Origin of the sequence: Thioalkalivibrio halophilus (genome assembly GCF_001995255.1) — a bacterium.
Lineage (GTDB): Bacteria > Pseudomonadota > Gammaproteobacteria > Ectothiorhodospirales > Ectothiorhodospiraceae > Thioalkalivibrio > Thioalkalivibrio halophilus.
This window is the reverse complement of sequence record NZ_MUZR01000023.1, coordinates 1-56,313: the sequence shown is the minus strand read 5'-3', so window position 1 is coordinate 56,313 and position 56,313 is coordinate 1. Positions and strand designations below refer to the sequence as shown.

Genomic DNA, 56,313 nt, shown 5'->3' with positions numbered 1-56,313 from the left:
GAACGGCTCGCGCTGGCCGCGTTCGAGAAAGGTCGCGTCGACGATGACGGTATGTTCCAGCTCCAGCAGTTCCCCGGCACGTTCCAGCAGGTGGTCGTAGATCCGCGCGCGGGCATCTTCGCTGTAGGAGACGGCATCGGTCATGCGTTTGCGTTCGACGTCGCTGCGCAGGCGCACCGCGCCCAGGGCCTGGAGGACGCGGGTGCTGATCACGGTCTTGCCCGACCCTGACACTCCGTGCATCAGGACCAGGCGGGGCTGCTGCGGTTCGGTCAGGCGTTCCGCCAGCGCCAGGTAACGCCCCATCTCGGCCTGGTGGGCGGCCTTCTCGTCCGAGGGCAGGCTGGGTTCGGCGGCATGGATGCCCTGGACCTTGGCCCGCACCAGCGCACGGTAGACCTGGTACAGCGGCAGCAGGGCCAGTCCGTCGAAATCCTCGCGTTCTTCCAGCCAGGCGTTCAGCAGCCGCCAGGCATGCGCCGGGTGCTCGCGGGCCAGCAGGTCCATGGTGGTGAAGGCGATTTCGGAAATGACATCGATCCAGCGCAGCTCCGGGTCGAACTCGATCGCATCGAAGGCCACCGGGCGCTCGCCGCCGGCTTCGTCCCCGGCTTTGATGTAGACCATGTTGCCCAGATGCAGATCGCCGTGGCAGTGGCGGACGTGGCCGCCGTCATGGCGCGCCTGCATTAGCGGGCGCAGGCGGTCCAGCTCCTTTTCGGTCCACGTCTGCAGGCGCTGCAGCCGCTCGCGTTCACTGGGCTGCTGGGCGGATTCGAACAGGCTGGGGAAGTTTTCGCGCATCGGCGCGGCCTCGGCCTCGGGGGTGCCGTGGGCGGATTCCGGGCCGGTGCGTTCCACGCTCTCGTGGAAGCGGGCGATGTAGCGGCCCAGCTCGTCCATCGCCTCGGGTGGCAGGGCGCCGCCCTCCAGCAGCCGGTCGAGCTGGCGGTCGCGGTCGAAGCGGCGCATGCGTACCGCGTATTCCTGTATTTCGCCGGTCCCGTTGATCACCGGGTGTTCGGGATCGCCATTGATGCTGACGACCTCGTGGTAGATCTCCGGCGCCAGCCGGCGGTTGATCTCGAGCTCCGTCTCGCAGAAATGGCGGCGCGCCTGCAGGGTGGAAAAGTCGAGGAAGCCCAGGTCCAGCGGCTTCTTGAATTTCCACGCCCAGTCCCCGGCCAGGATCACCGTGGAGATGTGCGTTTCGATGCGCCGGATCCGTTCGGCCGGACCGCCATCGGGGAACGCCCCGCTCTCGATCAGTCGGGTGAGAATGCGGTGCTGCTCGTCCAGCGCGGTCATGCGGCCTCCATCAATGTTGCCCCGGGTCAGGTTATCATTGCGCGAGTTGCGGGCGAGATGCCCGTGTTCACCCATCCCTGTTGCAGACCGCGAGAGCCATGCCGCGTTCCTCCCGCTCCCGATCTTCGCGCAAGCGCCGCCCCGCCGGCGGCCGGCTGCGTCGCGTGCTGCGTGCCGGCACCTGGACCCTGCTCGGTCTGCTGCTGGCCGGTGCCGGCGTGGGTGTGCTGTATGTGCAGAACCTGGATCGCGAGATCCGCGCCCAGTTCGAAGGTCAGCGCTGGGCCCTGCCGGCCCGGGTGTATGCACGGCCGCTGGAGCTGTATCCCGGTCGGCGCCTGGATCGTGAGCGCCTGGTGACGGAGCTGGAGGCGCTGAATTATCAGCGCAGCGGAAAGGGCGCCCGGGCCGGGGAATACGAGGTCAACGACGGCACGGTGGCCCTGACCACGCGCCCGTTCACTTTTGGCGACGGGCCCGAGCCGGCGCGTTCGGTGCGGGTGCAGATGGACCGTGGCCATGTGCGCTCGATCACGGATCGCGACACGGGCGCGGCGGTCGACCTCATGCGGGTGGAGCCGCTGCTGATCGGCAGTATTTACCCGACGCACGGTGAAGACCGCGTGGTGGTGGATCTCGACGAGGTCCCGCCGGCGCTGATCGGTGCCCTGATCGCGATCGAAGACCGGCGTTTCATGTCACATCGCGGGGTGGACCCGGCCGGTATCGCCCGGGCGGCCTGGGCCAATCTGCGCGCCGGCCGCACGGTGCAGGGAGGCAGTACGCTGACCCAGCAGCTGGTCAAGAACTTCTACCTCACCCGCGAACAGACCCTGTCGCGCAAGCTGAACGAGGCGGTGATGGCCCTGATCCTGGAGCATCGCTACTCCAAGGAAGCCATCCTCGAAGCCTATGTCAACGAGGTGTTTCTCGGGCAGGCCGGCGAACGTGCCATCCATGGTTTCGGGCAGGCGGCCCGGTTCTATTACCAGCGTCCGCTGAACGAACTGCGCCTGGATCAGCTGGCCCTGCTGGTGGGGCTGGCGCGCGGGGCCAGCTACTACGACCCGCGCCGCCATCCGGAGCGGGCCCGGGCCCGGCGCGACCGCGTGCTGAACGCGATGCACGAGACGGGCCTGGCGGACGCGGACACCGTGGCGACGGCTCGTGGCATGCCGCTGGATGTCTCGCCGGCGATGCCCGGCGGCAGCCGCTTCCCCGCATTCCTCGATCTGGTGCGCCGCGAGCTGCGCGCCGAATACGCCGACGAGGACCTGCGCTCCGACGGGCTGCGGATCTTTACCTCGCTGGATCCGGTGATCCAGCTGGCGGTGGAGGAGCGCGTGCGCGAAGAGGTGGCGGCGGTGGCCCCGCGGGCGGGCGAACATGCGGAGGAGCTGCAGGCCGCTGCGGTGGTGACCGACGCGCGCTCCGGCGAGGTGCTGGCGCTGGTCGGGGACCGCAACCCGGCGTATCCGGGGTTCAACCGCGCGGTGGAGGCGCGCCGCCAGATCGGTTCGCTGGTCAAGCCGTTCGTCTACCTCGCGGCGCTGACCAACCCCCGGCGCTATACCCTGGCGAGCCTGCTGGAGGACCGGCCGGTGACCCTGCAGCTGGCGCACGGGGAACCCTGGACCCCGCGCAATTTCGACCGCGAACACCGTGGCGAGGTCACGGCCTGGGAGGCCCTGGTACAGTCCTACAACGTGCCCACGGTGCGCCTGGCCGATCGCATCGGGGTTTCTCAGCTGGTGGATATCCTGCAGACCTTCGGGCTGCAGGCCACCCCGGCCCCCAACCCGTCGCTGGCGCTGGGCGCACTGGAGCTGTCCCCGCTGCAGGTGGCGGGGCTTTATCAGGGGCTGGCCAGCGGCGGTTATGCCACCGGCACGCGCGCGATCCGTGACGTCCTGGATGCCGACGACGAGGTCCTGTCGCACTACGGTCTGGAACTGCGCGGCGCGGTGCCGGACGGCGCCGTACGTCTGCTCGGCGAGGCCCTGCATGACGTGACGGTGGACGGCACCGGTCGCGCGATTGGTCAGCGCCTGCCGCAGCGCCGCCTGGCGGGCAAGACAGGGACCACCAATGATTTTCGCGATGCCTGGTTTGCCGGATACGACGATCGCCATGTGGGTGTGGTCTGGCTGGGCATGGACGACAATCGGGCGACCGGCCTGACCGGTGGTTCCGGGGCGGCTCCGGTATGGGCCGGCATCATGGGGGAGCTGCCGGGTGGATCGATCGAGGAGGGTCGGCATCCTTCCATCGAATATCACGAGATCGACCTCGACTCCGCGGCACGGATCGTGGACGAAGATCACGCCTGCGAACGCGTCAGGCGGCTGCCGTTCTGGCAGAATTCGGCCCCGGAGGCGGTGGCCGAGTGCGAGGGCGAGGCGGACGGCGACGCCGCCGGCTGGTTCGGCCGCATGTTCCGCAATCAGGATTGAGCGGGTATATCCGATGATGATGAAGCTGCGACAAGGCGAACATTCCGTGCACCGCACCCCGCGCGCCGTGCGGCTGCTGGCCGGCTGTGCCGTGCTCGCGATCCTGGCCGGCTGCGCGACCCCGGAGCCGCGTCCCGCGCCGGAGGAACCCGCGACCGATGTGCCCGAGCCCGAGGTCCTGGAGGTCGAGCCCGGGGCGGCCGAGGATCCGGAGCTGGCCGCCGGGGTGGACAGCGCAGCATCGGGTCTGGCGCAGCGCGCCGAACAGGCGCGCGCGGATGCCGAGCTGGCGCGCGCCGGCCAGTTGCTGGAGCGGGCCCTGCGCATCGCGCCGCGGGATGCCCGGCTGTGGCAGCGCCTGGCTGTGGTGCGACTGGAACAGCGTAACTTCGATCAGGCCGAGCGGCTGGCGCAGCGTTCGCTGGGCATGGCCGGGAACGACCGTGACCTGCAACGGGAGAACTGGACCGTGATCCTGCAGGCCCGCGAGGGCCGGGACGATACGGAGGGCGCGCGCGAGGCGCGCGAAGCCCTGCGCGCGCTCGGGGGCGAACGTGTCTGAGTCCGCCGCTTCGCCGGCCGTGCGGGCCCTGAGCCCGGGCGGCGATATTGCCGAGGCGGTCCCCGGGTTCCGGCCGCGCGAACCCCAGCAGGCGATGGCCGCGGCGGTGGAGGAAGGCGTGGCCACCGCGCCATCGGCCCTGTTGGTGGAGGCCGCCACCGGGGTCGGCAAGACCTATGCCTATCTGGTCCCGGTCCTGCAGCGGCGCAAGCGGGCGCTGATCTCCACCGGCACCAAAACCCTGCAGGACCAGCTCTACCATCGGGACCTTCCGGTGGTCTGCGGAGCGCTGGGGTATCAGCCAAAGACCGCGCTGCTCAAGGGGCGCTCGAACTACCTGTGCCACTACCGGCTGGAGGTCGCGGAAGCGGATGCCGCCGGGGCCACCGGCGCCGGCGCGCGGGCCGAGCGTCTGCATACCCTGCAGGAGCTGCAGGCCATGGCGCGCACCGACGACAGCGGGGATCTCAGCCAGTCCGGCCTGCTGGCCGAGGATTCGCCGCTATGGCCGCAGGTGACCTCGACGGTGGACAACTGCCTGGGCAATGAATGCCCGCATCTGGACGACTGCTTCGTGGTGCGCGCGCGGCGCCGGGCGCAGGAGGCGGATGTCATCGTGGTCAACCATCACCTGCTGCTGGCCGACATGGCACTGAAGGAAGAGGGCTTCGCCGAGCTGCTGCCGGAGGTCGACGCGGTGATCGTGGACGAGGCGCATCAGCTGCCGGAGATCGCCGGGGCGTTCTTCGGTGTGGCCCTGAGCACGCGTGCCCTGCGCGAACTGGCGCGCGACACGCGCCGCGAGCAGGAGCAGCATGCCCCGGAGATGACCGACATGCGCCAGCGCGTGGCCGAGGTGGAGGCCGCGGCGGGCGGTCTGCTCGAGGTGACCGAGGGGCACGAAGGGCGGGCCAGTCTGGAGGATGCCGACCCCGAGGGTGCGCTGGGGCCGAAGCTGGACGCCCTGGACGACGCGCTGCGCTGGCTGCACGATGCCCTCCAGGTCGCGGCGCCGCGGGCGCCCGGGCTGGAACAGCTGCGTGCGCGCTGCGAGCTGCTGCGCGAGCGACTGTCGGCGTGGCGCGAGGATACCGAAGACACGGTCGCCTGGCTGGAGCGTTTCCGCCAGAGCCTGACCCTGCACCGCACCCCGCTGGATGCCGCACGCCCTTTGGCGCAGCGGCGCGCGGCGCGCCCGGCGGCCTGGATCTTCACCTCGGCGACCCTGGCGGTGGGCGAGGACTTCACCCACGCGGCGCGCCGCCTGGGGCTGCCCGGAGACGTCGCCACCGCGCGTCTGGACAGCCCGTTCGACTTTGCCCGTCAGGCCTGCCTGCTGCGCCCGGATCCGCCGCTGCCGGATCCCAACGCGCCGGATTACACCCGCGCCTGCCTGCGCTGGGCCTGGCCGCTGTTGAAGGACGGACCGGGCGGCGGATTTTTCCTGTTCACCAGCCATCGTGCTTTGCAGGAGGCCGCGACCCTGCTGCGCGAGCATCTGCCGGAGGACCGCGAACTGCTGGTGCAGGGGGAGCAGTCGCGTGGCGAGCTGCTGGAGCGTTTCCGCGCGGCCGAACGCCCCTGGCTGCTGGGCGCGCACAGCTTCTGGGAAGGCGTCGACATCCGCGGGACCGGGCTGTCGGTGGTAGTGATCGACCGTCTGCCGTTCGCCGCGCCCAACGATCCCGTGCTGCAGGCCCGCGCCGCGGCGCTGGAAGCCGAGGGCCGGCACCCGTTCATGGAGTTCAGCCTGCCGCAGGCGGTGCTGGCGCTGAAGCAGGGCGCCGGCCGTCTGATCCGCGACGGTTCGGACACCGGCATCCTCGCGCTGTGCGATCCGCGCATCGACGGCAAGCCCTACGGCAAGCGCTTTCTCAACAGCCTGCCGCCGTTCCACGAGGCACACAGCCCGCGGGCGGCGCTGGACTTTCTGCAACAGGCCCGGGAGCGCCACGCATGCGCCTGATCGCCATCGACACCGCCACCGAACGCTGTTCCGCCGCCCTGTGGGTGGACGGCGAACTGTACTCGCTGTCGGAGCGGGCACCGCAGCGTCACGGTGACCTGATACTGGGCCAGGTCGAGACCCTGCTGGCGGAGGCCGGGATCGACCGTCATTCGCTGGACGCAGTGGCGGTGGGGCGCGGTCCGGGGGCCTTCACCGGGGTGCGGCTGGGGCTGGGCGTGGCGCAGGGGCTGGCGTTCGCGCTGGATTTCCCGGTGGTCCCGGTGTCGTCGCTGCAGGTGCTGGCCCAGCAGGGTCTGCGACTGGCGCCCGAGCCGGCCCCGGCGGCGGTGCTGGCCGCGCTGGACGCGCGCATGGGCGAGGTCTACTGGAGCCTGTGCCCGGTGGCCGGGGAGCGGGTCCTGCCGGCACCGGAGGCCGTGGCGCCGCCGGAGGCGGTGGCTGCGCAATGGCCGGCGGGGGAGCGGCTGGGGCTGGGGACCGGCTTTCGTGCCTTCCCCGAACTCGCCGGGCAATGCGGGCTGGCCGACGAACGGGTGGATCCCGATGCCCTGCCGGACGCCTTTGACCTGGCGTTGCTGGCGGTGGATGCCTGGGAGCGCGGCGAGGCGGTGGATCCGGCGGATGCGCAGCCGGTCTATCTGCGCGATGACGTGGCACGACCGGCGGCGAGCCCGTGACCGCGCCCGGGAATGCCCCGGTGTGGCCCTGGGAGGCCCCGCTGCAAGGCCGGCTTAAGGCGAGCCCGGAGGATTTCCGGGTGGAGGAGCTTCCGGCTACCCTGCCGGACGGTGCGGGCGAGCATCTGTGGCTGGAGATCGAGAAGCGCGGCCTGAACACCGAGGACGTGGCCGTGTGGATCGCGCGGTCCGCGGGCGTGGGACGCGGCGCGGTCAGCTACGCCGGGCGCAAGGATCGTCATGCCGTGACCCGGCAGTGGTTCAGCGTGGCCTGCGCGCCGGAGGTGGATTCGGCGTCATGGGCGGTGCCGAAACCCGGCGAGGCGATCGCCGCGGACGCCTGGCTGCGTGTCTGTCGGCACGCTCGCCATGCCCGCAAGCTGCGCACCGGGCACCTGGCGGGCAATCGTTTCACCCTGCGCCTGCGCGAGCTGGAGGGCGATGGCGACATGGCCGAGCAGGTCCTGGAACGGATCCGCGCCGGCGGCGTGCCGGCGTATTTCGGCGAACAGCGCTTCGGGCATGCCAACCGCGAGCGGGCGTACGACTGGCTGGGCGGCGGTCGGCGTCCGCGCGGGCGCAATCAGCGCAGCCTGCTGCTGTCCGCGGCGCGCGCGGAGCTGTTCAACGCGGTACTGGCCGAGCGCGTGCGCCGCGGCGACTGGGACCGCATCCTGCCGGGCGAGCGGGTCAACCTGGACGGCAGCGGCAGCGTGTTTACCGCGGATACGGTGGATGCGGAGCTGGAGGCGCGCGCCGCGCGGCTCGACGTGCATCCCACCGGGCCGCTGTGGGGGCGCGGGGATCCGGGCACCGGGGGCGAGGTGCGCGAGCTGGAAGATGCGGTGGCCGCGCAGCACGAGGTGCTGGTCCGTGGCCTGGAGGCCGAGGGTCTGAAGGCCGCGCGCCGGGCGCTGCGTCTGGTGCCGCGATCCATGGAGTGGGAATGGGAAACGTCGCGGGTGCTGCGTCTGCAGCTGGAACTGGGCCCGGGAGAATATGCCACGAGTGTAGTGGAGGCCCTGATGCGCACGTCGGCCGGGGAGTGACCCCCGGGGTCACTCCGGGTCGCTCCGGGGTTGCTGGCGGGTCAGCCGGAGCCGGCCAGCTGACGCTCCGCACGTTCGGCGCGTTCTTCGGCCTCGACGCGCGCGGTGATGTCCTTCTGGATCCCGATGTAGTAGGTCAGCCGGTCTTCGTCGTTGAAGATGGGCGTCAGCGACAGCTCGTTCCAGAACAGCGAGCCGTCCTTGCGATAGTTGCGCAGGGTCACGCGGCAGGGGCGATCCTCGTCCAGCGCGGCGCGGATTTCGCGCACGGCATCCTGGTCGTTGTCGTCGTTCTGCAGAAAACGGCAATCGCGGTAGAGGATCTCCTCGGAACGATACCCGGTGAGCTCCTCGAACGCGCGGTTGACGTAGATCAGGATATTGTCGTGGCCTTCGCGCTCGGCGATCACCACTCCGTCGTTGGAGGCGTCGACCGCGAGGGCGAGCAGCTCGGCATCAATGGTTCGCGTCATGTCTTCGATTCTATAGGTTCCATCCGTCAACTTTACAGATTGTCATAAAGCCGCTTGTCTGTCCCTTTGTCCCTGCCGAAATTCGGTTTGTTCTGGGGGCGGGGCGCAAAAAGAAAGGGCCGCATCATCGCTGATGCGGCCCTTCTCGTATCGCCATTTTCGGAGAGCGTTACATCTCCTGGGTGATGGTGAATGCCCCGCGGACCTGCCCGGCCTGGTAGCCGGTGGCCTCGTCTTCCGGGTACAGACGCTCCAGCGCGTGCTGGATGTCGGAATCGATGTCCTCGCCGTGGCAGGCAAGGCACTGGCTGCCAGCCGGGATCGCCGCCATGAAGCGGAACCGCGCGCCATCCTCGGTCTGGATCACTTCGTGCGACGGGGCGACTTCGTCGGCCGGCGTGCCGGCGGCGACTTCGGCGTCAAAGCTTTCCAGCACCGCGCGCTCCCACTCGTCCGGGGCGTTGTCGGGGTTGCGCAGCTTGAGGCTGGTGCGCCCGACATCCCAGCCGGTTTCGGCGGAGATGTCCGAAGCGATCTCCGGAGCCACTTCATTGCATACCTGGATGGCTTCCGTCGGACCGCCTTCTTCCATCGCGGCCATCAGTTCACCCTGCAGGGTGCTGGCGAACTGCTGGATCGCCTCGCGGCTGTCCATGGAACGCTGTTCGATCTCTTCTTCGCTGACCTCGTTCGCGGCGGGTTCCCCGGAAGCCGTCGTGGCTCCGTTATTCGAGCAGCCCGCGGCGAGGGCCGCGATGCCGAGGGCGATGGGGGCAAGTTTCCAGTGATTCATGAGCAGGACCTCTTCGTCGCAGTTTCCGTTGCCTTTGGATGCATTCATTGTACAAGGCTTGTACAGGATGGTCTCGCAGCCCGTGCGGGATTGCAACCCGGGCGGCATGCGGCTGCGGCAATCCGCTGATAACGGTCAAGGTAACTCTGGACTTGATCTAAATCAACATGCCGTCCAGTGCTAATGTTCCACGGCGATACCGGCGCAACTCAGGACGGCTCCGGGCGTTTTTTGAGCAGGACGTACACGGCCCCGGTGCCACCGTCCGCGGGACGTGCCGAGCAGAACGCGAGCACGTCGTCGCGTTGGCGCAGCCAATGGTCGGTCAGCCCCTTCAGGACCGGGCCCCGCGGGCTCGAGCGCTGGCCCTTGCCGTGGATGATGCGCACGCACAGGCGGTCATCCGCGCGCGCCTCGTCAATGAAACCGGCCACCGCCTGGCGGGCCTCGTCGGCGAACAGGCCGTGCAGGTCCAGTTCGTCCTGAATTCGGTAATGGCCGCCGCGCAGCTTGCGGAACACCCGCTGGCTGATGCCCGCGCGGCTGAAACGCAGCTCGTCGCCGGGCTGGAGGTCGCCGAATTCCAGCGGGTCGCTCATCCAGTCGAGCCGGGCCTGTTCCTCGTCACGGTCGCGCTGGGCCGCGCGGGCGGGCGGGCGCGGCGTATCCTTCTCCGCGCGGTCGCTGTGAATCCGGCGTACCGGGCCCACCGCACGCAGAAACTCGTCGAAATCGCTGGGACCGTCCCCGGAATTCATGGCAGGATACTCGCTTTCCGAGGCTCCGGCACAGGCAGGAAACTGCATGTCCCGAAGCCGTTTCCAGTATATTGAAGACCCTTATAAAGCCTCCGGCTCCCGAATGCGCATTCTGGTCAGTAACGACGATGGAATCCATGCCCCCGGCATCCAGTGCCTGGCCGACCACCTGCGAACGGTGGCCGAGGTCGAGGTGGTGGCGCCGGACCGCGACCGCAGCGGCGCCAGCAACAGTCTGACGCTGGTGCGGCCGCTGCACGCCCGATCGGTGGGCGACGCCGGTGTGCAAGTGGATGGCACGCCTACCGACTGCGTGCATCTGGCGCTGACGGGGCTGCTGGAGGACGAACCGGATCTGGTGATCTCCGGCATCAATGCCGGGGCTAACATGGGTGATGACGTGCTGTACTCCGGTACCGTGGCCGCGGCCATGGAGGGCCGCTTCCTCGGTCTGCCGTCGATCGCGGTGTCGCTGGTGGGGACCGATCTGCGGCATTACGACACCGCGGCGCGCGTGGTGCTGGACCTGCTGGATCGGCTGCGGCAGGTCCCGCTGCCGGCGGCCACCATCCTCAACGTGAACGTCCCGGATATCCCGTTCGAATCGATCCAGGGCGTGCAGACCACCCGCCTGGGGAACCGCCATCGCGCCGAGCCGATGGTCGCCGACCAGGATCCGCGCGGGCGGGAGATCTACTGGGTGGGTCCCGCGGGTCCGGAGCAGGACGCCGGTCCCGGGACCGATTTCCATGCGGTGCGCGAGGGCTACGTCTCGATTACGCCCATCCAGGTGGATCTCACTCGTTACGATGCCATCGACACCGTGGGGCGCTGGCTGGAGGGCGTTGCGCCAGGGGGTCACCACCAGGGAGGTACACCATGGTGAGCGACGCCTCGGGTGCCGGGCTGACCTCGGGACGGGCGCGCGACCGCCTGGTCCGGATCCTCGAGCAGCAGGGTATCCGCGATCCGCGGGTGCTGGAGGCCATCCGCAGCGTGCCCCGGCACCTGTTCGTGGAAGAGGCGCTGAGTCACCGCGCCTACGAGAACATCGCGCTGCCCATCGGGCACCGCCAGACGATCTCCCAGCCGTTCATCGTCGCCCGGATGACCGAGGCCCTGCTGGAGGGCGGGCCGGTGAGCACTGTGCTCGAGATTGGCACGGGGTCCGGTTATCAGGCGGCGGTGCTGGCGCAGATCGTCGACCGGGTGTACTCGATCGAGCGCATTCAGGCGCTGACCCGCAGCGCGCGAGAGCTGCTCAGCCGGCTGGGCATCAACAACGTGAATCTGCGCCACGGGGACGGGGCCGAGGGCTGGCCCGAGAAGACACCCTATGATGGCATTATCCTGACCGCGGCCCCGCGCGAGGTGCCGGAGACCCTGCTGACCCAGCTGGCCCCCGGCGGGCGTCTGGTGGCCCCGGTGGAGGGCCCCGACGGACGTCAGCAGCTGGTGCGCTACACCCGTACCGAGGAGGCGTTCGTGCGGGACGTTCTCGACGCGGTGATGTTCGTCCCGATGCTGCCGGGCGCGGAGCAGTAACGACGTGCCCGGAGTCGCGTTGCGATGAAGTTCTTCGAACCGGTCTATGATCGCGTGATGGGCTGGTCGCGGCATCGCTACGCGCCGCGCTACCTTGCCGGACTCTCGCTGTTCGAGTCCTTCGTCCTGCCGTTCCCGCCCCCCGATGTCATGCTCGCGCCGATGGCGGCCGCATCGCCGGCACGTGCCTGGTACCTGGCCGCGCTGACAACGGTCGCCTCGGTGGTCGGAGGGGTGCTGGGCTATCTGGCGGGCTGGCTGGCGTTCGAGTGGCTGGGACCGTGGCTCCGGGACATCGGGTATGCCGCCGAACTCGCGCAGGCCGAGGACTGGTTCGGGACCTGGGGGGTATGGGTGGTCCTCATCGCCGGGTTTTCGCCACTGCCATACAAACTCTTCACCATCACCGCCGGGGCCCTGGCCATGGCGTGGCTGCCGTTCGTGCTCGCGTCGCTGCTGGGCCGGGGCGCCCGTTTCTTCCTTGTGGCCCTGTTCATGGCCTGGGCGGGGCCCCGTGCCGAACGGCACCTGCGACCCTACATGGAACGCATCGGCTGGGCCGGAATCGGGGTCCTCGCGGCGGCCATCGCGGTGTACCTGGCCCTGGAGTGAGCATGCACAGTGGGTTGCTGCGCGGCCTGATCCCCCTGTTGCTGGCGGCCCTGCTGGTCGCGGCCATGAATGGCTGTGCCCTGCGTACACCGGGAGAGTCCCGGATCCCCGATACCCATACCGTGTCGCGCGGCGAAACCCTGTACAGCATTGCCAGTCGGTACGGCCTGGAGTGGCGGGCGGTGGCGCGGCGCAATGCGATCGGCGCGCCCTACACGATCCATCCCGGCCAGCGTCTGCGGTTGACCGGTCCGGCCCGTTCCTCGCCACCGCCGGCACCCACGCGCGAGACGGCGGGGAGCTCGAGATCGTCTTCTTCCGGCGGAAAAGCGTCCGGAAACGGCGGTGGGGCGTCTTCGGCGCCCGCACCCGATCCCGAGCCGGAACCCGATCCGCCGCCTGCACCGCGTGGCGACGGCCAGTGGGTGTGGCCGGCCGACGGCGAGGTGGTCAGGGGTTTTTCCGACAGCGCGAGCACCCGACAGGGACTCGGAATCGGTGGCGAGGTCGGGGATCCGGTGCGCGCCGCGCGCAGTGGCGAGATCGTCTATGCAGGCGGCGGTCTGGTGGGGTATGGTCGGATGATCATCGTTCGCCATGACGAGCGTTTCCTGTCGGCTTACGGCCACAACGACCGGCTGTTGGTGGAAGAAGGCGACACGGTGGAAGGCGGCGACGAAATTGCGCGCCTGGGCGCATCGGGGACGGATCTGCCGATGCTGCATTTCGAGATCCGCGTGGACGGTTCCCCGGTTGACCCGGCGAGCTACCTTCCGGATCGATGAATCGAAGCAGTCAAATTACAGGATCACGCATGAAAGAGCCCCGGAACCCGGTCGATCTCGACGGCGCTGAAGGCGAGGATCCGGAATCTCCGCTGGAAGAGCCGGCATTGCACGAACCGGCGGAAGAAGAGCGGGACGAGGGTGGCGGGTTCGCCCTGGAAGAAGAAGCCCCCGACCCCGTCGAATCCGGGGTGCCCGAGGACGAGGTGCAGGTGCGGCCCCGTACCCTGCGTGACGCCCGCCCCGCGGAGCTGGATGCCATCCAGCTCTACCTGCGCGACATCGAATTCCGTCCCCTGCTGACTCCGGAAGAAGAACGCCACTATGCGCGCCTCGCGCGACAGGGCGACGAGGCCGGCCGGCGGCGCATGATCGAATGCAATCTGCGTCTGGTCGTGAAGATCTCCCGGCGCTATCTTAACCGGGGGTTGGCGTTGCTGGATCTGATCGAGGAGGGCAACCTCGGGCTGATGCATGCGGTGGAGAAGTTCGATCCCGAGCGCGGCTTTCGCTTTTCCACCTATGCGACCTGGTGGATCCGCCAGACGATCGAACGCGCCCTGATGAATCAGGGACGCACGATCCGCATTCCGGTGCATGTCTCCAAGGAACTGCGCATGCATGCGCGGGTGGCCCGCGAGCTGACCCAGGAGCTGGGGCGCGATCCCAGCGAAGAGGAACTGGCCGCGCGCCTGGAAAAGCCGGTGGCCGAGATCCAGAGACTGCGGGCGATGTCCGAACCCTCGACCTCCATGGACCTGCCGCCGGGGCCGGAGGGCGATCGCTCGCTGACCGATATCCTCGCCGACGTGAATGCGGTGGAACCCTCGTCCATCCTCGAGGATCAGGATATCCAGGATCTGGTGGAGGAATGGCTGGGCCTGCTCGACGAGAAGCAGCGCGAGGTGCTGGTGCGCCGCTTCGGTCTGCACGGCTTCGAGCGCTCCACGCTGGAGACGGTGGGCGCGGAGATCGGGGTCACGCGCGAACGCGTGCGCCAGATCCAGATGGATGCGCTCAAGCGCTTGCGGCGGCTTCTGGAATCGCGCGGAATGAAGGGCGACGAGGTGCTGCCCGGGTCCTGAGTCCGGTTCGGCAGCGACTCAGTCGTCGGCGGAGGCTTCTGCCGGTTCCACGATCAGGGCCGCGGCCACGTCGCGGCCCTCGGCCATGATCAGATTGTAGGTGCGGCAGGCCGCCGCGGTGTCCATGATCTCCACCCCCAGCTCGCGCCGCTGCAGTTCGCGCCGCAGTTCGCGCGGCGGAAAGCGGCTGACCTCGCCGGTGCCGATCAGCAGGACCTCCGGGGGCTCCTCCAGAACCGGCTCCAGGGCCGCGAGATCCAGCTCGCCGGCCGCGCGCACCGGCCAGTCCGCATGCAGCGAGCGCGGCCGCACGATCAGGCTGGCGTGATAGGCGACATCATTGATCCCGATCGCCCCGGGGGCATGCCCGGTGATGCGATAGGTGAGGCCATCGGAGGTGAGTTCGGAGAACAGCATGACCCAGACGCTACCCCGCGGCGGCGCCGGGCTCAAGAGCCGGTGTCGGGGGCAGGGGTCAGCGGCGGGGCCGGAAACCCGGCGGACGTTCGGCGATCCATTCCACGAAGCGCCGGATGACAGGCTCGGCCAGCAGGGCCTCGCGAGTGTTCAGACGTTCGGCGAGCGTCTGTTCGTCGAACTGGCGGTGGATGTGGTCGTGGCACGGGCGGCAGACCTGCAGCAGGCGGCCCTCGCGTTCGGCGCGCGGGAACCGGCGGCGGATGCGCCGACGCCGGTGCTGCTTGCGTGGGATCAGGTGGTGCCGGGTCAGGCCTTCGTGTCGCCCGCACAGCTCGCAGATCCCGCTGGCCGGGGCCTCCGGGGGCGTCCCGGGCGAGTGTCCACCATGGCGGTCTCCGGGTGGGCACATGGATCGGCGTTTCTCTACAGGCGCGGCCGGATCGGATCGCCGGGGTGGGCGCCGGGGAGACCCATGCGCATGCGGCAGCGCGGTGGAGGATTGGTCACGAAGTACTCCGGCCCGGCCAGATCACCCATGCAGCCGATGCGATCGGGCTGGAAGGCGCGCCGCGCCAGCGCGTGCAGGGCGTCGTCCAGCGGCCCTTCCTCGCGCACCCGTTCGCTGCTGATCGGCTGCCATTCACCGTTTTCGCGTTCGGCGATGGCGAAGCCGAAGGGGAAGTAGCCGGGGCCGCCCAGGCGGATGTCGGTGGCGACCAGGCGCGGCGGACGGTCCTCGTCGTACTGCGCGTGAAAGCGCAGGAACGGGCCGCTGAATTCGCGCAGGCGCCGGCCGTCTTCCAGGTCCATCGCGGTTTCCTCGAGTCCGTGCGGATCGCGCCGGAAGGTCTCGAAATCGGGCCGGATCGGCTGGTCGAAGATCCCGACCCAGGCCTCGTGGAAGTGGTCGCCGTTGATGACGGTGACCCGCCAGACCAGCATGTTGAACGGGGTGGGCTGGATCAGCCGGGGCTGTTCCTCCAGTCCGGCCTGGGCCAGCGCGGGCTGGATGTGACGGTCCAGCCACGCCTGCAGGGCCAGGCCGCTGCCGGCGTAGGCGGTGGAAAGCACCAGCCCGGCCACCAGCGCCCGGGGCGCGAAGCGCCAGAAGGCCGCGACGATCACCCCGATCAGCAGCGGCAGGGTGTACAGCGGGTCGATGACGAAGATCGAGGCGGTCCCCACCGGGCCCACCGGCAGCGGCCACAGGATCTGCGTGCCGTAGGTGGTCAGGGCATCGAGCAGGACATGCGTGATCAGCACCAGGGCGAAGAACCACCACCAGCGGGCAAAGCCGATGTCGCGCGTTGCCGGGGTCCGCGACAGCACCCCGGCGGCCGCCGCCGAGAATAACAGCAGCACCGGGATGGAGTGGCTGAAGCCCCGGTGCAGGGTGAAATCGGAGACCGCATCACCGTAAGCTATGAGGATGTCGAGATCCGGAATCAGGGCGACCAGCGCGCCGAGTACCAGGGCCTTGCGGCCCAGCCGTGAACCGAGGACGAGGCCGCCGATGGCGGCACCGAGACTGGCGTGGGTGACGGGATCCATGGGGGTCTGCGTTTCCCTGCGATGCGTGGGCGGGTTCGGGGCGCAATGATGGCGGGCGGCGACGCTCACGCACAAGCCCGCGGCCGGCACGCGGATACGCGGGCCTGGGATTTCTGGATCGACCGCGGTGGCACCTTCACCGACATCGTGGCGCGCGATCCGGACGGGCGGCTGCATTCGCACAAGCTGCTGTCGGAGCACCCCGAGGCCTACGCCGACGCGGCGGTGCAGGGCATTCGCGATCTCCTCGGGCTCAGGCCGGGCAAGCCGGTCCCGCAGTCGCGCATTCATGAGGTGCGCATGGGCACCACGGTGGCCACCAACGCCCTGCTGGAAGGCAAGGGCGAGCCGGTGGTGCTGGTGATTACCGCGGGTCTGGAGGATGCGCTGCGCATCGGGCATCAGGCACGACCGGAGCTGTTTGCGCGCGACATCCGCCTGCCGGCCCCGGTGTACGACCGGGTGGAACCGGTGGACGAGCGCGTGGATGCCGCCGGACGGGTGCTGCGCTCGCCCGATCTGGAGGACCTGCGCCCGCGCCTGCAGACGGCGCGGGCGGAGGGGTATCGCGCGCTGGCGGTGGCCTGCGTGCACGGCTATCGCTTCCCGGCGCACGAGCAGGCGGTGGCCGCGCTGGCGCGCGAGCTGGGTTTCCAGGAGGTGGTCGCCAGCCACGAGGTCAGCGGCCTGATCAAGCTGGTGCCGCGCGGCGAGACGGCGGTGGTGGACGCCTTCCTGTCGCCGGTGCTGCGACGCTACGTGCGTCAGGTGACCGCCGAGCTGGGGACGGTACCGCTGCGCTTCATGCAGTCCTCCGGCGGACTGGTGGATGGCGAACACTTCCGCGGGCGCGATGCGGTGCTGTCCGGCCCGGCCGGGGGCATCGTCGGTGCGCTGCGCACCGCGGGCCCGCTGGGCTTCGAGCGCCTGATCACCTTCGACATGGGCGGGACCTCCACCGACGTGGCGCATCTGGCGGGCGAGCTGGAGCGGCGTCAGGAGAGCGAGGTGGCCGGGGTCCGCCTGCGCGTGCCGATGCTGGACATTCACACCGTGGCGGCCGGCGGCGGGTCGATCTGCCGGTTCGACGGCATGCGCCTGCGCGTGGGGCCGGAGTCGGCCGGGGCGCAGCCGGGTCCGGCGGCGTACGGTCAGGGCGGCCCGCTGACGGTCACCGACTGCAACCTGCAGCTGGGGCGGTTGCGGCCCGAGTATTTCCCGGCGGTGTTCGGGCCGGATCGCGACCGGCCGCTGGATGCCGGGGCGGTGGCGGAGGGCTTTGCCGCGCTGGCGGCCGAGGTGGGGGCGACCCAGGACGAGACGCCGTCGCCCGAGGCGCTGGCCGAAGGCCTGCTGGAGATCGCGGTGGAACACATGGCGCGCGCGATCAAGACGATTTCGGTGCAGCGCGGGCACGATGTCGGTGGTTATGCGCTGGTCTGCTTCGGCGGGGCCGGCGGGCAGCATGCCTGCCGGGTGGCCGAACGCCTGGGCATGCGGCACGTGCTGCTGCATCCCCTGGGCGGGGTGCTGTCGGCCTTCGGCATGGGGCTGGCGGAACTGCGCGCGCTGCACGAGGCGAGCCTGGAACTGCCGCTGGAAGGCGACGGCGTGGCCGGCCTGGAGGTCGCGCTGGGCGAGCTGGAGGCCGCGGCCCGCGACGAACTCACCGCGCAGGGGGTGGATCCTGCGCAGTTGCAGCTGCGCCGGCGCGTGCACCTGCGGGTGGAGGGATCGGACTCCACGCTGGAGGTGGATGCCGGGTCGGCCGAGGCCATGCTGCACGCGTTTGCGCAGGCCTGGCGCCAGCGCTACGGCTTTGCGCCGCCGGATCGTCGCCTGGTGGTGGCGGTGGCCACGGTGGAGGCGATCGGCCCGGGGGCGGAGAATCCCGCGGACGGTGGCGGCGCGGAAACCGGGGCTGACCCGGCCGGGACTCCGGCGGATGCCGGCGAGCGGGTGGCGATGTTCACCGCCGGGCAGTGGCGCGAGGTGCCGCTGTACCGCCGCGAGGCCCTGAGCCCCGGCATGTGTCTGGACGGGCCGGCGATCGTGATCGAGGCCACTGGCACGGTGATCCTGGAGCCGGACTGGCGGGGCCACATGGCCGCGGACGGCACGCTGGTGCTGGAGCACCACCCTGCCGCGGCGGCGCATGATCGCAAGCGGCGCGATGACCCGCAGCGCCGCGACCCGGTGCGGCTGGAGGTCTTCAACAACCGCTTCATGGCGATTGCCGACCAGATGGGCTTCACCCTGCAGAACACCGCCCATTCGGTGAACATCAAGGAGCGCCTGGATTTTTCCTGTGCCCTGTTTGACGGGGCCGGCCGGCTGGTGGCGAACGCGCCGCACATGCCGGTGCATCTGGGCTCCATGGGCGCCAGCGTGCGCGCGATCGTGGCGGCCTTCGGCGACGACCTGCGTCCGGGTGACGCGTACATGCTCAACGATCCGTTCAACGGCGGGACCCACCTGCCGGACATCACGGTGGTGACGCCGGTCTTCCTGGACGCCGCGGGCGGTGTCACGAGTGACCCGGCGACCCCGGCGGTACTGCGCTACTTCGTGGCCTCGCGCGGGCATCACGCCGATGTGGGCGGGATCACGCCGGGGTCGATGCCGGCGTTCTCTTCAGCTCCGGAGGAGGAAGGCGTGCGCATCCCGCCGGTGCGGCTGGTGCGCGATGGCCAGTTCGATGGCGAGATCCTCCAGACGCTGCTGACGTCCGGTCCGTGGCCGGCGCGCAATCCGGCGCAGAACCGCGCCGACCTGGAGGCACAGGTGGCGGCCAATCGGCGCGGCCTCGAAGAACTGGACCGCCTGCTGGCCGAAAGCGGCCCTGCGCTGGTGACCGCCAGCATGCAGCATGTGCAGGGGAATGCGGCCGAGGCAGTGCGGCGCCTGATCCCCGACCTGCAATCCGGCAGCTATCGCTGTGCGCTGGACAACGGGGCGGAGATCGTGGTGTCGGTGACCCCGGATCTGCCCGGGGCGGCGGAAGATGCGCGGCTGGTGATCGATTTCGACGGGACTTCGGCCCAGCGCGCGGACAACTTCAATGCGCCGGTATCCATCGTGCGCGCCACGGTGCTGTACGTGCTGCGCTGTCTGCTGGACGACCCGGTACCGCTGAATGACGGCTGCCTCGATCCGGTGGATCTGCGGGTGCCGGAAGGCTGCATGCTCAACCCGGTGCCGCCGGCCGCCGTGGTGGCGGGCAACGTGGAGACCTCGCAGGCGGTGACCGATGCCCTGTTCGCCGCCCTGGGCGTGCAGGCGGCCGCGCAGGGCACGATGAACAATCTGACCTTCGGCAACGACCGTCACCAGTATTACGAGACCATCGCCGGGGGTGCCGGCGCGGGCCCCGGGCACCACGGCGCCAGTGCGGTGCAGACCCACATGACCAACTCGCGCCTGACCGACCCGGAGGTCCTGGAGAGCCGCTTCCCTGTGAGGGTGGAGCGCTTTGCGCTGCGCGCGGGTTCAGGGGGTGCGGGCTGGTGGCGCGGCGGCGACGGGGTCATTCGCCGTCTGGGTTTCGATGAACCGATGGAACTGACCCTGCTGGCCAACCGCCGGCGCGTGGCACCGTTCGGGCTGTGTGGTGGTGGCGATGCGGCCGCGGGCGAGGACTGGCTGATCCGCGCAGACGGGCGCCGCGAGCGCCTGCAGGGCCGCGACCGGCGTTCGCTGGAAGCGGGCGATGCGGTGGAGATCCATACCCCGGGCGGCGGGGGTTACGGGCCGTAGGAGCGGCCCTGGCCGCGAAGAGTTCGCTGGCGGAGGGGGCAAGCCGGCAGATGTCAGCCGGTGGCGTCGGCCGACCCCTCCGTGCCCAGCTTCTGCTCCATCAGGTGATCGAACAGGGATTCCTCGGGGATGATCTGCGCGCGCCCGGTGCGGAACTCCTGGGCCAGTCCCTGGAGGCTGTGCTGGCGCTTGCTGCGGCCGGCGGCATCGGTGAACAGGAAGCGCCCGGAGTGGGTGCCGCGCCAGACGAGCTTCATGCGCGTGACCCGGGTGCCGGCGGGCGAGGTGAACTGGATCCAGGTGCCCGATTCCAGGCTGTCGGCGGTGTCCACGTGCTCGTCGTCGTGGTCGCGCATCAGCGACGGGTCGTCATCCGGCAGACGCGCCGCGGTCGCGAACGGGCTGGCCGCCGAGCGGCCCTCGCTGCGGCGGCCGTGTTCGCGAGTGCGCTGTTCGCTGCCTTTGTCGGAGGCCTGATCGCTGCGGCTCGCGGTGTCCGTGGAGTCGGTACTGTCTGCTGCGGGGGCTTCGCCAGTGGCGGCTTCCTCTTCCGCGGCCGGTTTTGCCTCTTCGGTGTGGGTCGGCTTGCGCCCGGCGGCCATCAGATGCGCGCTGACCAGGTCGGACTTGATGCGGGCGCGCTCCTCTGCCGACAGCGGGGCCTTGTCCAGATACCCGCGGATCCGGGCCAGCAGCGGTGCCGAGGACTTGAAGTCCGGGGCTTCGCGCATCAGCTGCAGCAGTTCTTCCAGCAGGGCCAGGCCGGCGGGGGACTCCCGGCCGTCGTCAGCTTCTGGCGCGTCATCGGCGGTGGATGTGCCAGTGTCCGCGGTCGGGGCCTCGTCGGCAGTCCCGCCCGCATTGGCCGCCTCCGTGGAGCGGGCGGAGTCGCCGGACTCCCGAGGCGACCCCGGTTCGCTGTCCTCCATCGGGGCCGCCGTGGCGGCGTCCGCCCGGCCCCGGGGTTCGGAGGTCGTTTCCAGGCGGGCGGTTTCCTCGGCGGTCAGCAGCGGGACCCAGGCGTCCATCAGCTGCTGGCGGGCCTGGTCGGGCAGGCCCCGGCCGGCGGTCTCCACCGTCTGGTGCACGGTGGTCTCCATCTGCCAGGAGACCTCGATGCGCGTCTCTTCGTGTTCCGCCGCGCGGCGTTCTTCGGCCGCTTCGGTCTCGATCTCGGATTCGACCTGCTCGAGATCTTCGCGCAGGGCCTGCAGCGCGCTGTGGTAGGCGTCGGCACTGTCGAGACCGGCACCCCGAAGACGCTCGACGTGTTCCGCGACCAGCCGTGCCAGTGGCAGTTCGCGGGCATCTTTCAGGTCCAGGTCGGGGTCCACGCGCAGGGCGATATTGAGCAGCTGCCCCGTCATCTGGCGTGCCGGGTGCTGCTTGTCGCGGAAGAAGCTGCTGTCGCGCAGGGAGATGCGCACCAGCGGCAGCTGCAGATCGGCCAGGGGTTCGCGCAGCGCCGGGTTGAGATCGTCGCGCTTGAGGATCAGGTCGAACAGGCCTTGCAGCAGGTCCATGATGAACGGTTCCAGCGACTCGCGGCTGGGGGCGTTCTGGACCATGGTGGCCACGGCCAGCGTGCCGGGCATGCCCTGCGGCATGGCTCCGCCCTCGGCGGGGACCATGCCGCGTTCTCCGGCCGGCACGACGTAGCCGAACTGGCCCCAGTGGCTCTCCGGTGCCGCCGTGCCCGGGTCGGACGTCGCGGCAGCCTGGGCGGTGCCCGCGACCGGCCCCGAGGCGGTTGCCGGTCCACCGGCGTCGGTGTTGCGCGAGCGGGTTACCGGTTCGAGTTCGGGGACGGCCAGTCCAGCCTCGCCGAAGCCGTGGATCAGGTCCTGCATCTCCGGCTGCAGGTCGCGGACCACGTCGCGGTCGAACCAGTGCAGCATCATCAGGGATTCCTCGCCCGACAGGGGTATGGCTTCGACCGCTTCGAGGAACGCTTCGCCCAGGGCGTGTGGGTGCCAGGGGGCGGACTCCGGCGCGGGTGCCAGCGAGTAGTCGCGGGTGAGCTGTTCCAGGGCCTCGATTTCCCGGGGCATGGCCGCGCGGGCACCTGCCACGACCTTGCGCAGGGCGACTTCGCGTTCGGTGTCCTCGTTGTCCATCAGGGTGAGCTCGAGTTCGCCGGCAACGTCACCGGGCGCATCCGGCGTCAGTCGTTCTCCGAGGCCCGTGCGCAAGTGCTGCAGAACCTGCTGGCTGGCCATGCGGATGCGTCGCGAGAGCATCAGGCTATGCTGCGCGCGATGGCTGTCGATCGCCTTCTCGGATGCCTCCATCAGACGGTCGTCGAGCTCGTTCATGAAGGCCCGGTTCTTTTCCTCGAGCGCATCCATGAACGGGGTCCAGACGCGCTGCAGCAGCCGGGGCGGGATTCGGTAGGTCTGGGCCATGATCACGTGGAAATTGAGCGTTGGGTCTCACTCTATCACCGCTGTCGGGGGGCGAGAGGTGACCGGGGTCACGTCAAACCCAATTTTGGGCGGGGTTATGATCGGCGGGTCGCGCGGAACCGGGTTGGGCTGCAGTCGGTCCATGGTGTTGCGGACCGGGGCCTTCGGCCCGGGCACCGGCAGATGGAGGGGACGATGGAGCGACTGATTGACTGGGCCGAGCGCGGCTGGTTGCCGGATGCGGCCATCCGTGCCGGGATCCGGCATCTGCTGCGGCGGCGGTTGCGCGAGAGTGGCGGGTCGCCGGAGACCCTCCGTGCACGGCGCGAGGCGCTGGTGCGGGCGATGCGGGAGGCGCCCGTCGCGCTGTCCACCGATACCGCCAACGAACAGCATTACGAGCTGCCGACCGAGTATTTCGAGGCGTGCCTGGGGCCGTGGATGAAGTATTCCTCCGGCTGGTGGCCGGAAGGCGTGGACGATCTGGCCGGGGCCGAGGCCGCGATGCTGAAGCTGACCATGGAGCGCGCCGGGCTGGCGGATGGCCAGCGGATCCTGGAACTGGGCTGCGGCTGGGGGTCGCTGTCGCTCTGGATGGCGGAACAGTTTCCGCAGTCCACGGTCCTCGCGGTATCCAACTCGACGACTCAACGGGAGGCGATCGAGCGTCGGCGGGACGCCGTGGGTCTGACCAACCTGGAGGTGGTCACCGCCGACATGAACGATTTCAGTCCTCCGTACGGCGACTTCGACCGGGTGGTTTCCGTCGAGATGTTCGAACACATGCGCAACTGGCCCGAGCTGTTCCGTCGCATCCATGACTGGTTGCGCCCGGGCGGATGGTTCTTCCTGCATGTGTTCGCCCATCGCGACCGTGCCTATTTCTTCGAGACCGACGGTGACGCGGACTGGATGGCCCGGCACTTCTTTCGCGACGGGCTGATGCCGTCCGAGGATCTGGTGCACCACTTCCAGGAGCATCTGCGGGTACGTGACCAGTGGCGGGTGGGCGGCGAACATTACGCGCGCAGCCTGAACGCCTGGCTGGAACGCCAGGATGCCGCTCGCCAGCGGCTGTTGCCGCTGTTCTCCCGGACGCTGGACGCGGCGGAGGCGGCGCGGGTCTTCCAGCGCTGGCGGATGTTCTACATGGCCTGCGCCGAGCTGTTCGCCCGGGACGGCGGGGGTGAGTGGTTCGTCTCGCATACCCTGCTGGAACGCCCGCTGCGGGAGGCCGTGCAATGAGCCTTTCGGTCGCTTTTCTTTGGGGGCTGCTGGCTGCGCTGGGTCTGATGACCCTGGTCTGGGGCGCGGCGATGCGTCGCCGCGACGCCAGCCTGGTGGATCGTTTCTGGGGTATCGGCTTCATCGTCGTCGGCGTCCTGTGGTGGGGGATGGCCGGGTTCCCGGCAGCGGGACTGTGGACGCTGGTGCCGGTGGTCCTGTGGGGTCTGCGCCTGTCGGCCTACATCACCTGGCGCAACTGGGGCCATGGCGAGGACGCGCGGTACACCGCGATGCGCGGAGAGCTGAGCGATGCGGCCTTCGCGCGCCGCAGCCTGGTTACGATCTTCGGTCTGCAGGGTGCGCTGGTGGCGGTGATCGGCCTCCCGGTCCTGGCGGGGGTCAGTGCGCAGTCGATGCAGCCGCTGCTGCTGGCGGCGGGTCTCGCGGTGTGGGCCTTCGGTTTCGTCTTCGAGACCGCGGCCGATCTGCAGATGGCCCGCTTCCGCGCCGATCCGCAGCGGCGCGGCGAGGTCATGGACCGGGGGCTGTGGCGCTACAGCCGGCATCCCAACTACTTCGGCGAAATCGTGGTGTGGGTGGGCTATGGCCTGCTGGCGCTGGCGGCCGGCGGCTGGTGGGGTATCCCGTCGGCGGTTCTGATGATCGTTCTGATCCTGCGGGTATCCGGAGTAACGCTCCTCGAATCGCACCTGCACGAGACCCGCCCGGGTTATGCCGACTACGTTGCACGGACCCCGGCGCTGATCCCGGGGCGCCCGCGCCGGCGGTGAACGGCGCACCGGCTTGCCGGACCCGGGGCCGGCACGCTATAAATGCGCGATTCCGCCCCGTCCGGGGCGACGCCGACCCGACCATCCTCCGAACGTGGAACCGAGCATGAGCGCTTCCCCCAGCTCCGTCCAGGCCATGGAACTCAAGGGCCGCATGCTGCTGGTCTCGGTGCTGCGGGTGCACGACGCCGAGCCGCACAACCTGGGCAACATGCTCGCCGCGCGACGCGACGAGGCGCCCGATCTGATGCGCGACATGCCCATTGTGCTGGATCTGCAGCCGGTGGCGGATGCCGGGGATGCCGCACTGCGCGCGGTTGTGCAGCAGGTGCGGGCCGCGGGCTTTCGCCTGATCGGGCTGCAGGACGGCGAGGCGGCGCAGGCGCTTGAAGCGGCGGATGCCGCCGGACTGCCGCCGCGTCTGGCCATGGGTGGCCGCGGCGGTTCCGGCGAGGTGGCCCTGAGCGAGGGCCGTGCGCGGCGGGAGGATCCATCCGCGGCGGCCCCGGAGGAACGCGATTCCGCGGCGTCGGGGGCGCCGGTGGCGGTGCACAGCGCGACACGCGTGGTGGATCAGCCGGTGCGCTCGGGGCAGCAGGTCTACGCACGCGGCGGGGATCTGCTGGTGACGGCTCCGGTCTCCGCCGGTGCGGAGCTGCTGGCGGACGGCCACATCACCGTACTGGGGCCATTGCGAGGCCGCGCACTGGCTGGCGTGCGGGGGCTGGTCACCGCGCGCATCTTTTGTCGCCGCCTGGAGGCCGAGCTGCTGTCCATCGGTGGACACTACCGGATTGCCGAAGACATCACGGAAGCCGAGCGCGGCGACAACCGGCTGGTGACACTGGCGGGCGAAAGCCTCAACATCACGGAGTCCTGAGCGGATTCCGCTTCCCTCGATTCTCAAGGAGACGCAGCCATCATGGCACGTATCGTAGTGGTGACTTCCGGCAAGGGGGGCGTGGGCAAGACCACGACCTCGGCCGCGATCGCGACCGGCCTGGCCCAGCGGGGCCACCGGACCGCAGTGATCGATTTCGATGTCGGTCTGCGCAACCTCGACCTGATCATGGGTTGCGAGCGGCGCGTGGTCTACGATTTCGTTAACGTGATCAACGGGGACGCGAACCTCAAGCAGGCGCTGATTCGTGACAAGCGGGTGGAGAACCTGTACATCCTCCCGGCGTCGCAGACCCGCGACAAGGAGGCATTGACCGAGGACGGCGTGGAACGGGTGCTCGGCGAGATGGCCGAGGAATTCGACTACATCATCTGTGACAGCCCGGCCGGGATCGAACGCGGCGCGCTGATGGCCGCTTACCACGCCGACGAGGCCGTGGTGGTCACCAATCCCGAGGTGTCCAGCGTGCGTGACTCGGACCGTATCCTGGGTATCCTCGCCTCCAAGACCCGCAAGGTGGAGCAGGGCGGCGATCCCATGCCCGGGCGCCTGCTGCTGACGCGTTATTCACCCGAACGGGTCGAACGCGGGGAGATGCTGAGCATTGAAGATGTGGGCGACATCCTGGCCATCGATCTGCTGGGCGTGATCCCGGAATCCCAGGCGGTTCTGAACGCCTCCAATGCGGGGCAGCCGGTTATCCTGGACGCGGAATCGGATGCCGGACAGGCGTATGACGACGCCGTGGGCCGTTTCCTTGGCGAGGACCGTCCGCTGCGTTTCGTGGACGTGCCGAAGCGGGGCTTCTTCGGCCGCTTGTTCGGAGGCTGAGTCCATGGGCATCTTCGACTATTTTCGGCAGCCACGGCAGAAAAGTGCGAACGTCGCGAAGGAGCGGTTGCAGATCATCGTAGCGCGCGAGCGCGCCGCACGCTCCGGGCCGGATTATCTCCCCGCAATGCAGCAGGAGCTGCTGCAGGTGATCCGCAAGTACGTCGAGGTGGACGACGACGCGGTGCAGATGAACGTTGATCGCGAGGGGGACTGCGAGGTCCTGGAGCTCAACATCACCCTGCCGGACCATGAGGACGGAACCGGCTGAGCCTTCCGCGGGAACGTGGTCGCCCCGCCGGCTGTCCACCGGCAACAAGCACGGAAAGGAGGCGGCATCATGATGCAGACCATTCTCATCGTGACCACCAGCCACGACGAGCTCGCCCCGGGGCAAGCGACCGGACTGTGGTTTGACGAATTCGCGGTTCCCTATCAGCGGTTCCGCGAGGCCGGGTACGAAATCAAGGTGGTCAGTCCCCGCGGCGGCCCGGTTCCGCTGGACCCGCGGAGCCTGGACGCCGCCCATCCGGATCCCGCATCCGCCTCGGCCCAGCAGGCCCTGGACGACACCATCCCCCTGAGCGAGTCGGTCCGGCACGACCAGTATGCGGCTGTCTTCTTCCCGGGCGGTCACGGCACGATGTTCGACCTGCCGGACAATCCGCATGTCCAGCGACTGGTGGGTGAATTCCTGGCGAATGACAAGGTGCTGGGTGCGGTCTGCCATGGCCCTGCATGCCTGGTCGGCGCGATGCTGCAGGACGGGACCCCGGCGGTTTCCGGCCGTCGGGTCGCCGCGTTCACCAACAGCGAAGAAAAGGGCGTGGGGCTGGAGGCGACGGTGCCGTTCATGCTGCAGGACCGGTTGCAGGCTCAGGGAGGCGAGGTCGACACGGCCGACGACTGGGCGGAACACGTGGTGGTCGATGGCCGCCTGGTGACCGGACAGAACCCACAGTCGGCGCGTGCGGTCGCTGACGCCATGGTGCGGCAGCTGCGCGGCACCTGATCCTCCTCTGCCCTTCCCCGGAGTCGCCCGGCGTCCCGGGCGGCTCCGCTTCGTGTTACCCCGTTTCTTTTCCTCGCCACCCCTCGCCGCCGCCGAGGCCGGCGTCCTGCGTGTGCCTGCCTGCCTGCCGGCCGGCCGGGTTCAGGGAAACCGGGTCGTCATTGGCATGCACCGTCCGGGGTTTTCGGCTAGAATCGCGGGCGGCTCATCAGCGGGAGCGTGCGGGAAAGGTCGCGTGCCCCCCATCTCCGGGAACCTGTAAACGACGGCTCCCGGGAAACCATAGATGAACGTCAATCGGTCGTATCTAGATTATTTATTTGTTATTAGTGGTTAACCTTCCTAACCTAGGCGACCGTCACGATTAACCAACGCGTAGGAGAAAGCCACATGGCCGCCAAGAAGTACTCCGCGGGTGTCAAGGATTACCGCGAAACCTACTGGATGCCGGAATACATGCCGCTGGATACCGACCTCCTGGCATGTTTCAAGATCACCCCGCAGCCGGGCATCGACCGCGAAGAAGCCGCAGCCGCCGTGGCCGCCGAGTCCTCCACCGGGACCTGGACCACGGTGTGGACCGACCTCCTCACCGACATGGACTACTACAAGGGCCGCGCCTACTCCATCGAGGACGTGCCGGGTGACGACGAGTCCTTCTACGCGTTCATCGCCTATCCGATCGACCTGTTCGAAGAAGGTTCGATGGTCAACGTGTTCACCTCCCTGGTGGGCAACGTGTTCGGTTTCAAGGCCATCCGTGCCCTGCGTCTGGAAGACGTGCGCTTCCCGATCGCCTACGTGAAGACCTGCGGTGGCCCGCCCGCCGGCATCCAGGTCGAGCGTGACAAGCTGAACAAGTACGGCCGGCCGCTGCTGGGTTGCACCATCAAGCCCAAGCTGGGTCTGTCGGCCAAGAACTACGGCCGTGCCGTGTACGAGTGCCTGCGTGGCGGCCTCGACTTCACCAAGGACGACGAAAACATCAACTCGCAGCCGTTCATGCGCTGGCGCGAGCGTTTCGAGTTCGTCCAGGAAGCGACCGAGAAGGCCGAAGCCGAAACCGGCGAGCGCAAGGGTCACTACCTGAACGTGACCGCGCCGACCCCGGAAGAGATGTACAAGCGTGCCGAGTTCGCCAAGGAGATCGGCGCGCCGATCATCATGCACGACTACATCACCGGCGGTTTCTGCGCCAACACCGGTCTGGCCAACTGGTGCCGCGACAACGGCATGCTGCTGCACATCCACCGTGCGATGCACGCCGTGCTCGACCGTCATCCGAAGCACGGTATCCACTTCCGCGTGCTGGCGAAGATCCTGCGCCTGTCCGGCGGTGATCACCTGCACACCGGTACCGTGGTCGGGAAGCTGGAAGGCGACCGTGCCGCGACCCTCGGCTGGATCGACATGCTGCGCGAATCCTTCGTCCCGGAAGATCGCTCCCGCGGTATCTTCTTTGATCAGGACTGGGGTTCCCTGCCGGGCGTGTTCGCCGTGGCCTCCGGTGGTATCCACGTCTGGCACATGCCGTCGCTGGTCACCATCTTCGGCGACGACTCCGTGCTGCAGTTCGGCGGCGGTACGCTGGGCCATCCGTGGGGCAACGCCCCGGGTGCGACGGCCAACCGCGTGGCGCTGGAAGCCTGCGTCCAGGCGCGTAACGAAGGCCGCGACGTCGAGCGCGAAGGCAAGGAGATCCTCACCCAGGCCGCGCAGCACAGCCCCGAGCTGAAGATTGCGATGGAAACCTGGAAGGAGATCAAGTTCGAGTTCGACACCGTCGACAAGCTCGATTCCCAGCACAAGTGATCGCCCGAGTGCGGACGGCCGCTGGCGGCGCCGTCCGCACCCTGAACGAACCAGACACAGGATGACCGACATGTCCGATATTCAGAACTTCAAGCCGGTGCAGAAGTACGAAACCTTCTCCTACCTGCCGGAGATGAACGCCGACCAGGTGCGCAAGCAGATCGAATACTGCCTCGCGCAGGGCTGGAACCCCTCCGTGGAGTACTCCGAGAAGGAGCACGCCATGTCCCCCTACTGGTACATGTGGAAGCTGCCCTTCTTCGGTGAGCAGTCGGTGGAAGCCGTGCTGCAGGAGATCGAAGAGTGCCGTCGCAGCAACCCCGGCATGATGGTGCGCTTCGTCGCGTACGATAACTACGCCCAGAGCCTGGGCATGGCCTTCGTGGTCGATCGCGGCCGTTGATCCGGCTGCGGCCGGGTCGGCTGTCGCCGGCCCGGCCATTCCATACAGGGTTTTACTGTTGCCGTCGCCAACTGTAAGGAAGTGCCATGAGTAATCCGACATCCGCGTCTGCAGGCCTCTCCGGTCGCGAGCTGGCCCGCGAACGGCGCAAGGCCATGTCCCGCAATGGCAAGGCCGCCGTGAAGGGCTCGAACCAGGGCGTCTCGCGGTCCCAGGTGGTTCGTCAGAACCCCGCGCCCGCGGCGCCTGCGCCCGAGCCGGCTCCCTCGGCTCCGGAATCGGCGCGTGAATCCGACGCGCCCGCGCAGCCCGAGCCCCGGTTCACCGAGCCGCGGGCGGAGCGGCAGACCGATGGGTCCGACGCGCCGCCACCGGGCGCCCACCAGGGTGCCTCCAACGGGCGCCAGGCCGCGCTCGAGCGTCGGCAGAAGATGGCACGTCAGGGCAAAAAGGCCCTGGGGCGGGGCAACACGCGCGGTTCGGGCGGATTTGCCCGGGCCGGCTCCGAACGCTCGCGTCAGCTCGAAGTCCTTGCCCAGAGCCAGGACGTTGACTGCGAGAATATGAGCGGCCGCGAGATCTGCCGCCTGCGCCGTCAGGCGCTGGCGCAGAACGGCAAGAAGGCGATGGCGACCGAACCGCGGCGCGAGGATCGCCTGCGTGGCCGTGAACGCGACCCGGAACCGCCGCGCCCGACGCGTCCGCCGCGGGAGGCCGCGCGGCAGCCGGAATCCCCGGTGGCCGATGAATCCGCCGAACGTGCGGAAGAGGCGCTTGACCAGGGGCTGGACCGCCTGTGCGAGCAGGTGGGGCAGCGTCAGGACGAGAACGATCGCGAGATCAAGCCCATGATCTCCGACGTGCGGGCCATCTGCATGGCGCGTCGGGACGCGATGGCGAGCCAGGGCAAGAAGGCGCTGCGCCGGCGTTATCAGGCCGGTACCAAACGGCCTTCCGATCTGCCGCGCGAGGGCTCGTGGAAGGCGGCCCAGCGCAAGGGCATGACCACCCGGGAGATCGCGCGTCAGCGGCGCCAGGAACTGTGCAGCATTGGCCGCGGTTCGTCCGAGCCGGGCCGGCCCTGCGGCCGTCCGCGGCAGGCCGGGCAGGATGATGCGCCGGCCAAGGTGGAGGAAGGGACCACCCTTTCCGGCGGGCACGTGAGCGGCACCCAGGTCGAGAGCACTTATGCCGTGACCGGTGGCGAAGCCGGCAGCTGCTACGACGTGACCGGGACCGAATACCTGGGCGCGGAACATTTCGATCGCTACTGCGGGACCCTCCCCGAGGCCCATTCGCCCAAGGTCGGCCATTCGCATACGAGCCACGGGCAGGAAGTCAGTGGAACCGAGGTGGGGCGGTCCCGCCACGTCACCGGCGACGAGCGCGGCAGTTGCGAGGCGATCACCGGCACCGAGTATCTCAGTACGGAACAGTACGAGGGCTTCTGCGGCACCCGTCCGGCCCCCGGTACTCTGCGCACCGGCGTGATGCACACCGGTCGCGGCGAGGATGTCTCCGGCACAACGGTCGGTCGCAGTCCGAAGGTAACGGGTGATGAGTCGGGTTCCTGCCGGAGCGTGACCGGAACCGAGTATCTGAATACCCGCGACAGTGAGGTTCCCTGCACGGGAAAGCCTGACGGAGCGCCGGCCCGGGCCGGTGTGATGCACACCCTGCGGGGTCGTGAACTGACCGGCACCGACGTCGGGCGCTCCTCTTCAGTGACGGGTGTTGAACACGGGGACTGCAAGCCCGTGACGGGTACGGAGTACCTGGGCAGCGAGGAGTTTCAGCGTTGCGGGACCCGCGGGGAACCGGCGGCTTCGCGCGTCAGCGAGATGCACTCCGCGCACGGTCGTTCGGTTACGGGGGTGTCGGTGGATCGAAGCCCCCGGGTTACCGGCGATGAGACGGGTTCCTGCGCGTCGCTGACGGGTACGCCGTACTATAACCGGGCGGATTTCGAGGAGCTGTGCGACAAGCCGGCCGCCGGGGGTGTCCACAAGGTAGGCGTGATGCACACCCTGCACGGCGGCGAAGTGTCGGGGACACGGGTGGACTCGTCCAGCCGTATCACCGGTGACGAATACGGGGGCTGCAAGCCCATTACCGGGACGGAATACGTGGGATCCGATCATTACGAAACGCTGTGCGGTGCGACGCCCGAAGCCGGGCCGGAAAAGGTCACGACAAGCCGGACCTGGAATCAGCAGGGGGTGTCGGGACCGGCGATGGGTCCCTCGTCCCGGGTGACCGGCGATGAATACGGCGCCTGCATGCCGATCAGCGGGACGTCCTATGTCAGCCCGGACCAGTACCAGCAGTACTGTTCGCCCGAGGAATCCCGTTCCGCCCAGGTGCGGGTCGCCGAACGGCATTCCACCCCGGGCCACGCGATCTCCGGAAGTCAGCCGGGCCATGACGAGCGGGTCACGGGTACCGAACGAGGCGCTTGCCAGGATATCTCCGGCTCGGCCTATGTCGGTGCGGATGAATTTGCATCGGCCTGCCCGAATGTCGCCGGGGACCTGCATCCTCGCTTGCGTCCGGAGGGATTCGACAGTAATCCGGCCACGGCCATCCAGGCGGCGACGCCCGCCGCGGAAGTGCCGGGGCGTGACTTCAGCGTTCCGTCGCCGGCCCGGGAAGCTCGTGAAAGGCGCGTGACAGGGACTGCTTATGGTTCAAGCGGTTCGATTACCGGTTCGGTGAACAAGGCGATGGGCCTGGTGTCCGGCACCGAGGATTTCCGTTATGGACAGGCGCACGCTCGCGCCGGTGCCCCCATGGCCATGGCACAGGCCAAGGCAGCGAGGTCCGAGATCGAGGCGGCCCAGGCGGCGGTAGAAGAACGCCAGGGTGCCGAACGCGTAACCGTTAACGGTGCCGGGGGTGGCGTGGCGATCACCGGTGATGACTGGCAGCGCGGCGATTCGGTGACCGGCACGGAAGGTTTTTCCACGCGCCGCAATGTCAGCATGCGCGGCAATCCGCGGGGCGAGGGCAGCAGTGCCTGGGGTAACCGCGAGCTGGAGCGCAAGGAAGTACCGCCGAGCCGGATTACGGGCTCATCGGGCAGCACCGATGCGGGGTCGTTGGTGACCCTGTCCGGCGGCGCTCGCGGCTGATCCGGGGAGAACGGACCTCATGGTCGTACGTCGTCGCCGCAAGACGAGTCCGCTGCGCCCGCGGGGGAGCGTGACCGGTCGCCCGGGTGCCTCGGCACCGCGGAGCGACCACACGCCGGCGGTCGGGCCGGATTCGTCGGTGGCCCCGGCACTGGGTGAAGTCGGCCGTTACGCCCCCGTGGATACGGGGGGTGGTGTGCGGCCGGGGCATCCGCTGGCGGACGAGCGGGGCAACGAACGGCTGCATGCCTTCGAACAGGGTTTTCGTGACCGCTTCTCGGAGTTGGTGCCGGTCCTGCGCGAAATCCATTCGCTGCAGCATGAGAAGGGTTTTTCGGAACGGGCACAGTCCCTCGCGGAACGACAACTCGGTATCCGGCTTCCCGAACAGGTGCTTGAGGATGCGTGGATCAACCATCTGGACACCCGGCGTCTGTACCTGGAAGGCAGTTTTCGGCTGTTCGACCGGCTGGTGAACGAATACTGGTCGGGCCGGGATGATCTGGCGGCCGAGGCGGAATCGGCGATCGCGTGGTTCCTCGATTGCGACTTCCACGAAGTGGATATCTCGCCTTGCTCGGACGGACGGTTGCTGGGTCTGCGGCGCTTCATTCTGCGTCTGCCGGATATGGCGGTCCGCGTGAAGAGCTACGCGGGTGCCCTGTTCGATATCGAAGAGGACGTTCGGCACTGGACGAAACGCGAGCTTCTGCGTTTTCGTGAAGGAAGGCCGACGACCGCGGATGTGCCGAGCCGGTACCTGAAGGTGGCGGCGTATCACTACAGCAGTGCGGACCCGAACCATCAGGGCTGTACGGCCCACGCTTCCTGTGAGCGGGAGGCGGCGGATGCGGCCCTGCGCCAGCTCCGGGCGTTCCGGCAGGCGGTGGAGAACACCTATTGTTGCGGTGCTTCGGTCGATACCCTGCTGATCGGGGTGGACACTGACACCGACGCCATCAAGGTCCATGTGCCCGATGGCGAGACGCGCATGAGTCTGTATCGGTTTGTGGACAGTGCCGCGCTGTATCGAGAAACGCAGGGCATGAATGAACAAGATGCCTCCCTGGCGGTGTATCGCGCGATTCAGGACACGGTCCACCAGCAGGGGTGGGGCACCGGAAACGGGGCGCCGCACGAGGGCATGCTGAGGTTTATTTCGCGGCTGCTGATGAACAACCTGTCGCAGCTCGATTACGTGGCGCGGTATCACGGTGGCCATTACGCCGACGTGGGGCATCGCGAACGGATGATCATTGTGGGCCAGGAAGTGGAAGAGATGCAGGTGCGCAACTTCGCATACATCGCCCATCTGGACACCATGGAAGAAGGCGCCGAAAGCATGGACGTCGGCGTGAACAAGGTGTTCCGCAAACTGAACGTGGAACGCGGGCTGCCGGTGCCGGTAGTGGTGCACTTCCGCTACGACCGCAAGGTGCCCGGCTCGCGCGAGCGGGTGGAGGCCCGCTGCCGGCGGGTACGCGACGAGATCATGAAGCGCTACCGCGATTTGTCCGAAAAGGGGCTGATCGGCTGCCACATGGTGATTCGGGACAAGCGCAGTGGTTCGCAACTGGAGCCGCTGGAGGCCTGAGGCCAACGGGAACGAGATGAAAATCTGCAAGGTAGAAAAAACGCTGGTATCGACCAACCGCATTCGCGACCTGGGGCATCGGCCGCTGCTCGTGGTGCAGGAAAAGGTCGGCGGGCCGCGTACCGTGGCGGTGGACGCCGTCGGTTGCGTTCCGGGTGACTGGGTGATCGTGGTGGGCTCGTCGGCGGCGCGCGAAGCGGCCGGTGACAAGTCCTATCCCAGTGACGCGACGATCGTCGGGATCATCGATCACTGGGAGGAGCAGTAAGACATGGACATCATGCGCGTGGAGGACGAGCTGACGGTGACCCGTCGGGTCGATGGCCTGAAAACGGCGTCCCTGCGCGTGCTGGTGGATGCGAAGGGCGGTCGCGCGGTCGCGGTCGATCCGGTGGGCGCGTACCCGGGCAACTGGGTGTTCACGATCAGCGGTTCGGCGGCGCGCCTCGCGCTCGATGACCATTCGATTCTGACCGATCTGACAATCGGCGGGATCATCGACTACTGGGACGACGGCAGTGATGACACGTCGTCGTCCGGGAAGGACAAGGCTGGGCAGGACCAGACCGATACCGGGCGCTTGGATGGCGGACGCAGGGCCGCTTGAGCGTCGAATTTTTCGAAGTAACCGTAACTCCGGGAGAAAATAGCAATGGCGAGTGAAAACTTTGGTGTGGCCCTGGGCATGATCGAGACCCGTGGTCTGGTTCCGGCGATTGAAGCGGCGGACGCGATGACCAAGGCCTCCGAGGTGCGTCTGATCGGCCGTCAGTTCGTGGGCGGCGGTTACGTGACGGTTCTGGTTCGGGGCGAGACGGGTGCGGTGAACGCGGCCGTGCGTGCCGGTGCCGATTCCTGCGAGCGTGTGGGTGACGGTCTGGTGGCCGCGCACATCATTGCCCGCGTGCATTCCGAAGTGGAAAGCATCCTGCCGTCCGCGCCCAGCGCCAGCGGCTCCGCCAGCTGAGGATACGCCGATGGCCGATCCACGGATCGTGGGCTATCTGAACCGGGCGGTCGCGCATGAAATGTCGGCGGTCCAGCAGTACATGGCCCAGGCGCGGTTGACCGCGCTCTGGGGCATGGCGGAGCTGAGCGACTCGTTGCGGCGGGAAGCGCAGGAAGAACTGGAGCATGCGGATCGCCTGATGACCCGCCTGATGCACTACGGGCTGGCCCCGCCCGGCGGCCAGCTGGCTCCGGTGCGTCTGGGGCGGTCAGTGCGGCAGCTGATGGAGTACAACCGTGCGCTGGAGCTGGACGCGGTGCGGATGTACGAGGAAGCAATGGCGTATTGCCGTCGCACCGGCGCCCGAGAGGATGCCGCGCTGTTTTCGGCCCTGCTCGACGAAGAGTGGGAACACGTGCGCGAGATCGATGCTCAAATGAATGCAAACGGCAGCGGAGATTCCGATGGCCGAGAACGGTGACGTGGTTCCCGCAGGCTGGGAGCCTGGCAAGGGTTCGCTGGTGTCGATCAGCAAGCAGTACACCTTTGATCGATACGGGGTGACGCGGGATTTCCTCGACCGGGTCGCGGATCTGTCCGAGGCCGACGGTTATCACCCGAACATAAGCTTCGGGACGACCTACGTGAACATCACCATCGACGCCCGGGACGGCGAGGCGATCGGCGAGGCGGATCGCGCCTTCGCGCTCGAGGTCGACCGCCTCGCCGGCGAGGTGACTTCATGACCCGGGGGTCATAATGAGCTCGCGGGTGATCGCGGTCGTCAATCAGAAGGGCGGGACCGGCAAGACCACCCTGACGATGAATCTCGCGGCCGGGCTGGCCCGGCGCGGCCGGACCCTGGTCGTCGACGCCGATCCTCAGGGTTCCGCCGGGCAATGGGCGCGCATGAGTTCGGAGCGCAAGCCGTTCCCGGCATCCGTGTTCGCGGTGGCAGGGCCGCTGGACCGGGAGCTGGCAAACCTGCGTCGGGATTATGATTTCGTGGTCATCGACTGTCCTCCGACCCTGGAAGGCGGTGCGGTGAACGGCGCCCTGGCGGCGGCGGACCTGGCGCTGATCCCGGTGCTTCCTTCGCCGGTGGACCTGTGGGGCAGTGTCCGCATGGGGACGGGCCTGGAGGAGGCACAAGGGGCGAACCGGGATCTGCAGGCGCGTATCGTGGTCAACCAGCTTGAGGTGCGCAGCGCGCTCTCGCGTGCGATGAAGCACGCCCTCATGGAGATCGACATACCCGCTCTGGAGCAGACGCTGCGGCGGCGGGCCATCTACCGGCGTTCGGCGCTGGAAGGCAGCTCCGTCTATGATCTGGGGAAACCCGGACAGGCGGCTGCGGCCGAGATCGAAGCCATCATCGAGGAGGTGTCACAATGAGTGACCTGCAGAACAAGCTGGCGGCCGGCGTGCGCGCGGCGCGCGAGAATCAGGACAACAAGGGCGAGGCATCGGGCACGTCGACGAATGAAACGTCGAGCAGCAAGCCGGAGTCCGCCACGGAGCAGAAACCGGCGGAGAACAAGCCGGCGCAAAAGCCCGCCTCCGGCAAATCGTCGTCCGGAAAGGCAACGACCGGTCCGCGGGGCAGCACGGCGAAGAAGCCTGCGGCTAAAAAGTCCGCGGGTGGCTCCGGCGCCACCCGCAAGAGCACCGGGTCGACGGCGGGAAAACGCTCCCCGGCTTCGAGCCGCGGTGGCCGCAAGGACTCCCCTGGCAATGACGATCGCGCCACCGGGGATACGCCCTGGGAGAATCTGCATCCGGATCGGGTCTGGCCGGACTGAGTCCGGGCGGGATTGCGAGCATGGCCGGGCGAAGCCCGGCCTTTTTGTGAAGGAGCATTGCCATGCAGGACGAACTGCGCGAATACCGGGTGACCGCAGAGCCCTATTACCAGCCGGTCGCGGACGAGGTGGAGCTGTACGAGGCGGCGTATGCGGCGCGCATGCCCATGATGCTCAAGGGTCCGACGGGCTGCGGCAAGACGCGCTTCGTGGAGCACATGGCCTGGAAGCTGGGCAAGCCGCTGGTGACGGTGGCCTGCAACGAGGACATGACCGCCTCGGACCTGCTGGGGCGCTATCTGCTGGACGCTGAAGGGACGCGCTGGCAGGACGGGCCGCTGACCATGGCGGCCCGGCTCGGGGCGATCTGCTATCTCGACGAGATCGTGGAAGCGCGCCAGGACACCACCGTGGTGATCCACCCCCTGACCGACAACCGGCGGGTGCTCCCGCTGGAGAAGAAGGGGGAAATGGTGAAGGCGCATCCCGATTTTCAGGTGGTGATTTCCTACAATCCGGGTTACCAGAGCCTGATGAAGGATCTGAAACAGTCGACCAAACAGCGCTTCGGCGCGCTGGATTTCGATTACCCGGATCATGCGACCGAGACCCGGATCGTCGCGCACGAGGGCGGTGTGGGCGAGGACGTCGCGGACAAACTGGTGAGCGTGGCCGAGCGTGCGCGCAACCTGAAGGGGCACGGACTGGACGAGGGAATCTCGACGCGGATGCTGGTGTATGCGGCTACGCTTATTGGCAAGAATGTCGCGCCGCTAGCCGCCTGCCGCATGGCCCTGGTGCGGCCCATCACCGACGATCCGGACATGCGCGATGCGCTGGATTCGGCGGTGACCACGTTCTTCTAGACCGCCTTCGAGGCGGCGCGAACGCGCGATGAGCATCCATCTGGAAGACTATTCGGACCTCCTCGAGGACCTCGGGGACCACGCCGCGCAGGTGCTTGAATCTGCGTGGCACGAGGCGACGCGTGCATTCAGCCCGGCGGGACTGGAACGCTACTACCTCGAGGGAGCCCGCAGCCTGCATTCCCTGGGACGCGGGACCGAGCTGGTCGTGGCGTTCATTCAGGAGGCGCCGGGGCTGGCGCATGAGCTGGGCGAGGATGCAGTGGCAGAGCTGCTGAGCGCGGCGATCCGCATGTACTCCAAAACCAGTTCGGCGGTGATCACGCTGGTGATCTCGACTGCGCCGATCGCGGCCCGCCGGCTCGGCGATCACTTCCTTTTCGAGGGCTATCTGCGCCTGCTGGATTCGCTGCTCGGGCAGGCCCCGCGCGGCGTGCGCCCGATGCTGGAGCACCTGGACGAGCTGCTGAGCCATCTGACCCTGGGCGGGTTGCGGCGCTGGGCCACCTGGGGCGCACAGGCCCATCGCTCCGATCTGGAGGCGCAGATCGAATACTTCGGCCTGCAGTCGCCGGAGTCGCGCTCGGTATTCCAGAAGGAACGCCGCGGGACCTTGTTCGTGGACGTGCAGCGGCGTATCAACCTGTATCTGCGCTCGTTGTGGGGACGCGATTTCTTCATGCGGCCGACCAGCGGCGATTTCGAATCGCGCGAAGGGTACCGGCCGTATATCCAGGGGTTCACGCTGTTCCTGCCCGATGCCTTCGACGACACCGACGAGCTGACCGGGCTTGACCTGTATCGCGCGGCGGCGGCGCATGCCGCCGCGCACATGGTGCATACCCGCGAGCGCCAGGAAGAAGAGGCGCCGCGGGGGATCCGGGGCGCGCTGCTGGAGCTGTTCGAGGATGCCCGGGTCGAGGGGCTGACACTGGCCGCATTCCCGGGGCTGGGGCAGATCTGGAAACCTCTGCACACGGCCACCCCGGAAGACGGCGATGCGCCGCAGCCACTGCTGGCACGGACCGCGCGCGCCCTGATCGACGCCGATTACACGGACCCGCACCCGTTCGTGGACGAGGCGCGGGCGGCCTTCGCCCGCGAGTCCGATCTGGAGCGTGCGGGACTGGCGGCGGAACTGGCGGAAGCGCTGGCGCCGGCGTTCCCGGAAAAGGGCTACGTGAACCCGAAGCAGATCGCGCCCGAGGTCGTCTACCGCGACGACAACCGCTATATCTGGGCGGTGGGCCGCGAGGACGAAGAAGAGGCGGAGGTGCTGGCCGCACACGGCTCGGGTCAGGAACGCATCTACGTCACGCCGATGGAGATGATCAACACCCTGGACGTGCCCAGTGCCGGGGACGATGCCCAGCAGATCATGGTCCTGGCGACGGAGTTCTTCCGCGATGGCGAGGACACCAGCATCAACGCGCAGGAGGGCAAGGAGCCGATCTCGCTGCCGTTCCACTATCACGAGTGGGACTACCAGATGCAGCTGGAGCGCCCGCACTGGGTGACGCTGCTGGAGCGTCGTCCGGAGAAGGGCGATCTGGACGAGATCTACGCGATCAACGAAAAGCACAAGCCGCTGATTGCACGTCTGAAATACCTGATCGAGGCGATTCAGCCGCAAGGCGTGCAACGCCTGCGTCGGCAGCCCGAGGGCGACGAGCTGGACGTGAATGCGCTGGTGGAGGCACAGATCGACCTGCGCATGAACCGGCAGCCCGACGAGCGCATCTACACCCGCACCCTGCGCCAGGAGCGGGATCTGTCCGTGCTGGTTCTGCTGGACCTGTCGGAATCGACCAACGAGACGGTGCGCGGGACCGACACCTCGGTGGTGCAGCTGGCGCGCGAGGCGACCACGCTGCTCTCGGGTGCGATCTCGCGTATCGGCGATCCGTTCGCGATCCACGGTTTCAACTCGGACGGGCGGCACGACGTCGAGTACTTCCGCTTCAAGGATTTCGATGCGCCCTGGGACGACACGGCGCGGGCGCGTCTGGCGGGGATGAAGGGGGCGCTCTCCACGCGCATGGGGGCGGCCATCCGGCATGCCACGGAGCAGCTGCGTGCCCGCGGCTCGCAGAAGAAGCTGATGCTGGTGATTACCGACGGCGAGCCCTCGGATACCGACGTGCGTGATCCGCAGTACCTGCGCTTCGACGCTCGCCGCGCGGTGGAGGAGGCCGGACGCAACGGCGTCCACAGTTTCTGCATGAGCCTGGACCCCAACGCCGATGATTACGTGGAGCGCATCTTTGGGAACCACTACATGGTGCTGGATCGGGTCGAACGGCTGCCGGAGAAATTGCCGATGCTGTATGCCGGCCTGACCACCCGTTAACAGGGGGCCGGCGTGAGTCAGAGCGATTCGACGCGGGATTCCGGCCTTCCGCAGGTGATGCTGAAGTCGGAGCTGCCGGCGCATCTGATCCGGCATGCGACCCTGCGCCAGCTGCAGGTCTTCGAAGCGATCGTGCGCCTGGGCAGCTTCACCCGCGCCGCGGAGGAGCTGCACCTGACCCAGCCGACGGTGTCCATCCAGATCAAGAAGCTGTCCTCCGCGCTGGGGCTGCCGCTGTTCGAATACGTCGGGCGGCGGGCGTCGCCCACCGAGGTAGGGTTGCTGCTGTACGACACCTGCCGCGAGATGCTCGGGGCGCTGACCAATCTGGAGATGAAGCTGGCCGAGATGCACGGCCTCAAGCGCGGGCGGCTGCGGCTGGCTGTGATCACCACGGCGCAGTACTTCGCGCCCAGCATTCTCGGCCAGTTCGCGCGGCGCTATCCCGACGTGGAGCTGTCGCTGGAGGTTTCGAACTTCGACCGGGTGCTGGACCGCCTGGCCAATAACGACGATGACCTGTACATCATCGGCCATGTGCCGGAGCGCCTGACCGACGTGGCGGTGTACCCCTTTGCACCCAACCCGCTGGTGGTGATGGCCAGCCGCGATCACCCGCTGGCCGGCCGCCGCAATATCCCGCTGCAGGAGCTGGAGCAGGAGAACTTCCTGATGCGCGAGCCGGGATCGGGGATCCGTGAGTCCACCCTCAAGCTGTTCCAGGAACACGGTATCAATCCGCGGGTGCGCATGGAGCTGGGTTCCAACGAGGCGATCAAGCAGGCGGTCATCGGTGGTCTGGGGATCTCGGTGCTGTCCCTGCATACCCTGAGCGCGGAGGGCGCGGAAGGGCCGGTGGCGCTGCTGGACGTGGAGCATTTCCCGATCCACCGTCAGTGGCACATCGTGCATCCGCGGCAGAAGGTGCTGTCGGTGGTGGCGCAGACCTTTCTCGACTTCGCCATTCAGGACGAGGCACGGCTGCGCAATCAGATCGAGGACATGCTGGCTGCCTTCAAGGCGCAGGCCGATGCCGGACAGGGCCCCTCCGCCGGATGAACGGTGCCGGCTGACAGGCCCGGCTGACAGGCTATGGGGGGCGGTTTACAATCCCCCGCAAAGTACAACCTTTGATCAGGGCCGCCACGGCGCCCGCGGAGAACACCCCGTGAAGAAGCCTTCCGACGACCGACCGCGCATCAGCGGCACCCGGTTCATTGATGCCGACAGCGAGCCGCGTGCCCGCTTCAGCCTGAGTGCCTCGTACCGGGACCAGCACCACCCCGTGACCGGCACCGGTGGCGACCCGAACTTCGGCGCCATCGATACCCCGGTGGACGAGAGCTGCGTGGTTTGCGCCCCCGCGACCCGGCGTCTGGCGGAAGAGCTGTTCGAACGCTGGAACGACGCGCTGAAAACCGGCGACGCTGATCGGGTTACCGACTGCTACGCTGAAGACGCGGTACTTCTGCCCACGGTGTCGAACGTCCCGCGCACCACGCGCGACGAGATCCGTGACTACTTCCGGCATTTTCTGGAGAAGCGCCCCGAGGGCACGATCACTCAGCGTAACGTGAAGTTCGGCTGCAACAAGCTGACGGATGCGGGTACCTATACCTTTCGCGTGCGCGACGGCGGTGAGGTCAGGGACGTACCGGCGCGTTACACCTTCGTCTACGAGAATCGCGACGGCGAATGGAAGATCGTGCATCACCACTCCTCGATGATGCCCGGTAGCGACTGAACCAGACCGACAGTCCCGTGCCCCGCGAGAGCCGGTGCGGGGCGACGTTTCTGACTGGAGGCAAGGACCATGGTTTCCGAACCGGTCGTTCTGTTTTTCCTGCTCGGCGCGATCGCCGGGCTGGCCAAATCCGATCTGAAGATCCCGATGGCGGTGTACGAGGCGCTGTCCATCTTTCTGCTTCTGGCCATCGGCCTGCACGGCGGGGTCAAGCTGGCCGAATCCGAGCTGGTGCCATTGCTCCTGCCCGGACTGGCCGTGCTGGTGGTGGCGGCGTTCATCCCGCTGATCGCCTTCCCGGTCCTGCGCTGGGTCGGCCGCATGACCCGCGCCGATTCGGCCTCCATCGCCGGCCATTACGGCTCGGTCAGCGTGGTGACCTTCTCGGTGGCGGTGGCCTACCTGGCCCAGCGCGGGCTGGATTACGAGGGACACATGATCGTGTTCCTGGTACTGCTGGAGATCCCCGCGATCGTGATCGGCATCCTGCTGGCCAAGGCGGGCACCGGTGGTGGGACGCGCTGGGGCAAGACCCTGCACGAGGTGTTTTTCGGCAAGAGCGTGTTCCTGCTGATCGGCGGGCTGCTGATCGGCTACCTGGCCGGTCCGGAGAACATCGAGCCGCTGGAGCCGATGTTCTGGGATCTGTTCAAGGGCGTGCTGGCGCTGTTCCTGCTGGAGATGGGACTGGTGGCCTCCAGCCGCATCGCCGAGGTGCGCAGTTACGGGGTCTTTCTGGTGGCGTTCGCGATCGTGATGCCGGTGGTGGCCGCACTGCTCGGTATTGTGCTGGGCTGGGGGCTGGGCATGTCGCTGGGCGGCACGCTGCTGCTGGCCACGCTGTACGCCAGTGCCTCGTACATCGCGGCCCCGGCAGCCATGCGCATCGCGGTGCCGGAGGCCAACCCGGCACTGTCGATCGGGGCCTCGCTGGGGGTGACGTTCCCGTTCAACATCTTCGTCGGCGTACCCCTTTACTTCTGGTTGGCCGAACAACTCTACGCAGTCGGAGGATAGGGCATGGAAGGCGAACCGATGCGCCTGATGGTGATCGTTACCGAGGCGATCCTGGAAGACATGCTGGTCGACGAGATCCGCAAGCTGGGCGCCAGCGGGTACACCGTGATCGATGCCCGCGGCTGGGGCGAACACGGCAAGCGTCGCGGCAACTGGCGCCAGGGCGGCAATATCCGCATCGAGGTGCTGGGGTCCGAGGAGCTCTGCACCCGCATTGCCGCGCACATGCGTGACACCTACCAGAAGGACTACGGGCTGCTGATCTACACCACCGACGCGCTGCTGCACAACTGAGGCGGCTGCGGCCATGGGTGCGCGGGAGGACGCAGAGCTGACCGCACGCGTGCGCCATGCGACCGGCGCCCGCGCGGCGTACCCGCAGGAGCGGGTGCAGGGGCTGTGGAGCGGTTATGGCGAGATCCGGCGCTACCGCCTGGAGGATGCGACGGTAGCCTCGGTGATGGTGAAGGACGTCCGCTACCCGGCAGCCGTCAGCCACCCGCGCGGCTGGGGCGGCGGGGTTTCCGACCGGCGCAAGCGGCGATCCTATGAAGTGGAGCGGGCCTGGTACGCGGATTTCGCCCCGCGGCTCGATCCGTCGCGCTGTCGGCTCCCGCGCTGTTTCGCGGCGGGTGGGGACGATCATGGCGGCTGGATGATCCTGGAGGATCTGGATGCGGCCGGTTTCCCGGACCGCCGCGAGCGCCTGGACTTCGACGGCGCGGTCCTCTGCCTGCGCTGGCTGGCCGAGCTGCATGCCGCGTTTGTCGGCACCGCACCCGACGGCCTGTGGCCGGTCGGCAGCTACTGGCATCTGGCGACCCGTCAGGAAGAATGGGCGGCGATCGAGGCCCCGGCCATCCGCCGCACGGCCGCGGAGGTCGATCGCCGGCTGAACGCGGCCCGCTTTCACACCCTGGTCCACGGTGACGCGAAGGTCGCGAACTTCTGTTTTGCTGCCGACGGGGGCGCCTTGGCGGCAGTGGACTTCCAGTACGTCGGCGGCGGCTGCGGGATGAAGGACGTGGCCTATTTCATCGGCTCCTGCCTCGACGAAGAGGAACAGGAGCATCGCGAGGCCGACCTGCTGGACGCCTATTTTGATGCCCTACGCGAGGCGCTGCGCGATCACCACCCGGACGTGGAGGCGGCCGCGCTGGAGGCCGAATGGCGGGACCTGTTCCCGCTGGCGCAGGCCGACTTCTACCGCTTCCTGGTCGGCTGGAGCCCGGCTCACTGGAAGATCCATGACTACAGCCGGCGGGTCGCGCTGGACGTCGTACGGCGGCTGGATCCGGGGCCGGCCTGAGGCGCGCCGGATCGGCTGGCCTCCTACGGTTGCCCCGGCCGGTAGGAGGCCGGCCCTCCGGCCGATTGTGCGTTCGGGGAATCTCCTGCGCCGGATCGGCCAGAGGCTGGCCTCCTACGACGGGTCGAACCCTGCCCCCGGTAGGAGGCCGGCCCTCCGGCCGATTGTGCGTTCGGGGAATCTCCTGCGCCGGATCGGCCAGAGGCTGGCCTCCTACGACGGGTCGAACCCTGCCCCCGGTAGGAGGCCGGCCCTCCGGCCGATTGTGCGTTCGGGGAATCTCCTGCGCCGGATCGGCCAGGGGGGCTGGCCTCCTGCGGCACCTTCCCTCCGGGCCGCAGGAGGGTGCCTTGCCGGCGCGCGATGACAGGCACCGGGTGAGCCTCCATGATGGGGACTGGTCGAACGGAGACCGCCGCGCGATGATCCCGCTGTGGTTCAAGCTGAGCTGGCTCGCCTTCCTCGCCGTGCTGGTGCCCGTGTACCTGCAGGAATACGGGCCGCTGAATTTCCTCTGGCTGTCCTCCATCGCGCTGGTGGCCGGCTGCGCGGCCGCCTGGCTGGAAAACCGGCGTCTCGCCTCCATGCTGCTGGTCGCGGTCCTGCTGCCGGAGCTCGTCTGGGTCCTCGACCTGGTGCTCAGCCTGCTGCTGCTAGGCAATCCGGTCATCGGTGCCGTGCACTACATGTACAACACCGACATCCCGCTGCACGTGCGCCTGCTTTCCCTCTATCACCTGCCGTTGCCGTTCGCGCTGCTGTGGATGGTCTGGCGCCTGGGTTACGACGCGCAGGCCTGGAAGTGGTGGCTGCCGATTGGCTGGGGCGTCCTGCTGGCCAGCTACGCGGTCGCGGAGGAGGCGGGCAACCTGAACTGGGTACTGGGCCCGCACGGCCAGCCGCAGGAATGGGTCGCACCCGAACTGTGGCTGGCGTTCGTGGTGCTGTTCTGCACCGTGATGTGGTGGCTCACGCACCGCCTGGTGCGGTGGCTGCACCGCCGCACGCGGGAAACGGGTGGCCCGGGTCAGGGGCCCGGTTCATGACGAGCCGGATTCGCGGGCGGGGTCCGGTGGTCGGGTGTTGGCGGGGCCGGCGACCCGGTTGCGGCCGGCCTTCTTGGCGCGGTAGAGGGCTTCGTCGGCTTCGTTGATCAGATCCTGACGTCCCCCGCGGCCCGAAGGGGTCCGGGTGGCGGTCCCGATGCTCACCGTGACCACGTCCGCGGTCGTGGAATATTCGTGCGGCAGCTGCTGCTCGAGGATGGCCCCGCGCAGCCGCTCGGCCGTCGCATGTGCGGCATCGGTGTCGATGCCGGGCAGGATCACCATGAACTCCTCGCCACCATAGCGCACCGCCAGCTGTTCCGGGTCATCGAGGGTTTCGCGGATGATGCTGCCGATGGTGATCAGGCAGTGGTCGCCGGCGGGGTGCCCGTAGTGGTCGTTGTAGGGCTTGAAATGGTCGACGTCGAACATGATCAGTGACAGGGGCCGCTGTTCGTGCCCCAGGCGGTCCCACTGTTCCTGGAGGTAGTCGTCGCCGCGCCGGCGGTTGGCGAGACCGGTCAGGCCGTCGCGCTCGGCGAGGTTCTGCAGCTCGCGATTCACTTCCTCGAGCTGGCGGGTGCGTTCGGCCACGCGGTCTTCAAGGGTGCGGGAATACTCCCGAACCTGTTCATACAGCCGGGCATTTTCAAGCGCGACGGCGGCCTGGGCGGCCAGCAGACGGACGACCTCGGCGCGGTCCGGGGGGAAGGCGCCGGCGGTCAGGTTGTTTTCCATGTACAGCGCCCCGACGAAGCGTTCCCGCCCCAGGGGTACGCAGAGCACGGAGACCACCTGACGCGCGGCGATGGCGGGGTCGTCGGTGAAGGGCCCCTCCTGGCTGGCGTTGTCCAGGACCACGGGCTCGCCGCTGCCCAGGACATGACTGACCAGGGAGATCGGCAGGGCGATGCCGCTGCCGTCGGGGGCGATGGCGCCGGGCCCGGATCCGGGTCCGGGTTGGAGTTCGGGGCCGGGCGGTGCCTGTGGCAGTTCACCGGCCATGGCTTCCACGCCGGGCAGGCCCTGGTCCCGTCGGACCAGACAGGCCCACTGGCCGCCGGCGTTTTCGAGCAGGATCTCCAGACTGGTGCGCAGCAGCTTCTCGGTCTCGATCTCTCCGGAGATGGCGCGCGAAGCCTTCATGATCGAAGCCAGATCAAGATCCTTATGGTCCAAGGCGTCATCGCCGGGATCGCCGCCGGGGCCGGCGATCTCCTCCAGGACCGGATGCCGTTCCTCCAGCAGGCGCACCTTGCGCCGCGCTCCCCAGCGCGCGTACAGCCGGTGGGCGGCCCGCAGGTAGCCCTCGGCCGCACGGCGGCGACCCCGGGCCAGCAGGTGCGATGCGGCCCGTTCGCTGGCCATCGCCTCGTCGCGCATGAATCCGCTGGCCGCGGCCGCTTCGATGGCGGCCTCGTATCGTTCCATGGCCGGTTCGTCGCTGCCGGACAGGCGTTCCAGCTCGGCTTCCATCAGATACTGCAGGTGCAGGAAGTTGTCCGGACAGTGGTCGGCCCAGCGCCGGATCCGGTCCAGGTCTTCCAGCAGCTGGTGCCGCATCGGGTCGTCAGGCGTCGTGACGCGATCGGGATGGACCCGGACGCAGGCCAGGAAGTCCAGCAGGTAGAAGCGCGCCAGCTGCGGCAGCGACATGGCCGAACGGATCAGACGCTGCCGGCGGGCCAGGTGCTCCAGGGCGTGCTCGGGGGCGTCGTGCAGGACGGCGACCTCGGCCTTGTAGATGTGGTAGTTGGCCACTCCGGTCATGAACTGGCGCTGGTGCATGCCGTCGAGGCAGGCGAGTTCGTCGAACCGCTCGTCGCTCAGCGACAGCGGGTCCCGCGTGAGGCCCTGAAAGGCGTACTGCATCTGCAGGAAGAGGGTGGCCGAATCCAGCGAGTCGCGATAGTTGCATTCGCGGACGATCGCGATGTTTTTCTCATGCTGGCGCGTGGCCTCCGGCAGGTCCAGTGCCGGGTCCCAGATCACGCAGTCCTGGGCGCTGTAGGCCAGATAGAGGAGATCGCCGGACTGGTGGCCGGCCTCGATGCCGCGCCGGAACCATGGGGTCAGGCTGGACCAGTGATGGCTCCAGTGGTGGATGAACATCGCGTAGACGTAGATCACCCGTGCCCGCAGGGCGAGGTCGTCGAATCGTTCGTTGATGGCCAGACCCAGGCGGCCGTACTCGAGCCCCAGCGCAGGGTCATCCAGCTCGCCACACAGCAGCATCCCGTAGGCGGCGTGGATGAAGGCGGCTTCGGGACAGTTACCATGGCGCAGGGACAGATTCACGCCCTTGAAGACCAGATACGGAAACAGGTTGCCGCTGCCCGACAGGAACGATGCCGGGAAGATCTCCATCAGCAGGCGCATGGCAAGGAGCACGGAACGGTCCTCGACGTTCGGGGCGTCCAGCAGGTCGGCGATCGCCCGATCCCCGAGGTGCTCCGTGATGCGTGCGCGCTCCTCGGCCACCTCGCGGTCGCCGGGATCCTCGTGGATCTCCACGCCCAACAGGCGCAGGCCCTCGATGGCCGTGTGCATGGAGGCCTCCATGCGGCCAAGCGTTGCGTACTGGCGGGTGCGGGTGGAGAGGAGTTCCACCTTTTCGTAGGTCCCGGGGGCGTGGTCGAACAGGAGCCCGGCCCATTCCTCGGCCTCGTCCTGCCGGCCGGTCAGATAGGCGCATTGCTGCAGCTCCCGGGCCAGTTCGAACGCCAGTTCCGGGTGCGTGGCGTCTGTCGGTTCGGGCAGCAGGGTATGGCCGACGTGCAGCAGTTCGTAGGCGGTTTCGTAGGCCGCCACGTTGCGCGCGCGTGTCCCCGCGCGCAGGTTGAAGCGGGCCAGCGCAAGACGTTCTTCGGGATCCTCGATCAGCGAGCGTCCCGCATTGAGATGGCGGACCATCTCCATCAGACGGTCGCCCTCGATCGCGTCACCGGAATGCCGGCGCATCAGGCGGCCGATGGACAAATGCACGTCGGTCATCTCGCGCGCATCCGACAGGCGGTAGGCGGCCTGCTGGACGCGGTCGTGTGCAAAGCGGTAGACCGGGTTCCACCGGTTCTCTTCCGGCGCACCGTCGTCCGGGGCGTGTCCCACCAGGCGATAGTCGGCGTGCAGCGGCACGATGGTGTGCTGGCGCAGGGCGGGCATCAGGGTCTCGGCCACCTCCGTGGCCGGGCATTCGCTGATCACCGCCAGGGTCTCGAGTTCGAAGGTGTTGCCGATGCAGGCGGCGAGCTGCAGGACGCGGCCGGTGGCTTCCGGCAGCTTGCGCAGGTTGTCGATCATGAACTCGACGATGTCGCTGCTGAGTCCCGCCCACAGGGCGGCTTCCGTGTCCCAGGTCCAGCCGCCGTCGGGACCGGGACGGATGACGCCTTCGTCATGCAGTGTCTGCAGCAGCTCGCCGGTAAAGAACGGGTTGCCCCGGGCCTTGTCGTGGACCAGGTCGCCCAGCGGGCGAACCCGCGCCTCGTCGTCCTGCAGGGTATCCGCCACCATGCGGCGTATGGAGTCGCGGTCCAGCGGAGCGACCGGCAGGTCGTGTACCGGGCGCCCCGCGCGCACGGGCTCGAAGGCCTGGTGCAGGGGGTGCCCCGGGGGCACCTCGTTGCTGCGATAGGCGCCGATGATCAGGAGGTGGTCGGTATCGCGTGACAGGGCGAGCTGCCTGATCAGGTCTCGGGTCGGACCGTCACTCCACTGCAGGTCGTCGATGAACAGGACCAGCGGGTGCCCGCGGCCGGCAAACACCCGGACGAAGTCGGCCAGCACGATTCGGCTGCGGTTGCGTGCCTCGTCGGGAGGCAGCTCGGCGACCGGTGGCTGGGGACCGATGATCAGTTCCAGTTCCGGGACCAGATCCAGCACCAGCTGAGCGTTGGGAGACAGCGCCTCGTTCAGCCGTTGCTTCCAGCGTGCAAGCCGCGCCTCCGGTTCGGCCAGCAGCTGATGTACCAGGGTGCGGAAGGCGGCGGCTATTGCGGAGTAGGCGCCCTGATGGAACTGGTCGAACTTGCCCCGCGCGAAAAAGCCCCGTTCCCGTACCAGCGGGCGGTCGATCTCGTTGACCAGGGCGGATTTGCCGACGCCGGAGTAGCCGTGCACCAGGCACAGTTCGGTGCCGCCCGCCGCGGCCGATTCGAACAGCTCCGCGAGTTCGTCCAGCTCCCGTTCCCGGCCGTACAGCCGCTGCGGCAGGAGGAAGCGGGTCGGCCGGTCATGCCGCGCTGGCTCGAAGTCCTCGAGCCCAGCGCCGGACGCCACGGCCTCGGCGCACTCGGCCAGGTCGTGCGCCAGACCCGCGCCGGTCTGGTAGCGATGCTCGGGATCCTTGGCCAGCAGCCGCAGCAGGATCCGCGCGACCGCGGGCGGGAGATCGGGGGCCAGGTCGCCGGGGTCCGGAGGCGTCTGGCTGATGTGGGCATGAACCCATTCGAGGACGCTTTCGGCGGTGAACGGGCGTTGTCCGGCAAGGGCCTCGAACAGCGTGACGCCCAGGGAATAGAAGTCACTGCGGTAATCCAGTTCGCGGTTCATGCGCCCGGTCTGTTCGGGCGAGAGATAGGGCAGGGGCGCCCGGCTGCCGGCCTCCAGCGATCCCTGGCGTTCGCGCCCGAGCTCCGAGGCCAGACCGAACCCGGTGAGCCGCGGCGAATCCTCGTCGGCGGGCAGGCGGATATGGTCGGGGGTGACGGCCTTGTGCACCATGCCCCGGGCATGGAGCCCGTCCAGGATCTCCGCGATGTGACCGCCCATGGTCAGCCCCTGCGCGAGCGGCATCCGGCCGTCGGGTGCCCGCGCCAGCCGGTCGCTCAGGGTCTCCGTCACCGGTTCGGTTACCAGCGCCGTGCGTCCGCGGCCACAGGTCTCCACGGCATGGACCTGCAGGACCCCGTCGACGTCCGCCAGTGCGCGGGTGATGCGTCCGTCCCGGCGGATCTCCGCCAGCTGCCGCCGCGACGGATAATCCGAGGCCAGGGTCTCGATGACCCGTTCTTCCCCGGAGCATTCCTCGCGTGCCTGGTAAAGCACGCGTTCGCGGTCGCGGCGCAGGACAGGCCCGACCCGGTATCCGGTCAGCCGCAGGGCCTCGGTGGTCATGCGGCTAACGGGCGTCTTCGGGACGGGTGGCGGGGCCGCTGGCCGTGTGCGGGACGCTCATTCGCGTGACGATGCGGGTCCGAAGATGCGTTCGAACGTCGCCGCATAATCCTCGCGGGCCGTGTCGCGCAGGGGTTCGCCGTGGCCGCAAAGCGCATGCCGGAAGTCCCGTTCGATCAGGCGATCGAAATCCTCGGCACCGGGTTCGGCGTTCTGCAGCCAGAGTGGTCCGATGTTGGCCGGGGTGAAGAACCCCATCTCGCGCATGCGCTCGCGGGATTCGTCGGAGAAGAACGTGTCGGGGGCCGTCCAGTTCTGCAGTGCGTCGCAGGCCACCAGGATGCCCCCGTCGCGGTGCAGGTGCAGGATGGCTTCGGGGATCCGGGTAGTCCGGAAGGCGAACAGGTCGGCATCGGACACCGGCAGGGCCCCGTCCGGGTCCAGCGGGTGGTCGGCCGGCAGGCCGGTTTCGTGGGTCATCTCCGGCAGGGCCCAGTAACGTGCGCCGTACTGCTGCACGTAGAACGGGTCGTCCCGACCGTGCAATGCCCCCAGGCGGACCACGTCGGTGACCCGCCCGAGCTTCTCCAGTGCCGCCAGTCCCTCGCTGTCCAGACGTACGCTGTTGACCACGATCAGGCGGTCTTCGTCGCGGATCACGGTCATGTTGCGGCTGAATTTCCAGTCGGCATCCAGCAGACGGGTTTCCATGGCACCGGTGACGAAAAAGACGCCGTCATGGACTTCTTCGAGCGTGCCGTGTGGCAGGGCTGCGGGGAGTGTGCTCATGCGGGTTCCTTGCAGGCCGGGGCTGTGGTCTCAATGGTAGTCGAAGTGCCCGACATAGCGATATTCGCGGTCGTATTCCCGCAGATAGTTGTACAGGTACTGGCGCTGGGCCGGGCCGAGCCGATCGGCGCGCAGATCCTCGAGGGTTTCCGAGCCGTCGCTGGTGTCCATGCGGCGCAGGTGAAACAGGGTCATGTCCTGTCCGCCAAAGAAGTCCCTGAGCCAGGTGTGTGCGGGCCGGGCATCACTCATGTCGAACACGGCCCCGTAGAGGGCGGTGAGATGCGGGTGCCCGGGCAGCGACCGGGCATCGAAGCGCGGGTGGCTGCCGGGCGGGTGCTCGAACGGCGGGGCGTCCTCGACGGCGAGGGTTGGCTGGGCGTGCAGCCGGGCAATGTGTTCCCGGTCGAGCCCGGCGCGTTCGGCACCGCGGATCAGGATGTTGAGGTAGCGCTGGCTGGGCAGGCAGCGATCATCCAGAAAATCCGGCCGCCCGCGATAGGCGTAGGCGCTTTCGGTCCCCTCCGGGGTCTCCACTTCGACCACGATGCGGTCATAGCCCACCCCTTTCGCCTCAACCTTGTCCAGGGCCGGCAGGCTGTCGTCCGGACACTCGTGCAGGATGCCCACCACGCGGTCGCCGGGCGTTGCGGAGGGCTCGATGTTGCCCACGCCCCCCTCGTGGCGGAAGAAATGCCGGACATTGAATCGCAGCTGCCAGCCGTGGAGCACGGCGGGCCGCGAGCACACCGGCTCCACCCCCTTGGCCCGCAGCGAGATCAGATCCAGGTTGGAGCCAAAGCCGAAATACCGAAACAAGCTCGCTCTCCGTTTGCCGCAGGGTTCAAGTGTTATTCCTCGCCAATGGTGTGGTCAAGGGTGAGTGCTCGCGGCTCTACCTGATCCGGGGTGTGGTATTTTAGGGCGTTAAATTCGGAAAGGTTTGAAGTCTGCATGATCCCTGGGGTGGCCGGCGCGGAGAAGACGGGAGCAGGGTGCCGTGTCCGGGAGGCGCGGGATTCGTGACTGGCGTGATCCTGCGGGGTGCGTTGTTGCTGTTTTCCCTCGTCCCGGCGATGTCGGTGGCCGACGCGAACCTCCACATCGATTCCCTGGCAGAGGAGGCCGTCCCGGAGGACCCGGACGCCGCGGCCCTGGCCGAGCTGGACTGGGAGGCGCAGCCGGGGCGCACGGCCATCGAGCGTGATCACAGCCGCTGGTGGCGGGTGCGGTTCGAGCCGCAGGAGGACAACCATGAGCCCCGGGTGCTGGCGCTGCGGGAGGTGTTCGACGCGCGTCTGGTGGTGTACCGCCCGCCAGATTACCGTCCGGAGACACTGGAGCTGTTCGACCCTAACGCCCCGGTAGTCGGTTCCCGGCACCGTCTCGCACTGGAGCTGGAGTCCGCGAGTTCGGATCATCCCGTTTATTTCCGGATCCTCGAGGCCCGTTCACAGCCCATCGGTCTGAGTGCGACATCGGCGTCGTCCTACCTCGAGTCCGATCGTCAACGCGTGCGCTTTACCTCCGCGGTGCTGGCGGCCAGTGTGCTTCTTGGCCTGGTCAGCGCGATCTTCGCCGCGACCCTGCGACGTCTGGCGCACGGGCTTCTGGGCATGTGGGTGTTCTTTGGCGGGGTGTACTTTGCGGTCCTGAGCGGGGAAGCGCTGGTGCTCTGGCCCGGGCCCGTCGACGGGGGCGTCGCGCTGCAGGCGGCCAGCCTGGTTGCGAGTATCGGCACCCTGGCGGCGTTTTCCGCCCTCTACCTGTTTCTCGACATTCGCCGGGCCTTCCCGCGGCTGGCACGGGTGTTTCGCGGCCTGCTGTGGATGGTGGCCGGATTCCTGCTGGCGGGGCTGGTGTTCCCGGGTGCATGGCTTGCGGGGTGGATGAACCTCCTGTTGCTGGTGCTCGCGACGATCACGCTGGGGGTGGCCGTCCTGCAGGCACGTGCCGGTGTCGGTCAGGCGTGGTTCTATCTCGTGGGCTGGGGAGGCGTGACCGTGGTGGTGATGGCTCGCGCCGGCCATTTCCTGATGGGCGACGGGACGCCCGTGTGGCTTGAATACGCCCACCCCGCGACGCACGTGACCAGCGCCCTGGTGCTGGTGCTCGCCGGTGCCCTGGCGGCGCGCCATGCCGAGCGCGAGATGCATCAGGCGCGGCGGCGGGCTGTCACCGATGCGCTGACCGGATTGCCGAACCGGGCACGGCTGAACGATCGTCTGCAGGAGCTGGCGCAGGGCGCGCAATTGGCAGATCGTCCACTGAGCGTGTTGTTTGTCGATCTGGACCATTTCAAGACTCTGAACGACACCCATGGCCATGCCTTCGGCGATCGTTGTCTGCAGGAAGCGGCCCGTACCCTGCAGCGCCATTTGCGTCAGCACGATCTGGTCGCGCGCTATGGCGGTGAGGAGTTTGTTGTGGTGCTGGAGGAGAATCTCGGTGACGCCAGTCGAGTTGCCGAGACCCTGCGTGAGGCGGTCAGCAAGGATTGCAGGCGTGTGGACGGGCATGAGATTCATCTCACGGTTTCGATTGGTCTTGCCCATCGGGGGTATGGCGAATCGCTGGAGCATCTTTTAGAGCGGGCGGACGATGCGCTCTATCGGGCAAAGGGGGGTGGCCGCAACCGTGTGGTCCGTGCCCCCGACCCGGTGGATTTCGAGTCGACAGGGAGGGATGTCCGCGATGAAACCGTATATTGACACCACTGAGCTGCAGGCAGGCGATATCCTGCTGATGCGGGGCAGAAGCTCGCTTTCGGATCTGATCGCCTGGTTCGGTGATTCGGTCTACAGCCATGCGGCGGTCATGTGTTCCGACACCCATTTCGTCGAGGCGGCCATGCCACGGTCACGCATGGTGGCGCTCGACGAGCGACTGCGTCAGACCGACGCTTATCACTTCATTGAGGTCTTTCGCCCAACCGCCGATGACGGCAACCCGCTGGACGAGGTGCAAAGGGAGCGACTGGCCCGGGCGGCAAGCCAGCAGGTCGGCGTGGATTACCCCGTGGACATGCTGGTGCAGCTGGCGGCCGTCGCGGTCGTGCGTGACCGGATTCCGGAAGACGGCTGTCTGCGCTGGCTGCTGCGCGAACTGGTCGATCACCTGATCTGTTTCGACCCGGAGCATATGGTCTGCAGCGAACTGGTCTATCAGGCGATGCGCCAGGCGGAACTGGCGCCCACCATCGTGGTCGCCGCCCGTCTCGACCAGCCCTTCCCCGATGTGGATGTCCGGGAACTGGTTCGCGAATGGCTGGAGGCACGCGGTGCCGGATCAATGGGGCAGGGTCAGGCGTTGATGCCCGAACCCGTCAACGAAGAGGAACTGGTCGGGGCCTATCATCGACTGCGGCAGGAACGCCGTTTCGTCGCGGGGGGCTTCAGTCCGCACCCGGTACCCGATCCGAATCCGGCGACGATCCTGCCCGTGGATCTGTCCACCAGTCCTCAGGTGCGGCGCCTCGGCCGCCTGCGCCTGCTCGCAGAAGGAATGAACGGCTGAGCACAATGGAATGAAGGCCCGGCGGGGCCGGGCCTTCGGGGGAGGGCAGGGTCAGTCCGCCAGGCGCTTGTACTTGACCCGGTGCGGCTGGTCGGCCGCGGCGCCCAGGCGCTGGTGGCGGTCTTCCTCGTACTCCTGGTAGTTGCCTTCGAAGAACACCACGTTGCCGTCTTCCTCGAATGCGAGGATATGCGTGGCGATACGGTCGAGGAACCAGCGGTCGTGCGAGATCACGATGGCGGAGCCGGGGAAGTCCAGCAGGGCCTCTTCCAGCGCGCGCAGGGTCTCGACGTCGAGGTCGTTGGTGGGTTCGTCCAGCAGCAGGAAGTTGCCGCCGCTCTGCAGCAGCTTGGCGAGGTGCACGCGGTTGCGCTCCCCGCCGGAGAGCTCCTTCATGCGCTTCTGCTGGTCCTGGCCCTTGAAGTTGAAGCGGCCGCAATAGGCGCGTGACGGCATTTCGAAGTTGCCGACCCGGATGACGTCCTGACCGCCGGAGATCTCTTCCCACACGGTCTTCTCGTCTTCCAGCGCATCGCGGTTCTGGTCCACGTAGGCCAGCTGGACGGTCTCGCCGACGTCGACCGTGCCGTCGTCCGGCTGTTCCTGGCCCGAAATCATGCGGAACAGGGTGGTCTTGCCCACGCCGTTCGGGCCGATCACGCCGATCAGCGCACCGCGCGGCACGTTGAACGACAGGCCCTGGTAGAGCACGCGATCGCCGTAGTGCTTGGACAGGTTGTCCACCTCCAGCACCTTGTCGCCCAGACGCGGGCCCGGCGGGATGTAGATTTCCTTGGTCTCGGAACGCTTCTGGTAGTCGCTGGAGGCGATCTCCTCGAAGCGCTTCAGGCGGGCCTTGCTCTTGGCGCCGCGGCCCTTGGGATTGGAACGTACCCACTCGAGTTCGGCTTCCATCGCCTTCTGCCGCGCGGCCTCGGCCTTTTCTTCCTGCTTCAGGCGCTTTTCCTTCTGCTCCAGCCACTGCGAGTAGTTGCCCTGGAACGGGATGCCCTGGCCACGGTCGAGCTCGAGGATCCAGCCGGCCACGTTGTCGAGGAAGTAGCGGTCATGGGTGACTGCGACGACGGTGCCCTGGAACTCCTGCAGGAAGCGCTCCAGCCAGGCCACGGACTCGGCATCCAGGTGGTTGGTCGGCTCGTCGAGGATCAGCATGTCCGGGCTGGATAGCAGCAGCCGGCACAGGGCCACGCGGCGGCGCTCGCCGCCGGAGAGGTTGTTCACGTCGGCGTCCCACGGCGGCAGGCGCAGGGCGTCGGCCGCGACCTCGAGCTTGCGGTCCAGGTTGTGACCGTCGGCGGCCTCGATCTTCGCTTCCAGTTCGGCCTGCTTCGCGGCCAGGGCGTCGAAGTCGGCATCCGGCTCGGCATAGGCGGCATACACCTGGTCCAGTTCGGTCAGGGCCTCCTTTACCGAGGCAACCCCGTCTTCCACGTTGCCGCGCACGTCCTTTTCCGGATCGAGGTGCGGTTCCTGCGGCAGGTAGCCGATCTCGATGCCCGGCTGCGGCCGCGCCTCGCCGACGATCTCGGTGTCCACGCCGGCCATGATGCGCAGCAGGGTGGACTTGCCGGCCCCGTTGTAGCCCAGCACGCCGATCTTGGCGCCGGGGAAGAAGTTGAGGTTGATGTCCTTGAGGATGTACTTCTTCGGCGGGACGATCTTGCCCACGCCGTTCATCGTGTAGATGTACTGCGCCATGATGCTCCTGCGAAGCGTTTGTCGGGGTAATCAGGGCGTGCACTTTACCATTCCGGCCGGCGGGAAGCTTGGTGGTCGGCCTGCGGGCGGGGCGGTGGCTCGACAGCGCGATGACCGGCCCCGAAAATGACCCGATGATCACGTGGTGGCAGGGCCTGTTGCTGGTAGGGGCGGGGGGTGCGCTGGGC

The 56,313-nt window shown here is 68.1% G+C and carries 50 protein-coding genes and 1 pseudogene (1 of these 51 only partly in view); 39 read left to right on the top strand and 12 right to left on the bottom strand.

The window, feature by feature from the left end:
• Positions 1-1,308: the 5' portion of a bifunctional aminoglycoside phosphotransferase/ATP-binding protein gene (locus B1A74_RS07500; protein ID WP_077244254.1), read on the bottom strand. It extends 252 nt beyond the left edge of the window; 1,308 of the gene's 1,560 nt are visible here — the first part of the coding sequence; its start codon is at positions 1,306-1,308; the stop codon falls past the left edge of the window.
• A gap of 98 nt (positions 1,309-1,406) precedes the next feature.
• On the opposite strand from B1A74_RS07500, the gene mrcB reads away from it, so the two are divergent.
• From mrcB to truD, 5 genes are read left to right on the top strand one after another with little or no spacing between them, the layout of a single operon-like run.
• Complete coding sequence (gene mrcB, locus B1A74_RS07495) at positions 1,407-3,761, top strand: penicillin-binding protein 1B (RefSeq protein WP_077244238.1); 2,355 nt, start codon at positions 1,407-1,409, stop codon at positions 3,759-3,761.
• A gap of 13 nt (positions 3,762-3,774) precedes the next feature.
• Positions 3,775-4,323 carry a tetratricopeptide repeat protein gene (locus B1A74_RS07490; RefSeq protein ID WP_018947686.1) on the top strand — a complete coding sequence of 183 codons (549 nt, stop codon included), beginning with the start codon at positions 3,775-3,777 and terminating at the stop codon, positions 4,321-4,323.
• Positions 4,316-6,289: a DNA repair helicase YoaA gene (gene yoaA, locus B1A74_RS07485; protein ID WP_077244237.1), complete on the top strand. Its 1,974-nt coding sequence runs from the start codon at positions 4,316-4,318 to the stop codon at positions 6,287-6,289. Before B1A74_RS07490 ends, yoaA begins: the two co-directional genes overlap by 8 nt.
• Entirely contained in the window at positions 6,280-6,969 is a 690-nt protein-coding gene (gene tsaB, locus B1A74_RS07480; RefSeq protein WP_077244236.1) for a tRNA (adenosine(37)-N6)-threonylcarbamoyltransferase complex dimerization subunit type 1 TsaB, read from the top strand. Before yoaA ends, tsaB begins: the two co-directional genes overlap by 10 nt.
• A gap of 20 nt (positions 6,970-6,989) precedes the next feature.
• Positions 6,990-8,018, top strand: a complete 1,029-nt coding sequence (truD, locus tag B1A74_RS07475) for a tRNA pseudouridine(13) synthase TruD (protein WP_077244235.1) — start codon at positions 6,990-6,992, stop codon at positions 8,016-8,018.
• Between the two features lie 41 nt (positions 8,019-8,059).
• On the opposite strand, the gene B1A74_RS07470 is transcribed toward truD, so the two are convergent.
• The 3 genes from B1A74_RS07470 to B1A74_RS07460 all read right to left on the bottom strand — a co-directional run bounded on the left by B1A74_RS07470 (position 8,060) and on the right by B1A74_RS07460 (position 10,042).
• A complete protein-coding gene (locus B1A74_RS07470; RefSeq protein WP_077244234.1) occupies positions 8,060-8,491 on the bottom strand; it encodes a PAS domain-containing protein in 432 nt (143 codons plus the stop codon).
• A 169-nt stretch (positions 8,492-8,660) separates the two neighbouring features.
• Positions 8,661-9,146, bottom strand: a complete 486-nt coding sequence (locus B1A74_RS07465; protein ID WP_425274675.1) for a Tll0287-like domain-containing protein — start codon at positions 9,144-9,146, stop codon at positions 8,661-8,663.
• A 347-nt stretch (positions 9,147-9,493) separates the two neighbouring features.
• Positions 9,494-10,042 (bottom strand): Smr/MutS family protein, encoded by a 549-nt coding sequence (locus tag B1A74_RS07460; protein ID WP_077244233.1) that lies wholly within the window; start codon positions 10,040-10,042, stop codon positions 9,494-9,496.
• A gap of 103 nt (positions 10,043-10,145) precedes the next feature.
• Here B1A74_RS07460 and surE point away from each other — a divergent pair, with 103 nt between their 5' ends.
• From surE to rpoS, 5 genes are read left to right on the top strand one after another with little or no spacing between them, the layout of a single operon-like run.
• Complete coding sequence (gene surE / locus B1A74_RS07455; RefSeq protein WP_077244232.1) at positions 10,146-10,928, top strand: 5'/3'-nucleotidase SurE; 783 nt, start codon at positions 10,146-10,148, stop codon at positions 10,926-10,928.
• On the top strand, positions 10,922-11,587 hold the full coding sequence (locus tag B1A74_RS07450; protein WP_024329147.1) for a protein-L-isoaspartate(D-aspartate) O-methyltransferase: 666 nt from the start codon (positions 10,922-10,924) through the stop codon (positions 11,585-11,587). Before surE ends, B1A74_RS07450 begins: the two co-directional genes overlap by 7 nt.
• Before the next feature lie 24 nt (positions 11,588-11,611).
• Complete coding sequence (locus B1A74_RS07445) at positions 11,612-12,199, top strand: YqaA family protein (RefSeq protein ID WP_024329146.1); 588 nt, start codon at positions 11,612-11,614, stop codon at positions 12,197-12,199.
• A gap of 2 nt (positions 12,200-12,201) precedes the next feature.
• Positions 12,202-12,984 (top strand): peptidoglycan DD-metalloendopeptidase family protein, encoded by a 783-nt coding sequence (locus B1A74_RS07440; protein WP_024329145.1) that lies wholly within the window; start codon positions 12,202-12,204, stop codon positions 12,982-12,984.
• A gap of 29 nt (positions 12,985-13,013) precedes the next feature.
• Positions 13,014-14,069, top strand: a complete 1,056-nt coding sequence (gene rpoS, locus B1A74_RS07435) for an RNA polymerase sigma factor RpoS (RefSeq protein WP_077244231.1) — start codon at positions 13,014-13,016, stop codon at positions 14,067-14,069.
• Between the two features lie 18 nt (positions 14,070-14,087).
• Here the strand turns inward: rpoS and B1A74_RS07430 are convergent, their stop codons facing one another.
• From B1A74_RS07430 to B1A74_RS07420, 3 genes are read right to left on the bottom strand one after another with little or no spacing between them, the layout of a single operon-like run.
• Positions 14,088-14,486 carry an Mth938-like domain-containing protein gene (locus B1A74_RS07430; protein ID WP_024329143.1) on the bottom strand — a complete coding sequence of 133 codons (399 nt, stop codon included), beginning with the start codon at positions 14,484-14,486 and terminating at the stop codon, positions 14,088-14,090.
• A gap of 58 nt (positions 14,487-14,544) precedes the next feature.
• Complete coding sequence (locus tag B1A74_RS07425; protein WP_018947699.1) at positions 14,545-14,898, bottom strand: hypothetical protein; 354 nt, start codon at positions 14,896-14,898, stop codon at positions 14,545-14,547.
• A gap of 14 nt (positions 14,899-14,912) precedes the next feature.
• Positions 14,913-16,040 (bottom strand): metal-dependent hydrolase, encoded by a 1,128-nt coding sequence (locus tag B1A74_RS07420; RefSeq protein ID WP_018947700.1) that lies wholly within the window; start codon positions 16,038-16,040, stop codon positions 14,913-14,915.
• Between the two features lie 45 nt (positions 16,041-16,085).
• Here B1A74_RS07420 and B1A74_RS07415 point away from each other — a divergent pair, with 45 nt between their 5' ends.
• Positions 16,086-19,796: a hydantoinase B/oxoprolinase family protein gene (locus B1A74_RS07415; protein WP_077244230.1), complete on the top strand. Its 3,711-nt coding sequence runs from the start codon at positions 16,086-16,088 to the stop codon at positions 19,794-19,796.
• A 53-nt stretch (positions 19,797-19,849) separates the two neighbouring features.
• On the opposite strand, the gene B1A74_RS07410 is transcribed toward B1A74_RS07415, so the two are convergent.
• Complete coding sequence (locus tag B1A74_RS07410) at positions 19,850-22,201, bottom strand: DUF1631 family protein (RefSeq protein ID WP_077244252.1); 2,352 nt, start codon at positions 22,199-22,201, stop codon at positions 19,850-19,852.
• Between the two features lie 195 nt (positions 22,202-22,396).
• Between B1A74_RS07410 and B1A74_RS07405 the strand changes: the two genes are divergently transcribed.
• The 25 genes from B1A74_RS07405 (at position 22,397) to B1A74_RS07285 (ending at position 44,986) form a co-directional block, all read left to right on the top strand.
• Positions 22,397-23,446 (top strand): SAM-dependent methyltransferase, encoded by a 1,050-nt coding sequence (locus B1A74_RS07405; RefSeq protein ID WP_077244229.1) that lies wholly within the window; start codon positions 22,397-22,399, stop codon positions 23,444-23,446.
• Positions 23,443-24,219, top strand: coding sequence for a DUF1295 domain-containing protein (locus B1A74_RS07400; protein ID WP_018947704.1), 777 nt, complete (start codon positions 23,443-23,445; stop codon positions 24,217-24,219). The genes B1A74_RS07405 and B1A74_RS07400 overlap by 4 nt, the downstream gene beginning before the upstream one ends.
• A gap of 106 nt (positions 24,220-24,325) precedes the next feature.
• Complete coding sequence (minC, locus tag B1A74_RS07395) at positions 24,326-25,099, top strand: septum site-determining protein MinC (protein ID WP_167769404.1); 774 nt, start codon at positions 24,326-24,328, stop codon at positions 25,097-25,099.
• A 42-nt stretch (positions 25,100-25,141) separates the two neighbouring features.
• Positions 25,142-25,951: a septum site-determining protein MinD gene (gene minD, locus B1A74_RS07390; protein ID WP_018947706.1), complete on the top strand. Its 810-nt coding sequence runs from the start codon at positions 25,142-25,144 to the stop codon at positions 25,949-25,951.
• Positions 25,952-25,955: 4 nt separating this feature from the next.
• On the top strand, positions 25,956-26,222 hold the full coding sequence (minE, locus tag B1A74_RS07385; RefSeq protein ID WP_018947707.1) for a cell division topological specificity factor MinE: 267 nt from the start codon (positions 25,956-25,958) through the stop codon (positions 26,220-26,222).
• A 69-nt stretch (positions 26,223-26,291) separates the two neighbouring features.
• Positions 26,292-26,963, top strand: a complete 672-nt coding sequence (locus B1A74_RS07380; RefSeq protein ID WP_018947708.1) for a type 1 glutamine amidotransferase domain-containing protein — start codon at positions 26,292-26,294, stop codon at positions 26,961-26,963.
• 390 nt (positions 26,964-27,353) lie between these two features.
• On the top strand, positions 27,354-28,775 hold the full coding sequence (locus B1A74_RS07375) for a form I ribulose bisphosphate carboxylase large subunit (protein WP_018947709.1): 1,422 nt from the start codon (positions 27,354-27,356) through the stop codon (positions 28,773-28,775).
• 70 nt (positions 28,776-28,845) lie between these two features.
• Positions 28,846-29,178, top strand: coding sequence for a ribulose bisphosphate carboxylase small subunit (locus B1A74_RS07370; RefSeq protein WP_019022376.1), 333 nt, complete (start codon positions 28,846-28,848; stop codon positions 29,176-29,178).
• Positions 29,179-29,264: 86 nt separating this feature from the next.
• Positions 29,265-32,309 carry an alpha-carboxysome scaffolding protein CsoS2 gene (locus B1A74_RS07365; protein ID WP_077244227.1) on the top strand — a complete coding sequence of 1,015 codons (3,045 nt, stop codon included), beginning with the start codon at positions 29,265-29,267 and terminating at the stop codon, positions 32,307-32,309.
• 19 nt (positions 32,310-32,328) lie between these two features.
• Positions 32,329-33,903: a carboxysome shell carbonic anhydrase gene (locus tag B1A74_RS07360; RefSeq protein WP_018947711.1), complete on the top strand. Its 1,575-nt coding sequence runs from the start codon at positions 32,329-32,331 to the stop codon at positions 33,901-33,903.
• 16 nt (positions 33,904-33,919) lie between these two features.
• Positions 33,920-34,171 carry an alpha-carboxysome shell vertex protein CsoS4 gene (gene csoS4 / locus B1A74_RS07355; protein WP_018870589.1) on the top strand — a complete coding sequence of 84 codons (252 nt, stop codon included), beginning with the start codon at positions 33,920-33,922 and terminating at the stop codon, positions 34,169-34,171.
• A 3-nt stretch (positions 34,172-34,174) separates the two neighbouring features.
• Positions 34,175-34,510 (top strand): carboxysome peptide B, encoded by a 336-nt coding sequence (locus tag B1A74_RS07350; RefSeq protein WP_077244226.1) that lies wholly within the window; start codon positions 34,175-34,177, stop codon positions 34,508-34,510.
• 45 nt (positions 34,511-34,555) lie between these two features.
• Positions 34,556-34,870, top strand: coding sequence for an alpha-carboxysome major shell protein CsoS1 (gene csoS1, locus B1A74_RS07345; protein WP_019022380.1), 315 nt, complete (start codon positions 34,556-34,558; stop codon positions 34,868-34,870).
• 10 nt (positions 34,871-34,880) lie between these two features.
• On the top strand, positions 34,881-35,333 hold the full coding sequence (locus B1A74_RS07340) for a ferritin-like domain-containing protein (RefSeq protein ID WP_024330046.1): 453 nt from the start codon (positions 34,881-34,883) through the stop codon (positions 35,331-35,333).
• Positions 35,317-35,598 carry a 4a-hydroxytetrahydrobiopterin dehydratase gene (locus tag B1A74_RS07335; RefSeq protein WP_018871382.1) on the top strand — a complete coding sequence of 94 codons (282 nt, stop codon included), beginning with the start codon at positions 35,317-35,319 and terminating at the stop codon, positions 35,596-35,598. The genes B1A74_RS07340 and B1A74_RS07335 overlap by 17 nt, the downstream gene beginning before the upstream one ends.
• A gap of 13 nt (positions 35,599-35,611) precedes the next feature.
• Positions 35,612-36,247, top strand: coding sequence for a ParA family partition ATPase (gene parA / locus B1A74_RS07330; protein ID WP_024330044.1), 636 nt, complete (start codon positions 35,612-35,614; stop codon positions 36,245-36,247).
• Positions 36,244-36,654, top strand: a complete 411-nt coding sequence (locus B1A74_RS07325; RefSeq protein WP_024330043.1) for a hypothetical protein — start codon at positions 36,244-36,246, stop codon at positions 36,652-36,654. The genes parA and B1A74_RS07325 overlap by 4 nt, the downstream gene beginning before the upstream one ends.
• Positions 36,655-36,716: 62 nt before the next feature.
• Positions 36,717-37,520, top strand: a complete 804-nt coding sequence (locus B1A74_RS07320; RefSeq protein ID WP_018947961.1) for a CbbQ/NirQ/NorQ/GpvN family protein — start codon at positions 36,717-36,719, stop codon at positions 37,518-37,520.
• 28 nt (positions 37,521-37,548) lie between these two features.
• A complete protein-coding gene (locus tag B1A74_RS07315) occupies positions 37,549-39,870 on the top strand; it encodes a nitric oxide reductase activation protein NorD (protein WP_077244225.1) in 2,322 nt (773 codons plus the stop codon).
• Between the two features lie 57 nt (positions 39,871-39,927).
• The gene (locus B1A74_RS07310) at positions 39,928-40,929 is read left to right on the top strand and encodes a LysR family transcriptional regulator (protein WP_018871377.1); all 1,002 of its coding nucleotides are present in this window, start codon (positions 39,928-39,930) and stop codon (positions 40,927-40,929) included.
• A 109-nt stretch (positions 40,930-41,038) separates the two neighbouring features.
• Complete coding sequence (locus B1A74_RS07305; RefSeq protein WP_018947964.1) at positions 41,039-41,614, top strand: SgcJ/EcaC family oxidoreductase; 576 nt, start codon at positions 41,039-41,041, stop codon at positions 41,612-41,614.
• Positions 41,615-41,683: 69 nt separating this feature from the next.
• Positions 41,684-42,631, top strand: a complete 948-nt coding sequence (locus B1A74_RS07300; RefSeq protein ID WP_018947965.1) for a sodium-dependent bicarbonate transport family permease — start codon at positions 41,684-41,686, stop codon at positions 42,629-42,631.
• Between the two features lie 3 nt (positions 42,632-42,634).
• Positions 42,635-42,925 (top strand): P-II family nitrogen regulator, encoded by a 291-nt coding sequence (locus B1A74_RS07295; RefSeq protein ID WP_018871374.1) that lies wholly within the window; start codon positions 42,635-42,637, stop codon positions 42,923-42,925.
• A gap of 13 nt (positions 42,926-42,938) precedes the next feature.
• Positions 42,939-43,940, top strand: coding sequence for a phosphotransferase (locus tag B1A74_RS07290; protein ID WP_077244224.1), 1,002 nt, complete (start codon positions 42,939-42,941; stop codon positions 43,938-43,940).
• Positions 43,941-44,362: 422 nt separating this feature from the next.
• On the top strand, positions 44,363-44,986 hold the full coding sequence (locus tag B1A74_RS07285) for a hypothetical protein (protein WP_077244223.1): 624 nt from the start codon (positions 44,363-44,365) through the stop codon (positions 44,984-44,986).
• Here B1A74_RS07285 and B1A74_RS07280 read toward each other — a convergent pair.
• The 3 genes from B1A74_RS07280 to B1A74_RS07270 are packed head-to-tail and all read right to left on the bottom strand — an operon-like array spanning position 44,981 to position 51,709.
• Positions 44,981-50,101 carry a diguanylate cyclase domain-containing protein gene (locus B1A74_RS07280; protein ID WP_077244222.1) on the bottom strand — a complete coding sequence of 1,707 codons (5,121 nt, stop codon included), beginning with the start codon at positions 50,099-50,101 and terminating at the stop codon, positions 44,981-44,983. The genes B1A74_RS07285 and B1A74_RS07280 overlap by 6 nt on opposite strands.
• 57 nt (positions 50,102-50,158) lie before the next feature.
• Positions 50,159-50,890: an MBL fold metallo-hydrolase gene (locus B1A74_RS07275; RefSeq protein ID WP_077244221.1), complete on the bottom strand. Its 732-nt coding sequence runs from the start codon at positions 50,888-50,890 to the stop codon at positions 50,159-50,161.
• A gap of 30 nt (positions 50,891-50,920) precedes the next feature.
• A complete protein-coding gene (locus B1A74_RS07270; RefSeq protein ID WP_077244220.1) occupies positions 50,921-51,709 on the bottom strand; it encodes a gamma-glutamylcyclotransferase family protein in 789 nt (262 codons plus the stop codon).
• 203 nt (positions 51,710-51,912) lie between these two features.
• Between B1A74_RS07270 and B1A74_RS07265 the strand changes: the two genes are divergently transcribed.
• Positions 51,913-53,601, top strand: coding sequence for a GGDEF domain-containing protein (locus tag B1A74_RS07265; RefSeq protein ID WP_244269189.1), 1,689 nt, complete (start codon positions 51,913-51,915; stop codon positions 53,599-53,601).
• On the top strand, positions 53,585-54,406 hold the full coding sequence (locus B1A74_RS07260) for a C40 family peptidase (protein ID WP_077244218.1): 822 nt from the start codon (positions 53,585-53,587) through the stop codon (positions 54,404-54,406). Before B1A74_RS07265 ends, B1A74_RS07260 begins: the two co-directional genes overlap by 17 nt.
• Before the next feature lie 51 nt (positions 54,407-54,457).
• Here B1A74_RS07260 and ettA read toward each other — a convergent pair whose 3' ends face one another.
• A complete protein-coding gene (gene ettA / locus B1A74_RS07255) occupies positions 54,458-56,125 on the bottom strand; it encodes an energy-dependent translational throttle protein EttA (protein ID WP_024329326.1) in 1,668 nt (555 codons plus the stop codon).
• 110 nt (positions 56,126-56,235) lie between these two features.
• On the opposite strand from ettA, the pseudogene B1A74_RS14485 reads away from it, so the two are divergent.
• Positions 56,236-56,313, top strand: a pseudogene (locus B1A74_RS14485) (camphor resistance protein CrcB); the annotation flags it as partial.

What these genes read in the sequence shown, in the direction of transcription:
- parA (WP_024330044.1), top strand. Translation starts at nt 35,612, where the DNA reads ATGAGCTCGCGGGTGATCGCGGTCGTCAATCAGAAGGGCGGGACCGGC.
- minD (WP_018947706.1), top strand. Translation starts at nt 25,142, where the DNA reads ATGGCACGTATCGTAGTGGTGACTTCCGGCAAGGGGGGCGTGGGCAAG.
- B1A74_RS07340 (WP_024330046.1), top strand. Translation starts at nt 34,881, where the DNA reads ATGGCCGATCCACGGATCGTGGGCTATCTGAACCGGGCGGTCGCGCAT.
- tsaB (WP_077244236.1), top strand. Translation starts at nt 6,280, where the DNA reads ATGCGCCTGATCGCCATCGACACCGCCACCGAACGCTGTTCCGCCGCC.
- B1A74_RS07410 (WP_077244252.1), bottom strand. Translation starts at nt 22,201, where the DNA reads ATGGCCCAGACCTACCGAATCCCGCCCCGGCTGCTGCAGCGCGTCTGG.
- B1A74_RS07400 (WP_018947704.1), top strand. Translation starts at nt 23,443, where the DNA reads ATGAGCCTTTCGGTCGCTTTTCTTTGGGGGCTGCTGGCTGCGCTGGGT.
- B1A74_RS07420 (WP_018947700.1), bottom strand. Translation starts at nt 16,040, where the DNA reads ATGGATCCCGTCACCCACGCCAGTCTCGGTGCCGCCATCGGCGGCCTC.
- rpoS (WP_077244231.1), top strand. Translation starts at nt 13,014, where the DNA reads ATGAAAGAGCCCCGGAACCCGGTCGATCTCGACGGCGCTGAAGGCGAG.
- B1A74_RS07360 (WP_018947711.1), top strand. Translation starts at nt 32,329, where the DNA reads ATGGTCGTACGTCGTCGCCGCAAGACGAGTCCGCTGCGCCCGCGGGGG.
- B1A74_RS07470 (WP_077244234.1), bottom strand. Translation starts at nt 8,491, where the DNA reads ATGACGCGAACCATTGATGCCGAGCTGCTCGCCCTCGCGGTCGACGCC.
- B1A74_RS07365 (WP_077244227.1), top strand. Translation starts at nt 29,265, where the DNA reads ATGAGTAATCCGACATCCGCGTCTGCAGGCCTCTCCGGTCGCGAGCTG.
- B1A74_RS07430 (WP_024329143.1), bottom strand. Translation starts at nt 14,486, where the DNA reads ATGCTGTTCTCCGAACTCACCTCCGATGGCCTCACCTATCGCATCACC.
- B1A74_RS07315 (WP_077244225.1), top strand. Translation starts at nt 37,549, where the DNA reads ATGAGCATCCATCTGGAAGACTATTCGGACCTCCTCGAGGACCTCGGG.
- B1A74_RS07260 (WP_077244218.1), top strand. Translation starts at nt 53,585, where the DNA reads ATGAAACCGTATATTGACACCACTGAGCTGCAGGCAGGCGATATCCTG.
- B1A74_RS07465 (WP_425274675.1), bottom strand. Translation starts at nt 9,146, where the DNA reads ATGGACAGCCGCGAGGCGATCCAGCAGTTCGCCAGCACCCTGCAGGGT.
- B1A74_RS07300 (WP_018947965.1), top strand. Translation starts at nt 41,684, where the DNA reads ATGGTTTCCGAACCGGTCGTTCTGTTTTTCCTGCTCGGCGCGATCGCC.
- B1A74_RS07275 (WP_077244221.1), bottom strand. Translation starts at nt 50,890, where the DNA reads ATGAGCACACTCCCCGCAGCCCTGCCACACGGCACGCTCGAAGAAGTC.
- ettA (WP_024329326.1), bottom strand. Translation starts at nt 56,125, where the DNA reads ATGGCGCAGTACATCTACACGATGAACGGCGTGGGCAAGATCGTCCCG.
- mrcB (WP_077244238.1), top strand. Translation starts at nt 1,407, where the DNA reads ATGCCGCGTTCCTCCCGCTCCCGATCTTCGCGCAAGCGCCGCCCCGCC.
- B1A74_RS07415 (WP_077244230.1), top strand. Translation starts at nt 16,086, where the DNA reads ATGATGGCGGGCGGCGACGCTCACGCACAAGCCCGCGGCCGGCACGCG.
- B1A74_RS07380 (WP_018947708.1), top strand. Translation starts at nt 26,292, where the DNA reads ATGATGCAGACCATTCTCATCGTGACCACCAGCCACGACGAGCTCGCC.
- B1A74_RS07445 (WP_024329146.1), top strand. Translation starts at nt 11,612, where the DNA reads ATGAAGTTCTTCGAACCGGTCTATGATCGCGTGATGGGCTGGTCGCGG.
- B1A74_RS07405 (WP_077244229.1), top strand. Translation starts at nt 22,397, where the DNA reads ATGGAGCGACTGATTGACTGGGCCGAGCGCGGCTGGTTGCCGGATGCG.
- B1A74_RS07425 (WP_018947699.1), bottom strand. Translation starts at nt 14,898, where the DNA reads ATGTGCCCACCCGGAGACCGCCATGGTGGACACTCGCCCGGGACGCCC.
- B1A74_RS07450 (WP_024329147.1), top strand. Translation starts at nt 10,922, where the DNA reads ATGGTGAGCGACGCCTCGGGTGCCGGGCTGACCTCGGGACGGGCGCGC.
- B1A74_RS07285 (WP_077244223.1), top strand. Translation starts at nt 44,363, where the DNA reads ATGATCCCGCTGTGGTTCAAGCTGAGCTGGCTCGCCTTCCTCGCCGTG.
- B1A74_RS07320 (WP_018947961.1), top strand. Translation starts at nt 36,717, where the DNA reads ATGCAGGACGAACTGCGCGAATACCGGGTGACCGCAGAGCCCTATTAC.
- B1A74_RS07490 (WP_018947686.1), top strand. Translation starts at nt 3,775, where the DNA reads ATGATGATGAAGCTGCGACAAGGCGAACATTCCGTGCACCGCACCCCG.
- B1A74_RS07335 (WP_018871382.1), top strand. Translation starts at nt 35,317, where the DNA reads ATGGCCGAGAACGGTGACGTGGTTCCCGCAGGCTGGGAGCCTGGCAAG.
- B1A74_RS07295 (WP_018871374.1), top strand. Translation starts at nt 42,635, where the DNA reads ATGGAAGGCGAACCGATGCGCCTGATGGTGATCGTTACCGAGGCGATC.
- minC (WP_167769404.1), top strand. Translation starts at nt 24,326, where the DNA reads ATGAGCGCTTCCCCCAGCTCCGTCCAGGCCATGGAACTCAAGGGCCGC.
- minE (WP_018947707.1), top strand. Translation starts at nt 25,956, where the DNA reads ATGGGCATCTTCGACTATTTTCGGCAGCCACGGCAGAAAAGTGCGAAC.
- B1A74_RS07350 (WP_077244226.1), top strand. Translation starts at nt 34,175, where the DNA reads ATGGACATCATGCGCGTGGAGGACGAGCTGACGGTGACCCGTCGGGTC.
- csoS1 (WP_019022380.1), top strand. Translation starts at nt 34,556, where the DNA reads ATGGCGAGTGAAAACTTTGGTGTGGCCCTGGGCATGATCGAGACCCGT.
- B1A74_RS07310 (WP_018871377.1), top strand. Translation starts at nt 39,928, where the DNA reads ATGCTGAAGTCGGAGCTGCCGGCGCATCTGATCCGGCATGCGACCCTG.
- B1A74_RS07440 (WP_024329145.1), top strand. Translation starts at nt 12,202, where the DNA reads ATGCACAGTGGGTTGCTGCGCGGCCTGATCCCCCTGTTGCTGGCGGCC.
- B1A74_RS07375 (WP_018947709.1), top strand. Translation starts at nt 27,354, where the DNA reads ATGGCCGCCAAGAAGTACTCCGCGGGTGTCAAGGATTACCGCGAAACC.
- surE (WP_077244232.1), top strand. Translation starts at nt 10,146, where the DNA reads ATGCGCATTCTGGTCAGTAACGACGATGGAATCCATGCCCCCGGCATC.
- B1A74_RS07460 (WP_077244233.1), bottom strand. Translation starts at nt 10,042, where the DNA reads ATGAATTCCGGGGACGGTCCCAGCGATTTCGACGAGTTTCTGCGTGCG.
- B1A74_RS07290 (WP_077244224.1), top strand. Translation starts at nt 42,939, where the DNA reads ATGGGTGCGCGGGAGGACGCAGAGCTGACCGCACGCGTGCGCCATGCG.
- B1A74_RS07370 (WP_019022376.1), top strand. Translation starts at nt 28,846, where the DNA reads ATGTCCGATATTCAGAACTTCAAGCCGGTGCAGAAGTACGAAACCTTC.
- csoS4 (WP_018870589.1), top strand. Translation starts at nt 33,920, where the DNA reads ATGAAAATCTGCAAGGTAGAAAAAACGCTGGTATCGACCAACCGCATT.
- B1A74_RS07280 (WP_077244222.1), bottom strand. Translation starts at nt 50,101, where the DNA reads ATGACCACCGAGGCCCTGCGGCTGACCGGATACCGGGTCGGGCCTGTC.
- B1A74_RS07325 (WP_024330043.1), top strand. Translation starts at nt 36,244, where the DNA reads ATGAGTGACCTGCAGAACAAGCTGGCGGCCGGCGTGCGCGCGGCGCGC.